This window comes from Novosphingobium mathurense (assembly GCF_900168325.1).
GTDB lineage: Bacteria > Pseudomonadota > Alphaproteobacteria > Sphingomonadales > Sphingomonadaceae > Novosphingobium > Novosphingobium mathurense.
Genome location: NZ_FVZE01000006.1, coordinates 223,378 through 271,011 on the forward strand (window position 1 = coordinate 223,378; position 47,634 = coordinate 271,011).

The window sequence follows — 47,634 nt, forward strand, 5'->3', positions numbered from 1 at the left end:
TGGCGCTGTTCGCAAGCGCCGAACTGCCGCTGACACGTGCGCTCACTGCCGAACTGGGCGCGCGCTGGGCACGCAATCGGGTCGAGCTCGACGACCGGCTCGGCACTGCCTTCGATGGCCGCCACCGCTTCGCCCGGATCAATCCATCGTTCGAATTCGACTATGTCTTGCAAAAGAACCTGCGCGCGACGGCGGGTTTCGCGATGACCAGTCGCATCCCGACGCCTGCGGAGCTTTCCTGCGCCGACCCCGAAGCGCCGTGTACATTGGCCAATTTCTTCATCGCCGACCCCCCGCTCAAGGCCGTCATCGCGCGCAACTGGCATGTCGATCTGGAAGGCGCGTCGGGGAGACTGGGCTGGCGCCTGTCCGTCTGGCGCGCGGATACGCGAAACGATATCCGCATGGTTGCCTCGCAAGTGCGCGGGCGCGCCTACTTCGCGAATCTCGGGCGCAGCCGCAGGCAGGGCGTTGAGGCGTCGCTGGAATGGCACCGCGATGCCTGGCGCCTGAGCGCGGGCTATGCCTTTACCGACGCCCGGTTCCGCAGCCCGTTCCTGCTGTCGAGTCCGGCCAATCCCATGGCCGACGCGGAAGGGGTGATCGCGGTTGCGCGCGGCGACCGGTTGCCCGGCACGCCGCGTCATGCGCTGAACCTCTACGCGGGCCGCGCGACGAACGCCTGGGAACTGGGCGCCGCGATGCGTGCGCGTACCGCGCAAGTGCTTATGGGCGATGAGGGCAACGACAATCCGCGCATACCCGGCTACGCCGTTTTCGACCTGTTCGGCAGGCTGACTCTGGCTCCGGGACTGGAACTGGCAGGCGAACTGCGCAACCTTTTCGACAAGCGCTACGCGACCGCAGGGACCTTCGCCGAAATCGAAGAGATCGACCTTGCCGAAGCCCCTGGTGCCAGCGATCCGCGCGCCTATGCTCCCGGCGCGCCGCGCCGCCTTACGGTTTCACTGCGCGCGCGTTTCTAGGGGTGTTCAGTTGGACGGTAACTGGCCGGTCTGGTCCAGCCGCCGCCACACTTCGTCCATGGGTTCGATCACCGTGACAGTGCGGTTTTCGCCAAAGCGAATGCGCGTGCCATCCTCGACGGGCGTGATGAAAGTGACTTGTGTGGCATTGACGATGGCAGGCACTCTGTCGGTGGCGGTGAACTTCACGAACATAAACGGCTCTCCCACTTGTTTGTGCTGACGCTAGCCTGATTTCGGGAAGTTGCCAGCGGCATTTCACTGGCTTTGCGCAGACGTGCATTTTCCGATGCGGCGGGCGTATGACGGCGACGATGGCGTCACGACGGGGTAGGATGCGTCATCCCCGCCTGCGCGGGGATGACGGGCTGGGAGGAGCGGTCCCTTAACGTTGCTGCTTGAGGTAGTCGATGATGGCCTGCCGCTTGGCAGGGTCCTTGAGGCCGGGGAAGCTCATGCGGTTGCCCGGGACGAGTGCGCGGGGATTCTCGATCCACTTGTCCAGCGTCGCCTCGTCGAAGGTCAGGCCGGAATTCTTCAGCGCATCGGAGAAGCTGAAACCGCCTTGCGCGGCCTTGGCGCCAAAGACGCCGTAGAGGTTGGGGCCGAGCTTGTCCGGTGCACCCTTGGCGGCCTCGTGGCAGACCGCGCAGCGCGCAAAGACGGCAGGGGGCGCGGCATCGGCAAGCTTGACCGGCTCTGCAACCGGCATCGCGGCGGCAACCGGTGCAAGGCCCGGCTTTGGGCTTGGCGATGGCGTGGGCTTCGGTTCAGGCGTCGCCGCTTGTGTCGGCTCGGGGGCGCTTGTCGGCGCCTCGGCTTCCGGCGCGGCGATGGCGACGGCTGGGGCAGCAGCTTCGGTTGCGGCGGCGCTGACCGTTTGTGCAGGTTCAGGTGCGGCCGTGTCGTTGCCGCCGGAACAACCGGCCAGCACCAGCGCCGACAGGCCAGCGGCAAGGTGAAAACGCATGTGATCATCTCCCGGATCGAATGTTGGCGCAGGTTTCGCACGGTCGCCGGGAGGCCCGCTATTGCACTTTGGTTCTGTGCAGCCGGGCAGCGCGGACGACGAGGCGGGAATTGGTATTCCATACCTTTGGTCCGGTTGTGGACGCACGGCAGGCCGGTTTATTATGCTGCCATCGAATCCGGAGCGAACCCGGGATCGCTGCAGGGATGAGTCATGCACAATGAGCACGAATTGCGCCGCACCGTCGTCGGCGAAATGCACCTGCGACGCTGGCCCTTGCTGGAGGCGCCGTGTCTTATCATCCAACTGGTCCGGGTCCTCGATGCGCCAGACCGCGAGGCCGAGCGTCGGGCACTGGAAGACTTGCCCCAGGGCGCCTGGATCGATTGCACCGACAATCCACGCCATGTGAAGGGCCTGTTCTCGCCCGGAGTGGCCTTTACGCTGGAGCGGCACAACGAAGCGAGCACCACGACGCTTTTCGTCAGGGACGGGACGCTGGAGGCGCTGTTCGCCCCGGCGGTCGGCAGCGACCTGGAGAAGGCGGTGGCCTGGGCCAATGTCCTGCCGGGCAAGGTGATCCGCGCGACCCGGCTGCTGCTGGTGAAGGACGAGGGCGAGGCCGGCGCGCTGCTGCCGCAGATCGGCATTGCCGACGACGAACTCGTATCCTGCCGCATCGGAACCGGTGAATCGCTCGGTGCATCGGCGCGGATCTGGTCGGACTTTCGCCTGCGTGAGCAGGGCTTCGGCATCCTTATCGTCGCGGCCAACGGAATGCTGCCCGCCGACCTTACCCGCACCGTCCAGCGGCTGCAGGAACTGGGCAACTACCGCAATCTTGCGCTGCTCGGGCTTCCGGTCGCGCGCGAAGGGTGGAAGCGGCTCGATCACATCGAGGCGATGCTGGGCAAGATGAACGGCGCAATCGCGCGGCCAGAAGTGACCGACGATTCGCTGCTGGAGGAAGTGACCAGCCTCTACATGGATCTCATCACCCACTCGGCCGAATGCGATTACCGGATGAGCGCGACCGAGGCCTATGCCACTATCGTCGAGGAGCGGCTTGCCGACCTCAATATACGGCCATGCCCGGGGCACCTGTCGCTGACCGACTTCACCCAGCGCCGCTTCTTCCCGGCCGTGCGCACCTGCGCCGCCCATCGCCGCCGCGCCGAGCAACTTGCCCAGCGCACCGCGCAGTTCGTCTCGCTGTTCCGCACCCGGATCGAGACCCGCATCGAGAACCAGAACGGGCGGCTCCTCGCCTCGATGGAGCGCAATGCCACGCGCCAGTTGCGCCTGCAGCAGCTGGTCGAAGGCCTTTCGGTCGTGGCGGTGAGCTATTACGCCCTGGGCCTGCTGGCAAAGCTGCTGGAAGGGGTGGAGAGCGTCGTGCCCGGGCTGCACGCCCATTTCCTGACCGCGCTGATGGTGCCGTTCGTGCTCGCTGCGGTGTGGCTGGGGATCCATCATATGAAGAGACGGATTCTCGAGCCCATGGCGAGGTAGCTTGTGACAATCCATGACAAAGGCACCTCGGTCACGGGACTGTCACAAGTGCGCGGCATAGGCGCAGGCCATGGATGTTCGCAGTCTCTCGCCCGATCGGGGCAATGTGCCGCAGCCGATCCGCCTGATCGTTCTGGCCGGCCGTCCGCGCAATGGGACAGATCCCCTCGCGGAGCGCTTCGGCGTGAGCCACAAGTGCCTGATTCCGCTCGCCGGCAAGCCATTGATCGCGCATGTCCTGCAGACCGCGGTAAGCCACCCGCGCATCGCCAGCCTTGCCGTCTGTATCGAGCGTGACGGCTTCGAGCCGGTCTACGATGTCCTGACGCGCCTGCCCGGGCGCGGTACGGTGGCCCTGATCGAAGCGCGCGAATCGCTGGCGGACAGCGTGCGCGCCGCGGCGCAGGGCTGGGACGGGCCGACGATCGTCACGACCGCCGATCATGCGCTGTTGAGCGCTGCATCCATCGATGCCCTGCTCGATACGCTGGAAACGGCCGACATCGCCTTTGCCCTGACCCGCCGCGAATGGGTAGAGGCCGCCCACCGCGCAGGACGTGGCCATTATCTCCGGCTGCGCGACGGTGATTTCGCCGCCTGCGACCTTTACGGCATGTCGGGGCCTCAGGCCTTGCGCGCGATCGAGGTGTTTCGCGGCGATCGCTTCGACCGCAGCGGCCAGCGCATCGCCCGTGCGACCGGGGCACTGGGCCTCCTGCGGGTCATGCTCGGGCTTGAGACCCTTTACGGGGCCATCGCGCGCGCCTCCCGGCGATTGGCGCTGAAGGTCGGTGCTGTAATTTTGGGCGATGGCAGTCAGGCCATCGATATCGACGATGACCGCACTTACGCGGTGGTGCGCGACTTGCTCGAGACGCGCCATGTCGAGCCTGTCGAGGAAGAAGCGCCCAGGCGCGCCGTCGCCTGACGGCGCGGGCGCGCCGGGCTTTCGCATCGATTTCCGGATTGCCTGCCAAGGTTGAGGCGGGGTCTGTTCCCTGGCCTCAGGCCCCTGAATTGTTTCGTCAATTCAGGGGATGGTGCGGTCGAGAAGACTCGAACTTCCACGGGCTTTCGCCCACAACGACCTCAACGTTGCGCGTCTACCAATTCCGCCACGACCGCTAAATCAAACGGGGCTTGGTTCGCACCAGCCCCGTGGCAGGAGCGCGCCATTAGCAAAGGGATTGGGGGGCTGCAAGCGCTGTTTCCGATAAATTTTCCCGGAGGCGAAATTTATTCGGAGTGGGCGCGTGCGAACCCGCCTTATTCGGGCTTCCAGCCGATCTCGGCAGCGGCAGCCGCCTTGGGAATGTCGGTCAGCGCTTCGTTGATGGTCACCATTTCGCCGGGCGCGAGTTCGCGCTTGGGCGGAACGATTTCCTTTTCGTAGACGATGCGCTCGCGATCGTCGCGCAGGACGACGAGCAGCGAGGGGACGTAGCGCGATTCGCTGCCGATGTTGCTGATCGTGCCGCTCACGCTGAAGAATTCGGTGCCGTCGGGCAGGGGCTTGCGGTCCTGCCGCTTGCGCGGGAAGTCCAGCTGCAGGTCCGGCTGCGCCTTGGTGAAGCTCTGGCGCGGGATCGGCACCCAGTCGGGCAGGCCGAACCATGCCACGGCTCCGGTCAGGCTCAGCGTCGCGACGGCGAACACGCCGGCGGCAATGGTGCCGATCTTGGTCCAGTTGCGGCGCGGGCGGAACGGCGGCGAAAAATCGAAGCTCGAAGGGCCTTCGTCGGCATAGCGCGCGCCAACGGTGTCGTCATAGTAGGATGCCACCGTGCGCTGCGGCGCCCGGGGCGGGGGCGGCAGCGGGGAATCCTCTTCGGAAAAAGGCGTGCGCCCCGGCGCGACGGGTTCCGCCTTACACTCGGCCTCCGGCTCTGCGGTGCGGGCTTCGGGTGGGTTTTCCCTGGCGGCGGGGGCAGGTTCCGGCCGCGGCTGCGCCGTTTCCTGAGCCGGGCCTTGCGCCGCGGCCTGGCTTTCGGTTTCGGCCAGGGCGAGTTCCGGGCCTTCCTGGAACCAGCTGTGACGGCATTTGGCGCAACGAACGGTGCGGCCATCCACGCCGATGGCACTGTCCGGGACGGCATAGCGCGTAGAGCAGGCAGGACAGGCGATTATCATGGTGCCATGTTATAAGCACGGTTAGCTCGCGCGGGACAAGCTTCGGACATGTGGGTAGGCGGTCCAATGGCCTTTTTTCCACATTCAATGCTCGCTATAGGCCACAAATCGCCCGTTCGGACCGGACACACTGACTAACCAGATGAGTATGACTGCGGACGGGGAAATCATTCAGTTCGACAACGTGGGGCTTCGCTACGGAACCGATCGCGAGGTTCTCAGCGATTTGAGCTTCACCTTGTTTCCGGGGCGCTTTTACTTCCTGACCGGTGCCAGCGGTGCAGGAAAGACTTCGCTGCTGCGCCTGCTCTATCTCGCCCAGCGCCCTTCGCGCGGGATGATCCGCATGTTCGGGACCGACGCGATCACGATGCCGCGCAGCCGCCTGCCGGGCCTGAGGCGGCGCATCGGCGTGGTTTTCCAGGACTTCCGGCTGATCCCGCACTTGTCCGCGTTCGACAACGTCGCGCTGCCGTTGCGCGTGGCCGGGCATCAGGAAAAGGATCTGGTCGGACCTGTCCGCGACATTCTCGACTGGGTGGGCCTGTCCGACCGCATCGATGCGCGCCCTCCCACGCTTTCGGGCGGTGAGCAGCAGCGCGTGGCCATCGCCCGCGCGGTAATCGCGCGACCGGCGATGCTGGTCGCCGACGAGCCGACCGGCAACGTCGATCCCGAAATGGCGCTCAAGCTGATGCGCCTGTTCGAGATGCTCAATCGCCAGGGCACGACCGTCGTCGTCGCGACCCACGATCTCGACCTGCTGCGCAAGGTGCCCGAAAGCCTGATCATGCGGCTCGACCGCGGCCGCCTGTCCGATCCGACCGGAGCGCTGCGCTACCCGCCGAGGAAGATGCAGTGAGCCTGCGCACCTTACTGGGCGGCGGGCGCCGGCTGATGGGCCGGGGCGAGGCCGAGCTGATCCCGCAGGGACGCATGTCCGGCCCGATGCCCTGGGTCATCGCGATCATGGTGGCGATGACCGCCATCGCCCTGGCCGCGGGTCTCGCGCTAGGCAATGCCGTCACTGCCGCGCGCGCCGAGATCGAGGGCGGCGTGACCGTCCAGATCGTCGAACCGCGCGCCGACGTACGCGCCGGACAGGCGAAGCGTGCGGTCGCGGCGATCAAGGACCTGCCCGGCATCGCCGGCCTGCGGCTGGTTCCCCAGACCGAACTCGATGCCCTGATCGAACCCTGGCTGGGCACGGGCATCGACGATGCGACGGGGAATGCCATTCCGGTTCCCGCGCTGATCGATGTGCGCCTCGATCGTCAGGCGACGCCCGCCCGGCTCGCCGCGATCGCGAAGGCGGTCATGCCGGTCGCCCCGTCCGCGAAGATCGATGCGCAGTCGAACTGGCTCAAGCCGGTGTTCGACGCGATGGTCTCGCTGCAGTTGCTGGCGATGGTACTGGTCGGACTGCTGGCTCTGGCGCTTGCTGCCGCGGTCCTGCTGGCGGCGCGCTCGGCGCTCGGTGCCAATCGCGACACGATCGAGATCGTCCACCTGCTTGGCGGCACCGATGCGCAGGTCGCGCGCGTGTTCCAGCGCTCGATCGGCTATGACGCGGCCGGCGGCGGGGCGGTGGGGCTGGTGCTGGCGATGGTGGTCATCTTCGCGCTCGGCCGTCGCTTTGCCGGGCTGGGCGCTGGCCTGGTCGATAACGGTGCGCTGATCTGGAGCGACTGGCTGCTTCTAGCACTTGTCCCATTGCTGGCCACATTGTTGGCAATGGTCACGGCGCGGCTCACGGTGATGCACGCCCTGCGCAAGATGCTATAGTACACACACGATGTTTCGTCGCACGGTCGCATTCCTGTTTCTTGCCTGGCTGTTCGGGTTCCTGTGGTTCGCCATCGCGCTGCCGCAGCCGCTCGACGGGACGAAGACCGATGCGATCATCGTCCTCACCGGCAGTGCCGGCCGGATCGAACATGCGCTGGACGTGCTGAAGGAGGGACAGGCGTCGCGCCTGCTCGTCTCGGGGGTCGACCGCGAGGTCAAGCCGCGCGAATTCGCCGCCCAGTTCGGCGTATCGGACAAGCTGCTCGAATGCTGCGTCACCCTTGGCTACAACGCCTATGACACACGCTCCAATGCGATCGAGGCGGCACAGTGGGTCAGTGAGCACAAGTCCAGGTCGGTGCGTCTCGTCACCGCCGACTGGCACATGCGCCGCGCCATGCTGGAAATCTCGCGGGAAATGCCTGCCGGTGTCGAACTGAAACCGGATGCGGTGTCCTCGCGTCCCAGCCTTGGCGCGCTGTTCCTCGAATACCACAAGCTGCTGGCGCGCTTCGTGCTGAACCTGTGGGGCAAGTGATGCGCAGTACCCCGGCCGACGTCATGCGCAGCCTGGCGTTCTATCTCGCGTTCTATACCGGCTCGATCTTCTATGTTCTGGGCTTCTTCGCGGCCGCCAGGCTGGGCGAGATGCCCGCCCGGAAAGTGGTGCGCGGCTGGTCGCGCTTCCACCGCGGCTGTGCCCGCTGGCTGCTGGGCATGCGTGTCGTCGTCGAGGGCGAAATGCCCAACGACGGGGTCCTGGTGGCGATCAAGCACGAGAGCTTCTTCGAGGCCATCGATTTGCCCTCGCTGATGGACTGGCCGGTGCCGTTTCCCAAGTCGGAGCTTGCCCGTATTCCCGGTTGGGGCGCCGCGGCCATGCGCTACGGCATCGTCGTGGTCGAACGCGAGGAGGGGGCGAAAGCCCTGCGCTCGATGGTCGCCAATGCCCGCCACTTCGCCGCCAAGGGCAGGCCGCTGGCGATCTTCCCGGAAGGTACGCGGGTGCCGCACGGGACGCGCGGCGAACTGCAGTCCGGCTTTGCCGGGGTCTACAAGCTGCTCGGTCTGCCGGTCGTGCCGGTCGCGGTCGACAGCGGGCGGCTCTACCACCGGCGCTGGAAGAAGCCCGGGGTCATCACCGTGCGCGTCGGCGAAATGATTGAGGCGGGCCTGCCGCGCAAGGAAGTCGAAGCGCGCGTGACCGAGGCGATCAACGCGCTCAACCGCTGAGCGCTCGATATTGTCGGTTAGGTGACTTCGGTGACTTCCACGCTTTGCGAATTGAGCGTGACGGCGCCGTAGCTGGTGAGGAACGAGACGTCGGCGGCATCGCGGCCCACGCCGATCTTGGCAATGCCTTCCGGACGCGACATGCCGGTCGCGTCGACCATGTGCCAGGCCCCGTCGAGGAACACTTCGGCCACCGCGTGGAAATCCTGCGGGTCTACGCCGAGACCGTAGACGCTGGCAAAGCGCGCCGGGATTGCGCTGGCGCGGGTCAGCGTGATCATCAGGTGCGCGAAATCGCGGCAGACGCCCTGCCGGGTCACGAAGGTCTGCTCGGCGCAGGTGCTGCTTTCGCTCGATCCGACGACGTAAGTGAGGTGCTGGCCGATCCAGTCGCGGATTGCGCCGACGCGAGCGCCGCCCTGCAGTTCGCCGAATTCGGCCTCGACCAGGTTCTGGAAAGTATCGGAAGGGCAATAGCGCGAGGGCATCAGGTAATCGACCGTCTCCCCGGGCAGGAGGTGGGCCGGAACCGCGGCAAGGTCATCGACATTGGCAAGCATGCGCACCGGTTCCACCGTCGCCTCGTAGCGGACCTTGAGCGATTCCGCCGCGGCCAGCCAGATCCGGTCGCCGATGTTGTCGTGCCCGGGGATGCGCGCGAAGTGTTCCACCGGTGGCAGGTCGATATGGGCGCGCAATACTTTCTGTTCGGGCAGGATGGCCGCCTCGACCTGAAGCAGCACGTCGGCAGGCGCCGGAAGCGAATAGTCGAGCTCGGTACGGATCGATAACTTCATGTCGGCACGGCTCCGGCGTGAGGGCTGTCCTCCGCTCAATGCCGGGTAGCCGAAAAAGGTTCTCCGGGCCTCAGATTTTCTTCGTTCCGTTCTCGTGGTCGCCGCGGCCGAAGTCGGGGCGGGAATCGTCCTGCCCTTCCTGGATGATCGAGCGGCGGATCGCGCGGGTGCGCGCGAAGTGCCCGAACAGTGCGTCGCCATCGCCCACGCGGATGGCGCGCTGCAGGGCGGTGAGGTCCTCGGTGAAGCGCTGCAGCATCGTGAGCACCGCTTCCCTGTTGGTCAGGAACACGTCGCGCCACATCGTCGGATCGCTGGCGGCGATGCGCGTGAAGTCGCGGAAACCGCCGGCAGAGTACTTGATCACCTCGCTCTGGGTCACGTCCTCGAGGTCCGAGGCGGTGCCGACGATGGTATAGGCGATCAGGTGCGGCAGGTGGCTGGTCACGGCGAGGACGAGGTCATGGTGCTGGGCATCCATGATCTCGACGTTTGCGCCCAGCGCCTCCCAGAATTCGACGAGCTGCGAGAGCTTGACGAGGTCGGTATGCTCGGGCGGGGTGACGATGCACCAGCGGTTGCGGAACAGGTGGGCGAAGCCCGCGTCGGGGCCGGAATTCTCGGTGCCGGCGACGGGATGGGCCGGGATCACGTAGTGATCGGGCAGGGCTTCGCGCAAGGCCGTCGCGATCGACTGCTTGCACGAGCCGACATCGCTGATCAGCGCATCCTCGCGCAGCGCGTCCCGCACCTGTGCCGCCGCTTCGCCCATGACGCCGGGGGGCACGCAGAAGATCACGAGATCGGCCTCGCGCACCGCCTCGGCAGAGGTTTCGCAGACCTGGTGAACAAGGCCGCGCTCGGCCGCACGGGCGCGGGTGGCGGGGTCTAGGTCGAAACCGGTAGTCCGGACCTCGGGCAGGAATTCCTGCGTGGCCAGGCCGATCGATCCACCCTGCAGCCCCAGCCCGATGATGGCGACTTTCCTGAAGCTCATTTGGCGGCTTCCGCCATTTCGCGCAGGGCATCGGCGATCACGTCGAGGTCGGCGCGTTTGCCGATGGTGATGCGCAGGGCTTGCGGCAAGCCCTGCCCGGGCAGCCAGCGCACGATGTAGCCGCGTTCGGCAAGGCCGTCGAACGCGGTCTCTGCCGAAAGTGCGCCTTCGAACAGGATCAGCACGAAGTTCGCCTGGCTCGGCAGCGCGCGCAGGCCGTGGTTGCCCAGCGCTTCGATCTTCTCGACGAAACGGGCACGCTCGACGCGGTTGTGGATGTGGCTGCGCTCGAGAAAGGCTGTATCCTCCAGTGCGGCCAGCGCCTTGGCCTGCCCGGTGTTGGAGACGTTGAAGGGGCCGCGGATGCGGTTGAGTGTCTGGATGATGCCCGGCGCGCCGGTGCCCCAGCCGATGCGTTCGCCGGCGAGGCCGAAGATCTTCGAGAACGTGCGGGTGACCAGCACGTTTTCGTGCATGGCGGCCAGAGCGATTGCGCCATCCTCGTCCTCGGGCGCAACGTATTCGCCATAGGCCTGGTCGATCACCAGCAGCACGTCGGCGGGCAGCGCCGCGTGAAGCCGCGCGATCTCGCCCTTTGGCAGGAAGGAGCCGGTCGGGTTGTTCGGATTGGCGATGAAGACGACGCGCGTCCTGTCCGTCACCAGGGCGATCAGGGCGTCGACATCTGTACCGTAGTCTGCATCGGGAGCGACCACCGGAGTCGCGCCGCAGCGGCGCGCGGCTATGTCGTAGACCGAAAAGCCGTAGCGCACGTAGATCACTTCGTCGCCCGGACCGGCATAGCCCTGCGCGGCCAGGTTGAGCAGTTCGTCAGAGCCGGTGCCCATGACGATCCGCGCCGGATCGATGGCGTGCATTTCGCCGATCTTCGCACGCAGCGCCTTGCTGTCCGGGTCGGGATAGAGCGAGGGGACCTGGGCCTGTGCGGCCAGCGCGGCCTCGCTGGTGCCCAGCGGATTCTCGTTCGCCGAGAGCTTGATCAGCGGCCGCCCGTCCTTGCCGGAGGATTTGCCCGGCACATAGGCGTGAATCGCCTCGATCCAGGGCTTGGGCTGCGGGGCTTTCGAACGGGTTTCGGTTTCGGTCATCACGCGCGCGCCTTTAACGCAGCGTGGGACCGATTGACAGCCTGTGATTGACAGTTGCCGGGACGTCCCCCACTTGGCGGTTCATTATGGCCACGGCCCGCGACACAGAAACGAGCAAAGTCCTTGAACTGGCGCAGCCTCTCCCGCTCGATGGCGGGCAGAGCCTCGAAGGCGTGCGTATCGCTTACGAGACGCACGGAACCCTCAACGAGGCCCGGGACAACGCGATCCTCATCTGCCACGCCCTGACCGGCGATCAGTATGTCATGTCCGATCACCCCAAGACCGGCAAGCCGGGGTGGTGGGTGCGCATGGTCGGGCCGGGCAAGCCGATCGACACGGATCGCTTCTTCATCATCTGCGCCAATGTGATCGGCTCGTGCATGGGCTCGACCGGACCGGCAAGCCTGGCTCCGGACGGCAAGCCCTATGGCATGCGGTTTCCGGTCATCACCATCCGCGACATGGTGCGCGGCCATATCGCCCTGCTCGATGCGCTGGGGATTGACAGTCTCTATGCTGTCGTCGGCGGATCGATGGGCGGGATGCAGGCGCTTTCGCTGGCGGCGAGCTTCTCCGAACGCGCGCGCGCGGCGCTGGTCATCGCCTCGACCGCGCGCCATTCGGCGCAGAACATCGCCTTCCATGAAGTGGGGCGCCAGGCGATCATGGCCGATCCGGACTGGCGCGAGGGTGCTTATTACGAGGCCAAGGAGAACGGCGGGAAGGGGCCGGAAAAAGGCCTCTCGGTCGCGCGCATGGCCGCGCATATCACGTATCTGTCGGAAGCCGGTCTGACCGAGAAGTTCGGTCGCCGCCTGCAGGACCGCAGTGAGAAGACCTTCGGCTTCGATGCCGATTTCCAGGTCGAATCCTACCTGCGTTATCAGGGCCTGTCCTTCACCGACCGGTTCGACGCCAATTCCTACCTCTACATTACCCGCGCGATGGACTACTTCGACCTTGCCGAGGAGCATGGCGGGATGCTGGCCAAGGCGTTCGCCCGCTCGAAAGCGCGCTTCTGCCTCGTCAGTTTCGATACCGACTGGCTCTATCCCACGTCCGAATCGCGCAACGTGGTCCACGCGCTCAATGCGGCCGGCCTGCCGGTGAGCTTCGTCGAACTGTCCGCCCCGTTCGGGCACGACTCGTTCCTGCTCGACGTGCCCGCGCTCGACCGCGTCGTCGAAGGATTCCTCGGAGAAGGCCGCTAGAATGCCCGCCATCGAATACAGCGACGACACCTCGCGGCTGGACATCGCGCGCATCCACGGCTGGCTCGCCTCGAGTTACTGGACGCCGGGCATTGCGCGCGAACAGGTGGAGCGCCAGATCGCGGGCTCACACTGCCTCGGGGCCTATCGTGCGGACGGCGGGCAGGTGGGCTTCGCGCGCGTCATCTCCGACCGTGCCAGCTTCGCGTGGCTGGCCGACGTCTGGGTGGACGAGCGCGCGCGCGGGCAAGGCCTCGGCACCGAACTGGTGCGCTGGTTCCTCGCGCATCCCGACTACGCCGGGGTCCGCCGCTTCGCTCTTGCCACCAAGGACGCACATGGCGTCTACGCAAAGCTGGGCTTCACCCCGCTCGTGCGGCCCGACTGGCAGATGGAAAACCTCTCCGGCCCCTTCGCCGCGCTACCGGATCAGGATTGATGAGCCTGCTGCGCCCCGATCTTGCGGTGATCGCCGCCAATGTCGCGCCGGGATCTCGTGTGCTCGACGTCGGCTGCGGCGACGGTACGTTGATGCAAGCCCTGCGCGACGAGAAGCAGTGCGATGCGCGCGGCATGGAACTGGATCCGGCGAACGTGGGAAAGTGCGTGGCCAAGGGGCTTTCGGTGATCCAGGGCGATGCCGACAGGGACCTCGCCTTCTATCCCGACAAATCGGTCGACTACGCGATCCTCTCGCAGACGCTGCAGACGACGATGCGCCCCGACATGGTGCTGGAAGAACTGCTGCGCATCGGGCGCCGCGCCTTCGTCAGCTTCCCCAACTTCGCCCACTGGCGCGTGCGCCTCTCGCTGCTGTGGGGCGGGCGCATGCCGGTGACCCGGCTGCTGCCGGTCGCTTGGTACGAAACGCCGAACATCCACCACCTCACCGTCGACGATTTCCGCGCGCTGGTGAAGGAGCGCGGGATCACCGTGGAAGGCTGCTGGTTCCTTTCCGGTGACACCCAGTGCAGCTCGGCAGCGGCGAACTTCCGCGCCGAACACGCGGTGTTCCAGCTTTCTCGGGGCTGATCGGGGTTGGTATGGCGCGGAGCCTCCGACAAGCTCGGGCTGAGCTTGTGTCGAAGGCCGTGCGTTCACTCGGACCCGGGAACTCAGCGAGCCCCGAGGTCTCCCTTGCCAACGGCACCTGAAGCCATTTCCAGCATCCGGTCCAGGCTCTTCTTCGCGGCGACGCGCACGCTTTCCTCGATCTCCACGCGCGGCTGAAGGTCACGCAGGGCGAGGTAGAGCTTTTCCATGGTGTTGAGCGCCATGTAGGGGCAGATGTTGCAGGCGCAGTTGCCGTCGGCACCGGGGGCGCCGATGAAGGTCTTGCCCGGCAGCGCCTTTTCCATCTGGTGGATGATGTGCGGCTCGGTGGCGACGATCAGGGTATCGCCCTCGAATTCCTGTGCGAACTTGAGGATGCCGCTGGTCGAGCCGATGTAGTCGGAATGATCGATGATGTGCGGCGGGCATTCCGGGTGGGCAGCGATCGGTGCGCCCGGGTGCTGTGCCTTGAGCTTGAGCAGTTCGGTCTCGCTGAAGGCCTCGTGGACGATGCACACGCCCGGCCAAAGCAGCATTTCGCGATTGAACTTGCGGCTGAGATAGCCGCCCAGGTGCCGGTCGGGGCCGAAGATGATCTTCTGGTCCTTCGGGATCTGCTGCAGGATCGTTTCGGCGCTGGAGCTGGTGACGATGATGTCGGACAGCGCCTTCACCTCGGTCGAACAGTTGATGTAGGTCAGCGCGATGTGATCCGGGTGAGCTTCGCGGAAAGCCTTGAACTTTTCGGGCGGGCACGAATCCTCGAGGCTGCAGCCGGCTTCGAGGTCGGGCAGGACGACGATCTTTTCCGGGCTCAGGATCTTGGCGGTGTCGGCCATGAACTTCACGCCGCAGAAGGCGATGACATCGGCATCGGTCGCCGCAGCCTTGCGGCTCAGCTCCAGGCTGTCGCCCACGTAGTCCGCCAGGTCCTGGATTTCGGGCTTCTGGTAGTAGTGGGCGAGGATGACGGCGTTGCGTTCCTTGCGCAGTCGCTCGATCTCGGCGCGAACGTCGACGCCGGACAGATCGGCGGGCATTACGGTCATGGTAGGCTTTCCCTCTGGTTCCTGTGCCAGTTTTGCACCGGTTGCGGGCCCTATCTAGGGACGGAACGCCCGCGCCCCAAGGGGAAAATGCGTTAACCGCCCCCGGTGATGCGTGCCGCAAGCTCTGCCATGAGCGATGTGCGGCCCATAGCTTCGTAGAGCGCGTGGTTCGCCGCGACCACGCCAATCGCGATCAGCGTTGCGCGGTGGACGCTGCCCAGCGTCGCCCTGTCGTGCCGCGCCACGATCGCCAGAGTGCCGAGCTGGATGAGCATGCCAACCGTTTCGCCCCAGGGCGCAAGCAGCGGCATCGGCAGCATGCGTCCATAGGCAGGCTCCATCAGCAGTACGTTGGCACCGACGATGAGGCGGCGGTGCATTTGCGTGTCGTGTCGGTTCACGATCGCGGCGACGAGCATCGCGGCGAACAGGGCCAGGCCGACGTGATTCAAGGCCAGGAAATAGGCAGGGGTGAAGAACGGCGGTACATGGTCGGTGCGGATCGTCATGATCGAGGCGAAACTGCCGAGGATCACGATCAGCGCAGCCAACGCCATGCCGATCCGGCCGAACCGGCGGTGTCGCGCCGGATCGCCGCGCTTGATCAATGTCGGCTGGTAGATGAACAGGCCGAGCCAGCTGACCATCACCAGCGCATGGATGTGGATCCAGACGGGCACGCGCGCGATGTCGACGAAGCCGCGCGCCGTCCACTGCAAGAAGCCGAAAAGAATGAAGGCGGCAATACCGATTGCCATCTTCTGCCAGAACGTCAGTGCCCCGCTGCGTTCGTCTGCAATGCTTGCCATGTATTCCCCCGAGACTTTTGTCTTTGGCGCAAGGAAATACAGTATTGCCTGTCAGGCTTCCAGTCGCAGGTAAGTCAAGCGCGCAAGGACCATTCGTGGTCTGCGCTCGTGACCAGATCTCTTCTTTCCAGATCAATCAGATGCGCATGGACCGAACGACCTGCAGCGGGCCAGAGGCGCTCGTCCACGCCTTTGTACATGTGCGGAATCATGTCGCCGATCCGGTGGCGGCCTGCTTCCAGCTGGCGAAGGATCTGCTTCTCGCGCTGGCGGCGGTGGCCGATCATCCCGCGCACGAGCTGGCGCGGCTTCTCCACCGCAGGGCCGTGAGCCGGGTAATAGACCGTGTCCTGCTCGCGCCGGTAGAGCAGGGCGAGGCTTTCCATGTAGTCGGACATGTCGCCGTCCGGTGGTGCGACCACGCTGGTCGACCAGCCCATCACGTGATCGCCGGTAAACAGCGCGCCGGTTTCGGGCAGCGCGTAGCACAAGTGGTTGGAAGTGTGGCCGGGCGTGGCGATGGCCGTGAGCGTCCAGCCGTCGCCCGCTACCGCTTCGCCGTCGGCCAGGACGCGGTCCGGGCGATAGTGAGAGTCGAAAGCCGCGTCCGCGCGCGGTCCGTCGTCTTCCAGCGTAAGCGGGGCGCAGCCGATGATCGGTGCGCCGGTCCGCGCCGCGAGCGGGGCAGCCGCGGGCGAATGATCCCGGTGGGTGTGCGTGCACATGATCGCAGCGATGCGTGCGTTCCCGGTCGCGGCCAGGATCGCGTCGATGTGTTCGGCCTCGTCAGGGCCCGGATCGATCACCGCCACGTCGCCAGCGGCGCCAACAAGGTAGGTCTGCGTGCCGGTGTAGGTGAAAGGCGAAGGGTTTCGCGCCAGGACACGCCGCACGAGCGGGCCGACCTGCTCGGCTTCGGCATAAGGGGCGGCAATGGCGCTTGGGTCGGTCATGGGGGGCGATATGGCCCCTGATTGCCGCGCTGTCGAGTTGTCGACCCGCCGGCGTGTGCGCGATCAGCCGGCCAGCCGCTGCTCGATGCGCTCGCGCAGCCGCTCGATCGCGCTCGGCTCGGGGCTTTCGCTCAGGCGCCAGTTGCGATCCAGCCACAGCAGGCGTTCGTAGAAGCGACGCGTCGCCTGCACCAGTGAGGCTGTTTCGGGTTCGAGCAGGGCCAGCTGCTGCGGATCGGACCGGCGCATGTCGGACGAGAGGCGCCCGTGGCGGCGCAATTGGTACTCGGTGATCTCACCCATGAAGAAGGCCCGGTGATTGAGAAGCCAGGCGATCGCGTGCATCATCCGGGTCGTCGTGCGTAGGCCCTCGCTCGAGAGGGCCACGCGCGCGACATCCTCGTCGTGTCCGGCCCGCTCCAGCTGGCCGGACAGCGTGAAGGCATGGCGCACTTCGTCCGAAAGCGTGAGAGCCTCGCAATAGAGCGCTTCGACGATGCGCGGATTCATGGTCACTGGTTCGGACATTGCGTTCGATATTTATGAAGGTCGAATCGCGGGCAACAGCGACTTTGCAGGAATCCACGGCCCGATTCGGGACTGTCCCTGCGTGGGACGCTTCATGGTTTAGGAATGTTAACCGAAAAGCTGCTGTGTGTCGCAGAAACCTGCCGAATCAGGCGATTATGTCCGGGATTAGGTAATCCTCGATCTGCGCGATCTGATCCTTCAGGATGAGTTTGCGCTTCTTCAGCCTGGCAATCTGCAACTGATCGGTCGAGCCCGAGGCATTGAGTGCGTCAATGGCAGCGTCGAGATCGCGATGCTCGATCCTCAGGAGTTCTAGGCGCTTGCGCATTTCCTCTTCGGTCACGCCGGAATTCCTCATAACTTTGCGCGGCTTGTGGCCGGAACGCTGGTTTGGCTGCTGGCCCGCTCGACGCAGCGACCATGCGATTCACCGAATATGAATCAATCATACTCTTCGCAAGGTGGCCTGAATATGTTTGGATGACTTTGCGCCGCATCCGAGAGGAGTCGAGTCGCCAATTCGGGAGCTCGGCTCGGATCCGGCCCTTCTAGAGGAGAACCGTCCATGGATAGTTCGCACGTCAGCGCCCTTCAACTCAAGCATGCCGGGATCGAACGCCGGCTCCACGACGAGATGACGCGGCCGCTGCCTGATAATGCGTTGATCCAGTCCCTCAAGAAGCGAAAGCTCAGACTCAAGGAAGAAATCGCCCGCTGTTAAGCGCGCGATTGCCCGCGTAGCGGAGATAAGTTCCGAATTAACCTGATTTCACGGTCCCGCTCCGTTCCCAAAGCGCTCCGATTGGGGTAGTTCTCAGGGCATGACCAGCGGAGCCGTTGAAGCAGCACGAAACATTCTCACCCGCCTCCACGAGGTCATGGCTTCGCGCAGCAATGCGCAGGCCAAGCTGAACAACGTGGTGGAAGTGATAGGCGAGTGCCTCGATAGCGAGGTCTGCTCGATCTACCTCCTGCGTGAGGGGATGCTGGAACTCTTCGCAACGCGGGGCCTGGCCCAGGAGGCCGTCCACGTCACGCGAATGGCGGTGGGTGAGGGTCTCGTCGGCACGATTGCCGACAATATCGAGACGCTTAACCTCGCCGAAGCGACAGCGCACCCCGACTTCTCCTATCGCCCGGAAACGGGGGAAGAGAAGTTCCATTCCTTCGCGGGTGTGCCGATCGTGCGGCGCGAACGTGCGGTTGGCGTGCTGTGCGTGCAGCACGTCGATCCGCGCCGCTACGAGGAAGTCGAGATCGAGGCCCTGCAGACGGTGGCGATGGTGCTCTCCGAGCTCATCACCAATGCAGACCTCATCGACGAAGTGGACACCCATTCCTTCGATGCGGCCAGCAACGGTCCGGAACAGCTTCATGGCCTGACCCTGGTCAAGGGACTGGCGTCGGGCACGGCCGTCTATCACCAGCCGCGCGTGACGATCGAACATGTCGTCGCAGAAGACACCGAGGCCGAGCGCCAGCGCGTCATCCTCGCCTTCGAGAAGATGCGCGAGCAGATCGACCGCATGGCGAGCCAGGCGGAATTCGGCGTGGGCGGAGAGCATGAGGAGGTTCTCGAGACCTACCGCATGTTCGCCTATGACGAAGGCTGGACTCGCCGGATCAACGAGGCGATCGATTCCGGCCTGACCGCCGAGGCGGCGATCGAGCGCGTGCAGCAGCGTACCCGCATGCGCATGCGCCAGATCGACGACCCGCTTCTGGCAGACCGCATGCACGATCTGGAGGACCTGGCGAACCGCCTGCTGCGGATCGTCTCGGGCCAGATGGGCACGGCGGCCTCGATGGGCCTGCGTGCCGATGCGATCCTGATTGCGCGCAATCTCGGCCCGGCCGAGCTGCTGGAATACGACCGGCGGCGCCTCAAGGGCGTTATCCTCGAGGAAGGTTCGCTTACCAGCCACGTCGTGATCGTCGCGCGCGCCATGGGCGTGCCGGTGCTCGGGCGCGTGCGCGGAATGCGCGGCGTCGTGCGGGAAGGCGACCTGCTGCTGCTCGATGCCGACCAGGCGACGGCGACGGTCCGGCCCGCCGCCGGCATGATCGAGGCCTTCGAAGCCCGCTTCGCCAAGACCCGCGAACGCCAGGCCGTCTATGCGGCGCTGCGCGAAGTGCAACCGGTCTCGCGCGACGGAGAGCGGATCAAGGTGATGATCAACGCCGGCCTTCGCGAGGACATCACCAATCTGAGCCTTACCGGCGCTGACGGCATCGGTCTGTTTCGCACCGAATTCCAGTTCCTCGTCTCTGCCACGCTGCCGCAGCGTGAACGCCAGACCCGCCTCTATCGCGACGTCCTTGATGCGGCGGGGGACAAGCCGGTGATGTTCCGCACGGTCGATATCGGCGGCGACAAGACCTTGCCCTACTTGCGCCACGACGACGGCGAAGGCGAAGAGAACCCGGCGATGGGCTGGCGCGCGCTGCGCGTTGCGCTGGAGCGCGACGGCCTGCTCAAGGCGCAGGCCCGTGCCTTGCTGGAGGCTGCCGGTGGACGCACGCTCAACGTCATGTTCCCGATGGTCGCCGAACCTTGGGAGTTCGATGCCGCCAAGGCGGTGTTCGACAGCCAGCTTGCCTACCTCAAGACGCAGAAGAAAGTCCTGCCCGAAGCGATCCGCTACGGCGTCATGCTCGAGGTGCCTGCGCTTGCCGAGCAACTCGACCTGCTGGCGCCGAAGATCTCGTTCCTGTCGATCGGCACCAACGACCTGACCCAGTTCCTGTTCGCGGCGGACCGTTCGAACCCCAAGCTGGCCGAGCGCTACGACTGGCTGAGCCCTGCGATCCTGCGCTTCCTGCGCCGGGTTCTGCGCAACGTCGAAGGACAGGATGTCGATGTCGGTGTTTGCGGGGAGATGGGCGGCCGACGGCTGGAAGCACTCGCGCTGCTCGGCCTGGGCATCAGGCGCCTGTCGATCACCCCCGCGTCGGTCGGTCCGATCAAGGAAATCATCGGCAAGGTCGATATCTCGGAGATCAGCGCGGCCATGGAGGGGTGGCTCGCCAACCCGCCGGAGAACATGCGCGCGACGTTGGCTGGCTGGGCGGCGGAACGCGAAATTCTCGTGGATTGACATAACTCTGACGCGAGCAGAGGATATCCGTCGCCGGTCAGGCACGATCCACCGCATGCCCTTGAATCAGAAACCTGCCTTCTGATTGACTTCGGGGACTCGTCCGGCTTGGGTCGGTCCGGATCGGGGCCTTATCACCTCATGTCCCTTCGGGAGCGGAATGGAAGACGTCGAAAGCAATGGAGCGGCAGTTTCGCCGACGACTGCAGGCAACAGGCTGCGCAAGGCGCGTGAGGCTGCCGGGCTGACCCGTGCCGATATCGCCACGCAAACCAAGATTGCCGAACGCCATCTCATCGCCATCGAAGAAGATCGCTTCAATGATCTGGCGGCGCGCACTTATGCTGTCGGGTTCTCGCGCGCCTATGCTCGCGCCCTTGGCATCAGCGAATCGGAAATCGCCGATCAGGTGCGCGAACAGCTTCACGGGGAAGATCACCTGCGCTCCGAACTGGTCGAACCGAGCTTCGAGCCCGGCGATCCGGCTCGCGTTCCGCCGGTACGCATGGCCTGGATCGCGGCTGGCGGCGTTGTCGTGGTGGTTGGCCTGCTGCTGGCTTTCTGGGGCAGCTTCCTGTCGCCGGAAGGTACTTTGCCCGACCTGATCGCCGACAAGCCGGTGGCCACGGCCAGCAAGGCGCCGGCGCCTCGCCCGACGGCTGCGCCCGGTGCGGTGGCGGCGAACCGGGGGCCGGTTGTGATGACCGCCACGGCCGACAAGGTCTGGGTCAAGGTGACCGACGCCGATGGCAAGCAGCTTCTTCAAAAGGAAATGGCGCTCGGCGAAAGCTGGACGGTGCCTCAGGACGCAAACGGCCCCGAACTGCGCACCGCCCGCCCGGACGCGCTGCAACTGACTGTCGGCGGTCAGGCCGTGCCCGAGATCGCCGACAAGCCGACACTGGTTTCCGGCGTTTCGCTGGCTGCTGCCGACATACTTGCACGCGGTGCTGGCGGTGGGAATGCACCGGCGCCGCAGGCTGCGCCTGCGGCGGCTCCGTCGCCGCGCACGATCGTTACGCCGACGCGCGCTCCTGTGCCCTCGGCGATGGCGGATCGTCCCGGAACCTTGCCGACGCCCAGTCCGACGCCGGTTACGGCATCACGTTCGTCCGCCCCACTGGCATCGCCGCGGCCTGCCGGGACGCGCCCGACGGCAACGGCATCGGCCACCGTGCGCCCGAAGCCCAGCGTTGCCGCGGCCACGACCGTGCCGCAATCGAAGCCGACGGCCGCTGCCACGCCACTCCCGACGCCTTCGCCGACGCCCAGTTCGCGGCCTTCGGATCAGGTGGTTTCCACGGTTTCCGAGTAAGGCCGCCTCGACACAAGGGGCCACTTTCTGCAAACATCCCGCGCGTCGCGCATGGTTAATTGCCGGTTCCGACGGCGCTGGCCATGTTGCGATGCCATTGGGGGCAATGGTGATGGGGCGGTGGGCCCCGACTTGGAGTAGATTTGGCGATGATTGGTTCACTTCGGGCTGGGCGAGGGATGCGGTTCATGAGCGGACGCCTGCTGGCGACCTCGGCCGTTGCGACCCTGCTGGTTTGCGGGGCGGTGCCGGCCCTGGCGCAGGATTCCACGGAAGGCCGTCTCAAGAAGGTCGAGGCCGAGGTCCGCGCCTTGCAGCGCAAGGTTTTCCCGGGCGGCGACGGCAAGTTCTTCGAGCCGCAAATTTCCACGCCCGCACCGACGGCATCGACCGGACCGCAAGTTCCCACCAGCACCCCGGTGACGGACCTGCTCGGCCGCATGGATGCGGTAGAGGCGCAGATGAGCCGCCTGACCGCGCAGGTTGAGCAGAACACCAATCGCCTGAACCAGTTGGAAGCGAAGCTGGCTGCCGACGCGCCGGTCGCGGCCGGTTCGGGTGCGGCTTCGCTGGCGGCGACTTCGGCGCCCGCAACAAGCGCGCCTGCCGCCAACCTCTCCGCGACGAGCGGCGTCGGCGTCGCCAATCAGCCTTCCTCGCTTAACCGAACCCCGGTAACGGCCAAGCCGACCCCGGCGGCGGTGCCGTCCGCATCGCGCCTCCAGGCGGTGCAGGCCATCGTCAAGCCGCAGACGGACGATCCGGCCGACGATGAGTACAGCTACGGCTACCGTCTCTGGGACGCCAAGTTCTATCCCGAGGCTGCGCAGCAGCTGAAGCTGTTTCTCGAAAAGTACCCGAAGAGCAGCCGTGCAAGTTGGGGGCGCAATCTTCTGGGCCGCGCCTATCTCGACGATGGCAATCCCCTGGAGGCGGCCAAGTGGTTCGTCCAGAACTACCAGGCCGACAAGAACGGCGAGCGCGCGCCGGACAGCCTGCTCTACCTCGCGGTCTCGATGAAGCAGCTCAAGGACAACAAGCGCGCCTGCATCGCACTGGCCGAATTCAGCCAGACCTATGCGGCCGAAGCGGCTGGTCGCCTCAAGAGCCTGTACGACGCCACGCGCAATGGGCTCTCCTGCAGCTGACCCCTCGGCCGCGAGGCTGATCCCGCAAGAGGCGCGCGTCGTCCGGTTCCGTGAGGGTCTGGCCGCGCTCTGGCCCGAGGCGATCGATGCCGAGCCGGCCCGGCTGGCGGTTGCGGTTTCCGGGGGGCCTGACAGTACGGCGCTGCTCCTGCTGGCCGCTGCCGCGCTGCCGGGCCGTGTCGAGGCGGCAACCGTCGATCACGGCCTGCGGCCCGAAAGCGCGCGGGAAGCAGCGGACGTCGCCGTGCTATGCGCGCGCCTGAGCGTGCCGCACGAAACCCTGCGGGTAGAGGTGGCCCCCGGCAATGTCCAGGCCGAGGCGCGGACCGCGCGCTATGCCGCGCTTGCCGAATGGATCGAGGCGCGGCAGCTGGCGGCGCTGGTTACTGCCCACCATGCCGACGATCAGGCCGAAACGCTGCTGATGCGCCTTAACCGGGCGAGCGGGGTTGCCGGATTGGCAGGCACGCGCGGGCGGGGGCAGGTGCCCGATACCGACATTGCGCTAATGCGTCCGCTGCTCGGCTGGCGGCGCGTGGAGCTGGCCGAAGTGGTTGCCGAGGCCGGTGTGGCCGCGGCGCAGGACCCGAGCAATGCGGACGACAAGTACGATCGGGTACGGGTGCGCAAGGCGCTTGCCGATGCCGATTGGCTGGACGTTTCCGCGATTGCCCAAAGCGCGGAGTACATCGCCGAGGCCGATGCCGCGCTCGACTGGATGGCGGCACTCGAATGGCGCTCCTGCGTCAAGAAGGAGCCGATGGGGCTGGGCTACCGTCCGCAGGCGCCGCGTGCCGTCGTGCTGCGGGTGATCGCCCGGATCGTGCGCGACCTCGACGGGGCCGAACCGCGCGGCAGCGCCGTGGCGCGCTTGTTCGAAACGCTTGTGCAGGGCAGCCCGGCATCGATCGGTGAGCTTGTCGTGCGTCCCAATGCCGGGCGCTGGAGTTTCAGCAAGGCGCCGGTGCGCGCAGCCCGGCGCAGGACCTGAAGGTCAGGCGCCGACGAGGCTGTCACCCATGCCGACCTGCTTGCCGCGGGTGATGTAGACCTTGTCGCCCAGCTTCGTGGTCCGGAACAGCTTGGCGGCGAAGGGTTCGGGCATGCCGATGCAGCCGTGGCTGGCATAGCCCAGCTCGACCTTGGAGCCGTGCAGGGTGATGCCGTCGTTGGTCAGCCGCTGCATGTAGGGCATCGGTGCGCCGGTGTAGATGTTGGACACGTGGTCCTTGTCTTTCTGCGTGATCGGGAAGACGCCGAGCGGGGTGGGCTTGTCCTCGGTGCCGAGCAGCACGGCAGTCGCGCCGATCTCGTAGCCGTTGCGGAACACGGAAAGGACGCGGGCGTCGAGGTCCACGGTCACGACGATCGGACCGTCGGGGACATTGGCGTCGTCCCAGTGCCATTCGCCGTACTTGATCGGGCCGTCGATGGGCAGGATCCGCTTGATCACGAAAGGCTCGTCGGCCTTGGCGACAGGCGTTGCGGCCTGTGCGGCGGGGGCTTCGGAGGCAGGGGCGGCCGTTGCCGGATCGGCCTTGGCCGCTGCCACGCGGGCCTCGGCAAGCGAAGCGGGCTGCGGTTTGTCGGGAGACGCGGCAAGCATCAGGACGCCGGCAATGACGGCCAGGGCGAGGAAGCCCGAAGCGAGGAGAATGCGTCCGTTCACGTAATCCTGTCCTTGACGAATCTGCCGGTACCGATGCGGCGATGATCGCCCAAAACAGGGTGAAGGGCCAGCGGCATGGCGCCGCTGTCCCGCCCAAGGACTGCGGGAGCGCAAAAGTTAACGTGGAAATTCAGGTAACTGACAAAGCCCCGAGGGACCGCTGCGGGGCTTCTCAGTCGCCCTTGGGACGGGCGATGCCTTCGCGCAGGATCGAGCAGGCCAGTTCCGCCATTTCGTCCGGATTGGCTTCGTCGGACCACACCATGTAGCGCAGGCCGAGGAAGACGTTCATGCCCATGATCGCCCAGGCGTGCGCTTCGCCCAGGTCCTCGCGCAGTTCGCCGCTGGCGATACCGGCCTTGAGCCTGTCGGTCATGCGCGCTGCCGTCGTTTCGTAGTGCGCGCGGAAGGCGGCGGGATCGACGAATTCGCACTCGTCTATGATCCGGTAGATTTCCTTATGCTCACGTGCGAAGTGCAGGAACGCCCCGAGAGCAGCGCGTTCGCGGTCGAGCGCGGGAAGGGGCGGCTCCAGGGCCTTCTTGGCCGCCTCGCGCACTTTGCCGCTCATGTCGTCGACGAGCGCGCGGAAGATCTCATCCTTCGAATCGAAGTAGGTGTAGAAACTGCCCAGCGCCGTTCCGGCCCTGCGGGTGATTCCCGTTATCGATGCCTCGTGAAACCCGTGCTCGCCGAATTCGAGCGCCGCGGCGTCGAGCAACTTGCGCAGCGTCTTTCGTCCCCGCTCGGTTCTGGGAGCCTTGTCGGAGGCGGCGGAAATCTCGGGTTCGGGCGCATCTGCTGTGGTCACAATGCCACAGCTATCCCCTTCAATGGCGATTGGCAAATCTTCAATGTTGAAACCTGATTCAACTCTCGGTATCGATAGCGTCAACGACAAGGTTCATTGGGAGGTGAAGTGATGCTCAAGGCGCATTTTCTCACATTCGGTTGCAGTACTCTGGCTCTTGCCGGATCGCTGGGGCTGGCCGCTCCGGCTCTCGCTCAGGATGCGCAGGCTGCAGCCGAAGCGCAGGAGACGACCGGCGCTGAAATCATCGTGACGGCCCGCCGCCGGGAAGAACGTCTCGTCGACGTGCCGATCGCGGTCACCAGCTTCAGCGGCGCCCAGCTTGAAAAGTCCGGCGCGATCGATGTTACCGACATCGCCCAATCCGCCCCCAACGTCACACTGGAGCCCTCGCGCGGCACCAACTCGACGCTTTCCGCCTTCATCCGCGGCGTCGGCCAGCAGGATCCTGTTTCCGGCTTCGAGCAGGGCGTGGGCATCTATCTCGACGACGTCTATCTCAACCGCCCGCAGGCCGCGGTGCTCGACATCTATGACGTCGAGCGCATCGAAGTGCTGCGCGGGCCGCAGGGCACGCTCTATGGCCGCAACACCATCGGCGGCGCGGTGAAGTACGTGACCAGGCAGTTGCCGCAGGACTTCTACCTGAAGGTCAAGGGCACCATCGGCACTTACGATCAGGCCGATGGCGTGGTGACCGTCTCGGCTCCGATAAGCGACCTCGTGCGCGTGGGCGGTTCGGTGGCGCGGCTTACCCGTGACGGCTTCGGCAAGAACCTCACCACCGGGGCGGAGAATTACAACAAGAACGTCTGGGCGGCGCGCGGCAGCCTCGACATCGGCGGCTACGGTGCGCCGGTGCTGATCCGCATTTCCGGCGACTACACCCACGACAAGTCGAACGCCCGCGGCGGCCATCGTCTGATCCCCGGCTTCGCATCGGGTGCGCCGGTCCTGTCCGACGTCTTCGACACGCGCGGCGGCCTGACCGATCCGAAGCAGGACGTCGAGGCCTATGGCTTTGCCATCAATGCCACAGCCGAACTGACCGACGCACTGACCTTCAAGTCGATCAGTTCATGGCGCAAGGACAACAGCGCATCGCCGATCGACTTCGACGCGTTGCCGACCGTCGACCTCGACGTGCCCGCGTTCTATCACAACGAGCAGGTCAGCCAGGAATTCCAGCTGCAATGGGATGATGGCGGCCCGCTGCAGGGTCTTGTCGGGGTCTATTACCTCGACGCCACGGCCGACACCTACTTCGACAGCCGGCTCTACACGACCTATGCCGATGTCCTGCCGATGCTGACCGGCCATACCGAGGCCGACGTGAGTACCAAGACCTACGCGATCTTCGGCGACTTCACTTATGACCTGACCGATCAGTTCAGCCTGTCGCTTGGCGGGCGCTACACCTGGGACAAGCGCAAGGCGAATATTCTCAAGGAGAACTACATTCTCGGCGGCTCGGCAGGTTTCCAGAATCCGGGGGTCCTGTTCTCGACCGACACCGACTTCAGCGGCGGCAACGAGTTCAAGAAGTTCACGCCGCGCGTGTCCCTGAGCTTCAAGCCGAGCGTCGATCACAACATCTACGCCAGCTATTCCAAGGGTTTCAAGGGCGGTGGTTTCGATCCGCGCGGCGTCGGCAAGAATGCCAACGACCTCGACGGAAACGGCAGTCTGAGCGATGCCGAGATCGCCCAGTACCTCAGCTTCAAGCCGGAAACGGTCGACAGCTACGAGTTGGGCTACAAGGGCAACCTGCTGGGCGGCGCGCTCTATGTTGCCGGCGCAATCTTCCGCATGGATTACACCGACATCCAGATCCCCGGCTCGGTCGCCTGCACCGTCAATGGCGTGCCGACCTTCTGCGGCGTCGTTTCCAACGCCGGCAAGGCGCGGATGCAGGGCGCGGAACTGGAGGCCAATGCCCGCCTCGGCCGCGACCTCGTTGCCTCCGGGGACAGGCTGAACTTCTCGACCGCGATCGGCTACATCGACGCCAAGTTCAAGAAGTACGAGACGCTGATCGGCGGCCAGACGGTAGATGTTGCCCGGTACCGCAACATCCAGAATACGCCGAAGTGGACCGCCAGCGGAACCCTGTCCTATGCGACCCCGGTCGGTGCGGGTGAGCTTAGCGTGTCGACGACGGTCTCCTACCGTTCGAAGACCCACCAGTTCGAGTTCCCGAGCCCCTATCTCGACCAGAAGGGCTATGCCCTGTGGGATGCCAGCCTCGTCTACTCGGCGCCGGGCAGCGGCTGGAGCATCGGCCTGCACGGCAAGAACTTGCTCGACAAGGAATACATCACCTCGGGCTACAGCTACATCTCGCAGAACGCAGAGACGGGTGCGGTCAATCTGGGGACCAATGGCTACCCGATCCCGACGCTCGGCAGCGAAGGTACGCTGACCGCCTTCTACGGCAATCCGCGCCAGGTCTTCCTCACCGCGACAGTGGAATTCTGATCGGGGCAACTGCGCAGCAGCCTGGCGGGATCTTCGTCTCCATTCTCACGGAGCGCCCCCCGCGAAATTCCGCCAGGTCCGTTGCAGGTGAAAGGATTGTTCGATGGACTACCGCGACCACCGCTATCGCAGCGCCTGCGGGCGCCTTGAGCTGGCCGCGCGCGACTATCCCGCGGCCACGGGCGAAACTGCCCCGGTCCTGCTGATGATGCATGGCCTGACCCGCAACAGCGCAGACTTCGAGCCGCTCGCCGCGCGCATGGCCGGCACCTACCGGCTGATCGTGCCCGACCAGCGCGGACGCGGCCTCTCCGACCGGGACCCCGATCCCTCGCAATACCGGCCGGACGTCTATGCGCAGGACATGCTGGCCCTGCTCGACGGTCTTGGCATCGCGCGCGTCGGCATGATCGGCACTTCGATGGGCGGGCTGATGGCGCTCATCATCAACGCGCTGCGGCCCGAACTCGCATCGGCCGTGGTCTTCAACGATATCGGCCCGGTTCTCGAGGACGAAGGGCTGGATCGCATCAAGAGCTATGTCGGTCCGCGCGGGGCTATGACCTCCTGGACCGAAGCGGCCGCCCGGTGCCGTGCGATCAATGCGCCTGCCTTCCCCGATTTCGGCAGCGCCGACTGGATGGCCTTCGCCAGGCGCACCTGTATCGAGAATGCTAACGGCACCGTCTCCTTCGCTTACGATCCGGCGATCTCGCAGGGCTTTTCGGACGAGGGCGCGACCGTCGTCCCGCCCGACCTGTGGCCCCTGTGGGACCTGCTCGACGAGAAACCGGTACTCGTCATTCGCGGCGCGCTGTCCGATCTCCTGTCGAAAGCCACGGTCGAGGAGATGGCCAGTCGTCACAAGGGGGCCTATGCCGCCGTGGAAGTGCCGCGCGTCGGCCATGCCCCGATCCTTGATGAGCCTGCGGTTCTGCCAGCGATCAGGTCCTTCTGCCAGGAGCACGTGAACTGAGATGACCAGCACAGCGACCCGGCGACCGGCTTCGCCCAATCTCGTTCTGGCGATGCTGCTGCTGGTCTATGTGTTCAACTTCGTCGACCGCCAGATTCTCGCGATCCTCGCCGCGCCGATCCAGGCCGATCTCGGCCTCGACGATGCGCAGATGGGGATGCTCGGCGGGCTGGCCTTCGCCATCCTCTATTCGACGCTGGGCGTGCCGCTGGCGTGGCTGGCAGACCGCACGAGCCGGTCCTGGGTGATTACCGGATCGCTGGTGGTCTGGAGCCTGTTCACCGCGGTCTGCGGCGCGGCGCAGGGCTTCTGGCACATCTTCCTTGCCCGGCTTGGCGTCGGCGTCGGGGAGGCAGGCGGGGTCGCCCCGTCCTATGCGGTGATCGGCGATCACTTCCCCAGCGAACGCAGGGCCATCGCGCTCTCGGTCTATTCGCTCGGCATTCCGCTGGGATCGGCAACCGGCGTGCTGGCCGGCGGATACGTCGCGGCGAAAGTGGACTGGCGCGCGGCCTTCCTCGTCGTCGGCATCGCCGGGCTGCTGATTGCGCCGCTGTTCAAGTTCGTCGTGCGCGACCGTCCCAAGGCCGCCGCTTCGGCTTCTCCCGCGGCGGGGGAGGGCATCCGGTTCCTCGCCATTGCTGCCTTGCTCGCCCGCAAGCGAGGCTTCTGGCTGCTCTCGTTCGGCGCTGCCTCCAGTTCGATGCTGGGCTACGGCCTTGCCTTCTGGTTGCCCAGCCTGCTGCAGCGCAGCTTCCATCTCGATCTGGTCGAGACGTCGTGGTTCATCGGCGCGGTCCTGCTGCTGGGCGGAAGCGTGGGCGTGTTGTCGGGCGGACTTCTGGCCGACCGTCTCGGCCGCGCCAACCGCGCCTTCTATGCCTGGGTGCCGGCGATGGCATTCGTGGCCGCCGTTCCCCTGTTCGCCGGCGGCATCTGGACTTCGAGCGTACCGCTCGCCTTCCTGCTGTTCCTCGTCCCACAGGCCCTGGCCTATATCTGGCTCGGGCCGGTGACGTCCGCGATCCAGCACCTCGTCGATCCGCCCGCGCGGGCGACGGCATCGGCACTGTTCCTGCTGATCAACAACCTGATCGGACTGGGCGGCGGCATCTATGCGCTGGGCGCTCTCTCCACGGCACTGGCGCCGGTCTATGGCGAGGAATCGCTGCGCTATTCGATGCTCTTCGGCCTTGTCCTCTACCTGATCGCCGCCACGCTCATGGCGCTCGCAGGCCCGGCATTGCGGCGCGAATGGGTGGCTGAAGGCTGAGCCGCCCGACTTTTTTCGGGGGCGTGCCCGCGCGCTCTTGCGTTGCAATCGCGCGCCCATCGACTACCAATTGGCGGTGACGGCCCTGTCCGGACGCATCCGGGCCGGGCGGCAATGCTGGTTCAGGTAACGAGGGGACGCTCCGTGAAACTACTCAAGTGGGCCGTTGGCGGCGCCGGCGCTTACGCGATCTACAAGTACTCGATCGGTCGCAAGGCCAAGGGCGAAGACGTATTCGTCTCCCCGGAAAAGGAGCTGGAGAAGATCGCCCGCAGCAGTGAACCCGAGGCTGCGGCACCGGCCAAGCCCAAGGCCAAGCGGACGGCCAAGCCCAAATCGGCCGCTGCCAAGACGGCGGCCAAGCCTGCCAAGGAATAGCGGGCGATCCTGCGCAGGTGCGGGCTCCTGTGCGGGGCGGGGCCAAGTCTCCTCTCTCGAACAGTCTTGCCATCGCCGAAATGCGTGATCGTCGGGCCGTCGCTTGGCTGCGTTCTCGACCATTGCTTCGGTAATTCCCAAATCAACGACTTGTCCACTTTAGCCCTGTACGGCCTTGATCCGCAGTCGTATTCTCGTGCAACAGAACTGCGCGAACGACGCTGGAAGTACTGAAGATAGTAAAGGGAGATTAATCATGGCCGTCACCGACCACGTTGATTTCAACGCGTTTATGGAAGGCGTGAAGCGCCGTAATCCCTACCAGCCCGAGTTCGTTCAGGCCGTGCAGGAAGTTGCGGAAGACATCTTCGAATTTATCGCCGACAAGGAACAGTATCACGAACAGCAGATCCTGCGGCGCATTGCAGAGCCGGACCGCGTCGTCTCCTTCCGTGTCTGCTGGGAAGACGACAATGGCAACATCCGCGTCCAGCGCGGCTGGCGCGTCCAGAACAACAATGCCATCGGTCCCTACAAGGGCGGCCTGCGCTTCCATCCCAGCGTCAACGAAAGCGTCCTGAAGTTCCTCGCGTTCGAGCAGACCTTCAAGAATGCGCTGACCGGCCTGCCGATGGGCGGCGGCAAGGGCGGATCGAATTTCAATCCGAAGGGCAAGTCGGTGCGCGAGATCATGCGCTTCTGCCAGTCCTTCATGACCGAACTTTATCGCCACATCGGCGCCGACGTCGACGTTCCTGCCGGCGATATCGGTGTGGGCGGGCGTGAGATTGGCTACATGTTCGGCCAGTACAAGCGCATCACCAACCACTTCACCGGGGTGCTGACCGGCAAGGGCCTCGAATATGGCGGTTCGCTGATCCGCCCGGAGGCGACCGGCTACGGCGCGGTCTATTTCCTCGGCGAAATGCTGGCGGCGCGCGGGCTCGATCTCGATGGCAAGATCGCGGTGATCTCGGGCTCGGGCAACGTGGCCACCCATGCGGCGGAGAAGATCGTCCACATGGGCGGCAAGCCGGTGACGCTTTCGGACTCGGGCGGGTTCATCTACGATCCCGACGGGCTGACCCTCGATAAGATCAACTGGGTCAAACACCACAAGACCCACCGCCGCGGCCGCATCAGCGAATACGTGGACGAGTTCAAGGGTGCATCGTATCACGAGGGCAAGACGCCGTGGAACGTCGCCTGCGATGTTGCGCTGCCCTGCGCGACGCAGAACGAACTCAACGGCGCGGATGCCCGCGCGCTCGTCGCCAATGGCTGCATCGCCGTTTCGGAAGGTGCGAACATGCCCTCCGACCTCGAAGCGGTGCACGTCTTCAAGGACGCCAAGATCATGTTCGCCCCGGGCAAGGCCGCCAATGCCGGCGGCGTGGCAGTGTCGGGCCTCGAAATGAGCCAGAATTCAGGCCGCCGTCCCTGGACCGAGGCCGAATTGCAGCAGATGCTCAAGGACATCATGTCCGGCATCCATTCCCGCTGCCTGACTTACGGCGAACGCGGTGGCGGCTATGTCGATTATGTGCGCGGCGCAAATATCGCCGGGTTCAAGAAGGTGGCCGATGCCATGCTGGCGTTCGGCGTGGTGTAACAGGACTGGAGTGGGCATGTCCGAAACGGTGCAGCCAGAAGGAACCGCTTCGGACATGCCTGCCCGGCATGAGCCCGACCGCAGGCAGGCCGGGCTTTACGACGACAGGACCTATTCGGTGCACGCCATCCACATGGTGCGCACTGCGATGACCAATCATGCCGTGCTCAGCCAGATGGCCGATCACAAGGCGAATATCCTGATGGGCGTGACCTTCCTCGTGTTCACCCTGTCGGTGAGCGCGTTCGGCGGCGGCAATTACCGCGTCTCTCTGCTCATCCTCGTTCTTTCGGCCTTCCTGTCGGCGCTGTTCGCCATGGCGGCAGTGACGCCCAAGGTGACTCCGCCCAAGCTGTCCGACGATGAACTGGACAATCTTCTCTTCTTCGGGGTCTTTACCGGACTGCCGCAGGAGGAATTCATCGACCGCCTCATGCAACGGGCGGAAACCGATGGCCGGGTGCTGAGCACGATGCTGCGGGACATCTACCAGAACGGCGTGGTGCTCCAGCGCAAGAAGTACCGCTACCTGTCCTATGCCTTCCGCTCGTTCCGCATCGGCCTTGTCCTCGCCTTCGTCGCATTCGTGCTGGAGAATGCCGCAGAGATCCTCGGATTCGCTGCGCAAAGCTGAATTAGGCGAAATTTCCTCAATTCGTCGCAAAAATTCGCTTTGCGAAAAGCCATTTCAATCCAGTTGGTTGCGACGATATTTCAGAATTTTAATTCGCTTTGACCTCCCTATACGTGTGATTACGTAGTTGCCTAGGCTTACCTCGTCGAGATAACTCGAGATATAGCTAAATGGGGTGGGTGAACGTGGGAAGCGCTCCGACCGGTGCGGGCGGCGCCCCTGTTCGTCCAGCAAATCGGGCAAAAAAACAGGGGTCGACAATTAATGTACCAAGGGAATTTCCACCTGTTTCTGGTGGATGAGAATCAGAAGCGCCGCGCGACGGTCAGTTACGAAATGTCGAAGCGCGGCATCTATATCGTTCCTTTCGAGGCGGTCGAGGAACTCGCATCCCGCTGGCCGGATGCCGGCATGATCCTGATTGCGGACGATAACGGCAATATCTCGAAGCTGACCCATCTCATGCTGCAGATGGAAAAGTGGCTCCCCTTCGTCGCCTTCGCCGAAGATCCCACGACATCGCAGATCGTGCGCGCCGTGAACGAAGGCGCGGTAGGCTACAGCGACAGCCCGACCAACGTCGACGAATTCTGCAAGACGGTTGAGGAAGCGCGTGTCTCCATAGACCGCATCGGCCACATCCGCTCGCGTGCGATCCGGGCCAAGAAGTCGATAGAAAGCCTGACGCGCCGCGAAATGGAAGTGCTCGAAGGTCTCGCCCAGGGCCTGACCAACCGCGCCGTCGCCGAACAGCTCGCAATCAGCCACCGCACCGTGGAAATCCACCGCGCAAACCTGCTCACCAAGCTGGGCGACGTCGGCATCAACGCCGCCATCCGCCTCTTGATCGAGGCGCGCATCATCTGAACCTGCGTGTCCGGGCGCCTGAAGAGGGGTGTACAGGCAACACGTGAATTCACGCAGGCCCGCTCGAACCGTCAGGTTTGGGCGGGCTTGTTCGTATTGGCGGAGAGAGAAGTGGTGCCGGCTACAGGATTCGAACCCGTGGCCCCCTGATTACAAAATGGCCTTTGACTCTAAGCATTCTGGCGCAATTCGTCGCAACTCGACGTATGGATCGCAGAATTCAGCAGCCTGAGCCTTCGCAACCTGACGCAGCCTGTCGCAACCCGTAGCAGTCAAGCGCGGGCTCCTGGTACCCCACTGGGACCCCGTATTCCTAGCTGGTCTACACCCGATAGACGCAACGCAAATGCCATCGCGTCAAGCGCCTCGCAGCGTCCGATCGATCCAATCATCCAATTCTGAGCGATCAATTTTTCCGAGTAGGAAGCGATCGCGTTCGACGCGCTCCAGTGCACCTCGGGTCAAATAAGACGTCGTTACAATCATCGCTTTGCTTGCCTGATGTTCAAGTCGGGTGTCCGCAAGTTCTCTCACGAGCGATAGGCCAACCTTCCGATCGATTCGGTGCTTCTTGGCTTGCCAGACGGCTTTGAATAGCCCCGTGGCTCCAAGGTCCTTAATCGCTACCACGTCCACGCCACCATCCTTTGATCCTCGCATCAACTCGACTTGGTAGCCATCTGCAGCCAGCATTTCTGAGATTAGATGCTCAAATTCCCGCCAGCTAAGGTCGTCGAGTGAGATGAGTTTGCGTTGGACACGCTCGAGCAAGCCCACGCTCGGAGCAAACAATGCTAGACTGGACAGGGATGTCGGATCTGCCAAGGCTTCTGAGGTGAAGAACTCAAGCCCAAACTCAAATCGACTATCGACAACTATCGGCGGCGTTGTAGCCGCAACGAACAGGGCTCGAGACCCGGGGAAGCGAGACAGGCCTTCTGCAGCTAAGGCATCCAAGCGGTCGGCGACCCATTCGACGTCTTCAAAAACCAAAAGGCAATGTGAGTCAGGCGGGACCGCATTCCAGATGCGTTCGGAGTCATGGCTAAGAGCCGAATAGGTTGTAGCCGCAAAGGCATGATTTTGTACTGTCAGATCGGGTGATATCGAATCAATTCTTGAGAATCTGTGGGTCCATTGGTCGGCGAGGGCGCGAGTGCCGGCGATGAGTAGGGCTTGATCAACTTTGCTTTGTTCGAGCAACTTCATTGCGGCGCATTGTGCAACAGTGGTTTTCCCAAAGCCCGGGGGTGCTACTAGCAAGCTGCGTGCATCGTCGCGGGCAAGGAAGTTGTCTAGAAATTCCGCCTGCTGTTTGGTCGGATTGAATGCCGGCTCGTTACGCATCGGGCTGCCCTAACCTTCAACTGCAAATTGACGAAGTGGGTAGGCCTTAGACATTTGATCAGTCTATCTGGCTTGAAGCGGCGCGCAAATATGATCGTTTTGAGCGGTGCGAATTTCTCTGGGTTTCGCGTTAAGTGGTCTCGCCACACCAATCTGGTCGAGTTTTCCGACTCAGAATCTCCATCACTGTTGCTCACTGAAGCTCTGTCTTGACACCTGAACGCGTCTTACATAGAAATAGTGACGCCAAGTGAGGATTACAAAAGGAGATATGATATGAGTGAGCCTATCTTGGGCATTCCCCTTGCCGACATTAAGTCCTTCTCGAAGGAAGTGCAGGCCGAGCTCATGGCCTATTACCGTCTGCGGATCGGCGTTGACGTGGAGCCTCATGCCACAGCTACGTCAAATGCGGTCTCTGTCGAGGACAACGTATTAGAGGGTCCCGCAGACCTTACAGTCGCGTTCGCGCGCAAACTCATCGCAGAGCCAATTCACCCGAAGACATTGGCAGTGCTGCGAGCAATCGCAGCAAGTCCGTCGCCAGTGTTCCAATTCGCCGACGCTTTGGCGGCAGCACCAAACGCAACAACTTACCGGGACATTCGCGGGACATGGTCGGGCATCACGCGCCGAACGCGCAATATCCTAAACGATCCGGATGCGGACCTGATCTGGTGGGAAGGCGAACCTGTTTATAGCGACGATGGGACGTACATCGACCAGCAGGGACGGGTTTCGCAGCTGACACATCAATCATTGCAAACTGCTCTTGGCATCCGCTGAGTGGGAAGAGGATACCGTCATGCCAACTTACAATGATCCTATCCGGCATCGCCAATTCGTTATCAAAGCAATGGCTGCGCAGGGTGGCTGGAGGGCACGCGCACTGCGGGGGCTGAATATTGCCAGCCCGACGTTTGACGCAGCGGACCGCATGCTCGCGATTGAAGCGGTTCGCGCCTACCTTGACGGCGAAGCCGAGAAGCGTCGGACCGCTCGTGGTCCAGACGGTGTTCCGGCGGCGTTAGAGTTCGCAGAAGCATTCGAGCAAATTGCAATCACTGACGGCCAGAAAGCTATGCTCGACGCCCACCTGGCTGCGCCTGGCCACATCTTGACGGCGACTCAGTTGGCCCATGCGGCAGGTTATGCGAGCTACGAAGCCGCGAATGCGCAATATGGATTGCTAGCACGGGCTTTGGCCGAAGAGTTGGAGTGGACTCCTGCGGAGCAGGGCCCTGACGGACATCCTATTTGGACGTTCACGCTTGCGACTGAGGGTTCAGATGACGAAGCTCCGGTGGTTGCGCTCGGTGACCGCGCTGAATGGCGCTGGAGGCTTCGGCCTCAGGTGGTTGAAGCGCTGTCTAAGCGCTAACGCGATCGCCATGGATCTGTGGAGTTTAACATAACGTCCGTTCTCATTCCGACGTGGTCGTATCGATGAGATTGCTCTGAGCCGTGAATTTCCTCCAGTGCAATAGCGCTTCAGCCTCAGATGCAGCTTGGATGCATGTCAGTTCGGCTCCAAGTGCAAGTTCGAAGTTTCCGGGACCGCATCGGCCTCGCGTCGTAGCAACGTACGGATCGCGCCGCTCGCTGGCAGAAAAGCAACATCGTAGGACAGAGCATGCCAATCGATGTCCTCCCGGGCACCGAGCTGGTCCTGATGTAGCTTGTCCCGGATCGTTAGCGTCCGCTCGACGGCGTCCCGCAGGCCGTGCTCACCGGTCTCATCGTAGACTGCGCACAAGGCGGGTAGCCACTGGCCTCGGTTGATCCGTCGGGCATCGGCCCCGTCATGGCCGTTTTGGCGAAGCCAATGCCCTGAGCCCAGTCCTTCAAATACCGAGAACGCCGCGACGCAGAACTCCATAATCAGGTTTTGAAAGTATGGTTCAAACAGAACCGGCCGCTCGTTTAGGCCGCGATGGTGGTGCGGATTGATGAGAGCGGCTTTCAGCTCAAGGCCAACGAGAAGGTGCTTAAGGTTCGATTTGAGCCTCCGCCGGACCTCGCGGTCTAGTTCTGCTGGAATGTTGCGGCTCAGCCAGCCTACCCATTGGTTGGATTCGGAAAGGACAGTGTAGCCGCCTGGCCGCTCCTGCGGCCGCGTAATGAACAGCATCTTATCGTTTCTCCATATCGGATCGACCTTCAACCTTGGGAAAGACCTCGATGATGTAGCGGCTCATACTGTGTCTTTTCCCAAGCCCCATCAAATGAAAAGCGACATCATAAGCGGCTTGCCACGTTTCGGGCGTTGATGGCCCCTTCATGTCTGCGTCGTTCAAGAAATTGACGAGAACGAGGTACGCGGGAACGCCCTGATCCCTCAAAAAATGCAGATGGGCCATTCGGTTACCTCGCTGATAGAAGTAGTCAGTCCACGGTGCCCGATTGGGTTTTGCTCCCAGTCTGTCGGCGCAGGCGGATAGTGCATCGGCAATTCTTTTGCGCGATGCCTCGCTGGCGCTAGTTCCCGGAGAACACGTCTCGCCAACGTGTGCTTTGGCCTCGACGAGCAAGACCGCCCCACGATCGGAAACCCCCAGCGCATCCCATTGAGGGCCACGATCGGGCCAAAAGTCACTAAGGGCCGGCCGCAGGTTGCCTAGGCCGATAAGGTCGAGAAAGTCGCCGTCGCGATACTCTGCGAAATCGTCGTTCTCCAAGGGTGAGCGCCAATCTATGCGTGCAGCTCCAGGCAGTCTTGCGAGCACAGGTCCGTCGAGTGACGCCCACCGCTCATTTACCGCCTGCTGAATCCATTTCAGGCTACCTTTTTGGCCGCGAGGCTGGATCACACGCGTCACAACGCGGCTTCCAATGCAGAAGCGCTTGGTACGAGCTGGGAGGCACCAGGTTGCGACGCGCCAAAATGGGTAGCGAGCTGGAGGGTGCGAAGGAGCGGCAGGCCCGATGGCACCGCAGATTTCTCTGGCCGGAAGTTCTTGAGGTGGCTTGTGACCTCGCAGATGAAATCCGCCACTCGGACTACCCGCCCGCCACCGACTTCAGATCTTGCGCCTCCCGCCATTAGAAAGAGGCCGACCTGGTCCAATTCGGTTGGGAGATCTAAGCCGCTAAACAGCGAAGGCACATATTGCCGGCCTCGTTCAAATTTGGCAGAAAAGCGCCGTTCGCGTTCGGACCATGAGTCCGCGTCTAGCGAGCATTCGACATGGATGAGGTGGCGTGTCGTCGGGTTAATGCCCACGATATCGAGTTCGCCCTCGTATCCGCCCTTTTCGCGCCGGCCGACTAGCACCGATTGGCGCACAAAGTAGCCCCGATACTCGAGCCATTCGGCAGTTAGTTGCTCAAGATGGTTCACGTACCCCCGCTTTCTCGGAATGCAGTTTGAATGCCCCTTGCGTGTCATATTGGATTGCAGGAAAGTATTTGTGCAATGGGGACCGTTCATAAATTTAAGAAGCGGCCGAAGAATACCGGTCAGTTCAGGGGCGGGCGTATCTCCGCACCCAAAGTCCAGAGGCGTCGCACGAAGCGGCGTTGGCAATGGGGGTACAAGCAGGCAATGCTTGCTACACTGGGTGTCTCCATCGGTGGCCTGATCGCGACCTCAGCCATTCAGTGGACGAGCACCTATGCATCGGCCGCGGATTTTGAATGCGCGTCGGCGCGCGTCTTGGACGGCGATACGTTTGATTGTGGATCAACGCGCGTCCGTTTGCACGGCATCGACGCCCCCGAACTCGAGGGACATTGCAGGCCTGGCCGACAATGCGCGCCCGGTGACCCCTACGCCAGCACAGAACACCTTCGGCAACTCGTAAGCGGTGTCACGGTGCGGTGCCAGCAAACCGATACGGATGTCTATGGCCGTGCCGTGGCACGCTGCACGGCAGCCGATAGAGACCTATCCTGTGCCCAGATTGACGGTGGTTTTGCAATCCGCCGTTACGGGATGCTTTTATGCTGAACGGCGGCCGCTAGCTCAGTGAAACCACAGGACAGCAAGAAGTCATAAATCGCATCGTAAACGCCAGGGGGACGTGTAGAGTCGGCCGGATCGCCTTCGGGCACGAACACGACCAGCCCTTGGCGCGCCCGCGTGAGCAGCACGCGGTACGCGTTGGCAAGGTACGCCTGACTGGTGGGATCGCTTACCGTCTCCCAGCGTGTCCCGCGAAACCGCAGCTTTTCCCAACCCGCGCCGCGGCGCAAATTGGCATCCCAGCACAGGCACGCCCAATCGAGCTCCAAGCCCTGTACATCGAATTCGGTCGCCGCATCTTCGAGCGCATCGGACGAACGGACATCCTCGGGCGGGGCCAAGAACCATTTGGCCGGCTCGATTCTGGCTTTGACGAAAACGCCGTGGGGTTTGATCCGTGCGGCGTTGGACGATGCGAGCAGGCCGGCACTTTCCGAGCCGCGGCGCTGTGACCGCAGCCAGGCGCGAGCCGCCGCCAGGTCACGGGTGACGAACAGCGGGTAATTGGTCAGGTCTGCCTTGACCCGCTGGGCCGCCGCATCATCGCCATCGATCACTTGGCCGACAAAATCGGAGAGCTTCTCGGCGCGAAACGAGCGGATGGAGGTCGCCAGATGCAGGTCTGGCGCGGTCACATGATCAGCCAGCTGGCAGCTATGCTCGAGCGTGCCGGGAATATGCGCCTGCCAATGCGGGAAGGACTTTTCGAGTGCGCGCAGCCATTCCTCGATCCCGGCCTCGCCGGTATTGATCTCTTGGCCGCCGCCGACCAGACAGACGATGGCGCACCAGTCCGGGTGGCGGTCCATGACGCTGAGCAGGAATTCGGGTTCGGACATCGAAAAGCCGAGTTGCCCCTTCTTCTGCTGCATAAATTTTGAGGTTTGTTCGCGATCCCAGGCGCGCTGCGCTTCATCAAAAACGGCGACCTTTTCGATAGGTGCAGTCGTCGTCGCCAGCGCATCGTCGCGGAAGTGGTGGATGTTTTGAATGAACGCGCAGGCTTGCCGGAATTCGCTCGCGCGTGAGGACCGCTCGCCGGCGTCCTTTTTCTTGGCCAGTGCGTCGAGCGTCAGCGCTTCGCGCAAGACTTCGACCAAGGGGCCATTGCCCGAGAGAAACACCGCATGCTCATCGGAATGCGCGCGCTGACGGGCCGTCGCAAGATTAAGTCCGGCCAAGGTTTTGCCCGACCCCGGCACCCCCGTGATGAAACAGATAATCTTGCGGTTATCGCGTTTGGCGGTCTCGATCGCCTGCGCCACATAGTCGGCGGTGCGCGTGAGATTTTCGGCGCCGGCCTCGGAGCGCGAAATTTCCTCGACCTCATGGCCGCGGTACAGCGCCTGCGCCGCCTCAACAATTGTCGGGGTGGGCCGATACCGCCCCGTAATCCATGCGGCAGGATCGATTGCCGGAGAAGCATATCGATCCGATACCTGCTGGATCAGGGCCACAAGGCCGTCGGTTGAGCTTTTCAGCGGCCGAGCAAGGCGATCATGTTCCCATTGGACCGCCTCGGCGGGCGCGGGCTCTGCGTGCGTCGCGATCAGGATCGGCACGATCGGCTTGTTATGGCTTTGCTCGTGGAAATGCTTGAGATCGAGGCCGTAGCCGTAGACCTGATCAAGGCTCGAGCGATCGAATTGCCGCGCCCCGACTTTGTATTCGATCACAAAGACGATACCGGCGTTGAGGATGATCAGATCGGCGCGTCGCCCCATCCGCGGGATCAAGAACTCCAGGCAAAAGTGTGCCTCCGGCAACGCCGCGGCGAGCGAGCGAAGATGTGCAATCTGGTAGGTCCAAGCCGCCGATTGCTTGGGATCGAGGGCGAAGGGCAATTTGCTGGCCAGATGGCCAAAGAATTCCGCATCCGATGTGCGGTCAACCTCGGGCGCGGCAAGCGATAGATAGGCACGATCCATATACCCGTGCTGACCGATGGCGAAGGCCAAGGCAATCGCCCCGTACAAGTGATACACGTAATTTATTGAAGGCTAAAAACTCAGCCCTACGTAACGGCACTTGATAGGTGATCGAATTGGGAAATTCGGTTCCAAAGACCCCCCGGTGCCTATGACCATCGTCGTATCCCGAACTTCTTTGCCGCAGCCCGTCAGGCACCTAGGAATTTCTTTGAGATTCGTGAGTTTCCGTGATTATTGATGTGCCGTTGAAAGGAACGGCACATGCGCAAGGCACTCAATGTAAAGGCGATCGAGGCCTTCAAACCCAAGGTAAAGCGGTATGAAGTCCATGACCTTTTGTGTCCGGGTTTCAGTGTTCGCGTCTATCCTACGGGCCGAAAGGTGTTCACGGTCAAATACCGCTACGGCCCAAAGCAACGCCGCCTACCCCTCGGCGTTTTCCCGCGCCTTGCCCTTGCCGATGCCCGTGCGCAAGCCATGGAAGCGCTGCGGCAGGTTGATGATGGGATCGATCCGAGTGTCCAACGTCGGCAGCTCAACATGCGCGTCGAAGCGATCTGCGCCGATTTTATCCGCCAATATGCGCGTCCTCGAAATCGCAGCTGGCAAGAAGCCGAACGCATCATCAAGCGCGAGTTCGTCGCCGCACACGGGCAGCAGGATATCCGCAAGATCACGCGTAGCGATATTTTGAACTTGATGGATGCGGCCGTCGAACGCGGTTCGGCCTATCAGGCCAACCGCATTCACTCCCATCTGCGCAAGCTGTTCAACTGGTGCCTAGAGCGCGGCATCATCGATGCGTCGCCTGTGCTAGGAACGCGCGCGCCGACCCGCGAACAGGCGCGCGATCGCGTTCTCGATGATAGTGAGATTAAGGCCGTGCTGACCGCTAGTGCAGCGGCATCTGGTCCTTACGCGCCGTTCGTTCCGCTGCTTCTTGCGACCGGTCAGCGGCGCGGTGAAGTTTCAAAGATGCGGTGGAGCGAGGTCGATTTTGCAGCCAAAATCTGGGTGATCCCGGCCGAACTCTCGAAGAACGGTAAACCACATGTCGTGCCCTTGAGCGATTACGCCTTACGGATAATTGGCGAAATTCCGCGTTGGGCGGATTGCGATTTTGTCTTCACCACAACCGGGCGCACACCGATCAGGAGTTTCAGCAAGGGGCTGCGCCACATCCATGCGGGGTCCAAGACGGCCGATTGGCGATTTCACGACCTGCGCCGTACGGCTGCCTCGGGGATGGCGCGCCTCGGCATCGCGCCTCACGTCGTTGAGAAGGTGCTCAACCACATATCGGGAACGATTTCCGGTGTGGCCGCCGTCTATAATCGCTATGGCTACGATGCGGAAAAGCGGGAGGCGCTCGACGCATGGGGCCACTATCTGGACAAGCTGATGATGCCGGAGAGCCTTGCGGCCTGATTCCCGGCAATTTCCTGAGTTGTCGGCCGCGCGCCCGCGACGATGAAGTCTGGCCGCAAGTCTACAAGGCGCTCCCAACCGACCAAATCCGCAAGGCTGGCGCGCAGCTCGGTATCGACGATCCGCAGTTGCTCGTCACGCTCCGCCACCTGCTTGCCGGGCTGTTCCTCGATCAGCTTCGTTCGATCGCTGGCGATCCCGCGCGCGCAGATCTTCAAACGCGCAGGCGTCAGCTACAGAAGATCTCCGCGCTTATTTCTGCGCTTGAAACCGAGTACGGCAATGCGCTGCCCGACATCATGACCGACCTCGACGAGGCGGCTTGGCATGGACCCGTGCAGTGGGGACCGTCGCAATTTGCGTCCGATTACGCCGACCTCCTCAGCGACACGCAAGTCATCAAGCAGATCTGCCACGACATCCTCGCGTCGCCGGCGTTTAATCCGCGCCGAAACAGCGGCCGTGGTCCGACAAACTTGCCCGCGAGGCTTCCTGGACGTCCCGGATCGCGCGCGAGGGAAGCCTTGGCCTATCGGCTCGCGCGGCTGTTCCATACGGCAACCGGACGGCCGCCCACCACCAGCGGGTCGCAGGACACAGCCTTTCAAAAGTTCGCCGCGATCAGTTGCGCTATGTTCGTCAGCGGGTACCGCGACCTGGGAAAGCCGTTCGGTCCTTTCGCTCCGCCGAGCCGGCGGGACCTGAAAGCGGTCTGCGCAAGGTACAAATAGTGCTCTCCCACCGCACCTTATTGTTCCTGTAGCGCCTCGCGTTTCGGGCCTAACTGCTCGTGCTGTTCACTCAACAACGAGGATCAGCACAATGACCACACATGCCCATGATGGGCCGATGCTCTATGGCCGTAGTGACCTCAGGCGGCGCGGAATCAAAGTTTCCAACGACACCTTGCTGCGCTGGGAGCGCGAGGGCCGATTTCCCGTCCGCTTGAGGCCCGGCCGCTATGTTGTTGCCTGGTATGCTTCCGAAATTGAGGACTACCTCCTCCGGCTTGGCGCTGAGCGGGGGATCGGTTGATGATCCCGCTCAAATACGAACATCTTAGCGAGGGTAAGCGCCGCCGTGTGGCGATCATCGCGGCGAGCCGGTTCGTCGCGGACTTATGGAGCTACCCTCCCGATGCCTTCACGTTCATCGGCACGCGTCGGGGTGATCGCTGGCGTGATCATGCAATCCAAGGCGACGATAGGGGCGAGCAGGTTGTTGAGATCTTGGCCGCGCACAGCCCCGACCGCTTCGACATCTACTTTTGCCCCAACGCGTTCGCTGAGCCGCATCGGCACACCGAGTTTGCGCTGCCCAGCCGCTATGCGCATTGCGATATCGATAAGACCGATCCCGCCGGCTACGATCCGCAGCCCAATATCCTGTGGGAGACTTCTCCAGATCGTTTCCAGGGCATCTGGATTTGGAACAAGAACGCCGACGGCATGATCGCAGAGCAATATTCGAAGGCCATTGTCTACAAGCAGGGCGGCGACAAGGGCGGCTGGTCGATCACCAAGATGCTGCGCATACCCGGGACGATCAACCACAAGGCGGCCTATGCGCAGCCCGTCGTAACCTTACGAGCCTTCGATGCGCGCCCGCAGAAACTGCCGTCATCTCTTGCGTCGATAGAGCGGCCCGACAAAGAGAAGCAAAGCTCCCGATCAATGAGCAGCAGCGGGGAAGAGGCCGCTGCGATCATGCGCCGCTATCGCCTGCGCATGGGGCTGCCAGCGGGCGCCTTGATGACGGCGCGCCGGGTGCTGCGCGGGGATCGATCGGGCGCGGTTTTTCAGATCGTTGCCGGGCTGATCAGGCTCGGTGCCCCTGATCCGGACATCGTCACTGTGCTCCTCGCCAACCCCTACTTCGTCGATAAATGGGGCGAGGATCGCGAGCGGGCCGAACTCGAGGTCGCCAAAATCCGATCGCGCGTGGAGGATGGCCAATGAGCGGCGAAACGAAAGGGCATTTGCAGATAAAGGGCAAAAACCGCCGACATGAATTGCACGCAGCGATCATGGATTGGCGTCTACGAGGCATGTCGAAGGCGCAGGTTCGATCCATGGCGGAGCTTCTCGACACAACCGCGAACGCTCCACCACTCGCCGACGATGCATTTGCGGATGTGTTCAAGCAAGCCTGGAAGGAAGCCAGTGAAATCGCGGCGGCGGAGCATTTCAAAGATCTGGCCGAGTTCGAAACGCTGCCGGTCGAATATCTCATCGAACCCCTCGTGCCGGTCGGTTGTACGACCATCATCGACGGCAACCCTGGGATGGGTAAGTCGTTCCTGAGCCTGGCGATGACGGCCGCGATCACAAGCATGGGCATGTTTGGCGATCTGCCGGTTGCCCGCCAAGGCCGGGTCCTTCTGCTGAACGACGAGGACGATCCCAGCCGGGTGCTGCGGCCGCGCCTCGAAGCGATTGGCGCGGATATCGGCCGTGTCCGGGTGATCCATGCACCGTTTGAATTGGATGAGAGCGGCGTCGATATTCTGCGGCGAGAAATCCGCAACTATGACCCGACGCTTGTGGTCATCGATCCCCTGACAAACTTCATGCCGAGTGGCGTCGATATGTACCGGCCCAATGAAGCCAATGCCTTTATGCGCCCGCTACACCGATTGGCGAAGGACTTCGACATAGGCATCCTCATCGCCCGGCATCTGCGTAAGCAGGCGTCCGATACGGCGATGCATATGGGGCAAGGATCAATGGCGTTCGGCGGCGCGGTGCGCTCCGGAATGATCGTGACCCCGCATCCGACACAGGCCCGCTGGCGTGTCCTGGCGCACTACAAGGCCAGCTATGCCGAAGAAGCTGTGTCGCAGGCGTTCGAGATCGGCACGCCTCCCAGAGGCGGTGCTGCCGCACGGGTGAATTGGCGTGGGCCGGTTGAAATGTCCGCCAATGAGCTTGTCGCGCAGTCCTCGGTACAGGAAACGATGCTCGACAGAGCCGTGCGGGCGCTCGAGGACTATCTAGCGCCGGGACCCGCCAAAGCGCGCGATGTCATCGAGGCCATGAAAAAGAAGGGCGTGCAGGAACGTACATTGGACCGAGCCAAGAAGAAGCTCGGCGTCATCAGCGGCCACGGACCGGGCGCAAAATGGAAGCTGCCCAACTGAAAGAGCGCCAAATGTGCATATACACAACGTTGGCGCTCTTTGGGGCATCTAGGCGACGAGACGGTCAGTCTGCACAAGCCGCTGCGAGTGCCGTCCTGGCCTCTTCGAGCGCCTTCGATCCCTGAGCCCAGGACCAAGGCTGGCGGGCGACATGCTCCTTGCCCAAGGTCGGATATTGCTTGGTCTGCTTAGCGGCGAGGCGCAGCACCATTCGGGCATCGCGCGGCGGCATCTTCATCTCGCGGGCGAGTTCCTCGAGAGTAACCAGCGGCGGAGCATTCTTCGGTGGGGAAGCCGTATCGCTTTTGGCTTGGGGGGCGGCATCGGGCTTCTTCGATGTGGTCATCGTGGTCATGTCGTTCGTCCCTTTCGTCGTGAACGACAGACCAATTAAGGCAGGTGACCAGAAGCCGTCAGGTTTATTCCCAGGTCGGATCAAGAAAAAGTGGAATGGTGAACGATACCGATCCGTCGGTGAAGATATACGCGTCGTCGTCGCTGCCGATCTCAAAGGTGTAGCGATGACCATCGACATCGATGTGAATAATCTCCTCTGGTGCATAGATCACCTCAATCACGGCGCCGGGGAAAAGCTTTCGGGCATGTGACGTGAGGTGCAGCCAGTCGCGCGGTTGGTCGTTGGACATGATGGCCTCCGTTCGTTGACCATCATTCGATTAGGGGCATGGGGCTTCTCATGTCAGGGAAAATCCCAGATTGGAAACATCAAAATCCTGCGCGTGGGTCCCAACGGGGCAGCAGATTGCGAACAATTCCCTAACATATGGAATTCACCTGATTTTGAGATGATATTTGGGCCGATTCGGTCGGTTGCGAGAACCCCAAAATGGCGGAAATCCGTTGCGGCCTCCTGATATACAATGAGGCTTGGATTGCCACACTGAGCGCGCAAAGCTGCGGTCTCGGGCCCTTAGCGTCTTTCGCTGGGCATCCGTCGGGAACCAGACCGCTCGGCAAGGTTACGCAGACGATCGAGATACAGCGTTTTGGCCTCGAATTCCGCATCGCGCAGCCGCTGCACGATGTCGATGCGGTTGGCGCCGCGAGGGCGCGCGATGTTTCCCGATCCTTGTAGGCGTCTGCGCAGCTTGGCCACCTTTCTGCGGGCGCGCGACAGGTCGGTCATATTCTGCACCGCGTAGCTCAGACGCTGCGCGTCACGGGACGCGAACCGACCTCCGGTATAATAGAGCACCTCGCAACGTCGGCCGGTCACAGGGCATAGGAAATAGTAGCGCCAACCGCCGAGCGACGATGGCACACGGTCGATTGCGATATTCTGGCTGATGGTGCCATCGGGCATGTTGCCGCTGACCGTCATCGTGCCGCCGCGTTCAATGTTGCTTAGATCGACGCGTAGGCGCACGCTGGACGCGCTAAGGCCGCCAATCGACCAATGCAATGTGTCGATGATGCATTCGCCAGGCTGAATTACGCCCAGCCGGCGCAATGCGCGTATATCGAGCGCGAGCATATCCTCTACGTTGCCGATATTCATGGCGCGCCGCGCGCCGGACCCCATACCGCCCATCATGACCTCCATGGCACTCGGCGGTATTGTACATCCGAAGACCGAAGGTCTCAGGCCCAGTCTCTAGCTCTCCGGGCGAGGCGCATATGCCTGCGGGCCGGCTCCGTGTGCCTCTCAAGCTGGCAATTACTCCGAAATCCTGCGGCTTGGGGTAGGTTGGGCCAGCTTTCTATTGAGTGGCTCGCTTGATTATCTCATACAGGCGTCGGAGCCGCCACGCACGGTTCTGGGGCGTAGTAACCCCGAATAGCCGGTTGGACTGCCCGATGCAGTCCGCACATCCTTGACCCTATGGTCGGGGAGCCTGCGACGTATGTCCAGGGCTCACCAGCCTAAAGGTCGTAGGGACCGAGCTATCGGTTTACTAACTCCCCGATCGCCAGGGCATGGTGTGAAGTCGACAGCGGGGGCGCACCGCGATCGACTTCCCAGGGGAAATCGCATGAAACCTCTTATCTCGCTCAGCGCAGCCGCGCTTCTCGCTGGCTGCGTGTCGATGGGCACGAACTATGATCCGGCCGCAGTTGAACGTCTGCAGGTCGGCATGACCAAGGCGCAAGTTATCGAAATGTTGGGGCAGCCCAATCAGGTCATCACAATCGCCAGCGGCGGACAGAAGCTGATCTGGGTGCATTCGACCGGATCTATGTTCGGCGCTAACGCGCGCTCAGTGGGGTTGCCGTTCGGGCCTGACGGTCGACTGATCGAGGTGCCCAAGTAGGGCGCGGGTTTCGTCGATCGGGCGTCTAACCTAGCCGCAATCCTTCGCCATTGCCGGTATCTCGAGGGTACGCATCCGATAGCGGCCGCCTTGCCCGGACGTTGACCTAGTCGGAGTTAGCGCGAGTGCAAACGTCGTGTTTTGCACTGGAGTTAGCGAGGA

52 protein-coding genes and 1 tRNA gene (1 of these 53 only partly in view) are annotated in these 47,634 nt (G+C 63.3%); 31 read left to right on the forward strand and 22 right to left on the reverse strand.

The genetic code is table 11. The annotated features are described in order from the left end of the window. A protein-coding gene (locus B5483_RS17530) for a TonB-dependent receptor (protein ID WP_342743691.1) crosses the window boundary here: on the forward strand, positions 1 to 986 show its 3' portion. It extends 961 nt beyond the left edge of the window; 986 of the gene's 1,947 nt are visible here — the last part of the coding sequence; the start codon falls outside the window, past its left edge; the stop codon is at positions 984 to 986. Positions 987 to 992: 6 nt separating this feature from the next. Here B5483_RS17530 and B5483_RS17535 read toward each other — a convergent pair whose 3' ends face one another. Together B5483_RS17535 and B5483_RS23540 are read right to left on the reverse strand one after the other, a co-directional pair. Beyond that, positions 993 to 1,181 (reverse strand): hypothetical protein, encoded by a 189-nt coding sequence (locus tag B5483_RS17535; protein WP_041558713.1) that lies wholly within the window; start codon positions 1,179 to 1,181, stop codon positions 993 to 995. Positions 1,182 to 1,371: 190 nt separating this feature from the next. After that, complete coding sequence (locus B5483_RS23540; protein ID WP_245829338.1) at positions 1,372 to 1,956, reverse strand: c-type cytochrome; 585 nt, start codon at positions 1,954 to 1,956, stop codon at positions 1,372 to 1,374. Between the two features lie 213 nt (positions 1,957 to 2,169). Here B5483_RS23540 and B5483_RS17545 point away from each other — a divergent pair, with 213 nt between their 5' ends. Together B5483_RS17545 and B5483_RS17550 are read left to right on the forward strand one after the other, a co-directional pair. Further along, on the forward strand, positions 2,170 to 3,468 hold the full coding sequence (locus B5483_RS17545; RefSeq protein ID WP_079731318.1) for a DUF3422 domain-containing protein: 1,299 nt from the start codon (positions 2,170 to 2,172) through the stop codon (positions 3,466 to 3,468). 70 nt (positions 3,469 to 3,538) lie between these two features. Then, on the forward strand, positions 3,539 to 4,396 hold the full coding sequence (locus B5483_RS17550) for an NTP transferase domain-containing protein (RefSeq protein WP_079731319.1): 858 nt from the start codon (positions 3,539 to 3,541) through the stop codon (positions 4,394 to 4,396). 110 nt (positions 4,397 to 4,506) lie between these two features. Here the strand turns inward: B5483_RS17550 and B5483_RS17555 are convergent. Together B5483_RS17555 and B5483_RS17560 are read right to left on the reverse strand one after the other, a co-directional pair. Further along, positions 4,507 to 4,593 (reverse strand) — tRNA-Leu (locus B5483_RS17555). 141 nt (positions 4,594 to 4,734) lie between these two features. Then, positions 4,735 to 5,598, reverse strand: a complete 864-nt coding sequence (locus tag B5483_RS17560; protein ID WP_079731321.1) for a zinc-ribbon domain-containing protein — start codon at positions 5,596 to 5,598, stop codon at positions 4,735 to 4,737. 148 nt (positions 5,599 to 5,746) lie between these two features. Between B5483_RS17560 and ftsE the strand changes: the two genes are divergently transcribed. From ftsE to B5483_RS17580, 4 genes are read left to right on the forward strand one after another with little or no spacing between them, the layout of a single operon-like run. Next, positions 5,747 to 6,460 carry a cell division ATP-binding protein FtsE gene (gene ftsE, locus B5483_RS17565; protein WP_054946181.1) on the forward strand — a complete coding sequence of 238 codons (714 nt, stop codon included), beginning with the start codon at positions 5,747 to 5,749 and terminating at the stop codon, positions 6,458 to 6,460. 35 nt (positions 6,461 to 6,495) lie between these two features. Further along, positions 6,496 to 7,383 carry a cell division protein FtsX gene (locus B5483_RS17570; protein ID WP_054946182.1) on the forward strand — a complete coding sequence of 296 codons (888 nt, stop codon included), beginning with the start codon at positions 6,496 to 6,498 and terminating at the stop codon, positions 7,381 to 7,383. 10 nt (positions 7,384 to 7,393) lie between these two features. Continuing rightward, entirely contained in the window at positions 7,394 to 7,924 is a 531-nt protein-coding gene (locus tag B5483_RS17575; protein ID WP_054946117.1) for a YdcF family protein, read from the forward strand. Continuing rightward, entirely contained in the window at positions 7,924 to 8,619 is a 696-nt protein-coding gene (locus tag B5483_RS17580; protein ID WP_054946118.1) for a lysophospholipid acyltransferase family protein, read from the forward strand. Before B5483_RS17575 ends, B5483_RS17580 begins: the two co-directional genes overlap by 1 nt. Positions 8,620 to 8,636: 17 nt before the next feature. Here B5483_RS17580 and B5483_RS17585 read toward each other — a convergent pair whose 3' ends face one another. The 3 genes from B5483_RS17585 to hisC all read right to left on the reverse strand — a co-directional run bounded on the left by B5483_RS17585 (position 8,637) and on the right by hisC (position 11,522). After that, positions 8,637 to 9,416: a transglutaminase-like domain-containing protein gene (locus tag B5483_RS17585; RefSeq protein ID WP_054946119.1), complete on the reverse strand. Its 780-nt coding sequence runs from the start codon at positions 9,414 to 9,416 to the stop codon at positions 8,637 to 8,639. A gap of 70 nt (positions 9,417 to 9,486) precedes the next feature. After that, positions 9,487 to 10,413 carry a prephenate/arogenate dehydrogenase family protein gene (locus B5483_RS17590; protein WP_054946120.1) on the reverse strand — a complete coding sequence of 309 codons (927 nt, stop codon included), beginning with the start codon at positions 10,411 to 10,413 and terminating at the stop codon, positions 9,487 to 9,489. After that, a complete protein-coding gene (gene hisC, locus B5483_RS17595) occupies positions 10,410 to 11,522 on the reverse strand; it encodes a histidinol-phosphate transaminase (RefSeq protein ID WP_054946121.1) in 1,113 nt (370 codons plus the stop codon). Before hisC ends, B5483_RS17590 begins: the two co-directional genes overlap by 4 nt. 86 nt (positions 11,523 to 11,608) lie before the next feature. Here hisC and metX point away from each other — a divergent pair, with 86 nt between their 5' ends. Genes metX through metW form a run of 3 tightly spaced genes read left to right on the forward strand, consistent with a single transcriptional unit; the run spans position 11,609 to position 13,768 of the window. Continuing rightward, positions 11,609 to 12,736 carry a homoserine O-acetyltransferase MetX gene (gene metX, locus B5483_RS17600; RefSeq protein ID WP_079731323.1) on the forward strand — a complete coding sequence of 376 codons (1,128 nt, stop codon included), beginning with the start codon at positions 11,609 to 11,611 and terminating at the stop codon, positions 12,734 to 12,736. A gap of 1 nt (position 12,737) precedes the next feature. Then, positions 12,738 to 13,175, forward strand: coding sequence for a GNAT family N-acetyltransferase (locus B5483_RS17605; RefSeq protein ID WP_054946123.1), 438 nt, complete (start codon positions 12,738 to 12,740; stop codon positions 13,173 to 13,175). Then, complete coding sequence (gene metW, locus B5483_RS17610) at positions 13,175 to 13,768, forward strand: methionine biosynthesis protein MetW (protein ID WP_054946124.1); 594 nt, start codon at positions 13,175 to 13,177, stop codon at positions 13,766 to 13,768. The genes B5483_RS17605 and metW overlap by 1 nt, the downstream gene beginning before the upstream one ends. A gap of 83 nt (positions 13,769 to 13,851) precedes the next feature. On the opposite strand, the gene nadA is transcribed toward metW, so the two are convergent. The 5 genes from nadA to B5483_RS17635 form a co-directional block, all read right to left on the reverse strand. Continuing rightward, complete coding sequence (gene nadA / locus B5483_RS17615) at positions 13,852 to 14,838, reverse strand: quinolinate synthase NadA (protein ID WP_054946125.1); 987 nt, start codon at positions 14,836 to 14,838, stop codon at positions 13,852 to 13,854. A 92-nt stretch (positions 14,839 to 14,930) separates the two neighbouring features. Then, positions 14,931 to 15,647 carry a hypothetical protein gene (locus B5483_RS17620; protein WP_079731324.1) on the reverse strand — a complete coding sequence of 239 codons (717 nt, stop codon included), beginning with the start codon at positions 15,645 to 15,647 and terminating at the stop codon, positions 14,931 to 14,933. 74 nt (positions 15,648 to 15,721) lie between these two features. Beyond that, the gene (locus B5483_RS17625) at positions 15,722 to 16,600 is read right to left on the reverse strand and encodes an MBL fold metallo-hydrolase (RefSeq protein WP_079731326.1); all 879 of its coding nucleotides are present in this window, start codon (positions 16,598 to 16,600) and stop codon (positions 15,722 to 15,724) included. A 63-nt stretch (positions 16,601 to 16,663) separates the two neighbouring features. Next, entirely contained in the window at positions 16,664 to 17,128 is a 465-nt protein-coding gene (locus B5483_RS17630; protein WP_054946128.1) for a DUF1465 family protein, read from the reverse strand. Positions 17,129 to 17,276: 148 nt separating this feature from the next. After that, positions 17,277 to 17,474 carry a YdcH family protein gene (locus B5483_RS17635; protein ID WP_176168093.1) on the reverse strand — a complete coding sequence of 66 codons (198 nt, stop codon included), beginning with the start codon at positions 17,472 to 17,474 and terminating at the stop codon, positions 17,277 to 17,279. Positions 17,475 to 17,696: 222 nt separating this feature from the next. Between B5483_RS17635 and B5483_RS17640 the strand changes: the two genes are divergently transcribed. The 5 genes from B5483_RS17640 to tilS all read left to right on the forward strand — a co-directional run bounded on the left by B5483_RS17640 (position 17,697) and on the right by tilS (position 23,683). After that, entirely contained in the window at positions 17,697 to 17,852 is a 156-nt protein-coding gene (locus tag B5483_RS17640) for a YdcH family protein (RefSeq protein ID WP_079731327.1), read from the forward strand. Positions 17,853 to 17,952: 100 nt separating this feature from the next. Beyond that, on the forward strand, positions 17,953 to 20,229 hold the full coding sequence (gene ptsP / locus B5483_RS17645) for a phosphoenolpyruvate--protein phosphotransferase (RefSeq protein WP_054946130.1): 2,277 nt from the start codon (positions 17,953 to 17,955) through the stop codon (positions 20,227 to 20,229). A gap of 160 nt (positions 20,230 to 20,389) precedes the next feature. Beyond that, positions 20,390 to 21,544 (forward strand): helix-turn-helix domain-containing protein, encoded by a 1,155-nt coding sequence (locus tag B5483_RS17650; RefSeq protein ID WP_079731329.1) that lies wholly within the window; start codon positions 20,390 to 20,392, stop codon positions 21,542 to 21,544. Between the two features lie 188 nt (positions 21,545 to 21,732). Further along, positions 21,733 to 22,692 (forward strand): tetratricopeptide repeat protein, encoded by a 960-nt coding sequence (locus tag B5483_RS17655; RefSeq protein ID WP_079731375.1) that lies wholly within the window; start codon positions 21,733 to 21,735, stop codon positions 22,690 to 22,692. After that, positions 22,673 to 23,683, forward strand: coding sequence for a tRNA lysidine(34) synthetase TilS (tilS, locus tag B5483_RS17660; protein ID WP_079731330.1), 1,011 nt, complete (start codon positions 22,673 to 22,675; stop codon positions 23,681 to 23,683). Before B5483_RS17655 ends, tilS begins: the two co-directional genes overlap by 20 nt. Positions 23,684 to 23,686: 3 nt before the next feature. Here tilS and B5483_RS17665 read toward each other — a convergent pair whose 3' ends face one another. After that, complete coding sequence (locus tag B5483_RS17665; RefSeq protein ID WP_079731331.1) at positions 23,687 to 24,361, reverse strand: L,D-transpeptidase family protein; 675 nt, start codon at positions 24,359 to 24,361, stop codon at positions 23,687 to 23,689. Positions 24,362 to 24,533: 172 nt separating this feature from the next. Continuing rightward, entirely contained in the window at positions 24,534 to 25,172 is a 639-nt protein-coding gene (locus B5483_RS17670; protein ID WP_079731332.1) for a TetR/AcrR family transcriptional regulator, read from the reverse strand. A 111-nt stretch (positions 25,173 to 25,283) separates the two neighbouring features. On the opposite strand from B5483_RS17670, the gene B5483_RS17675 reads away from it, so the two are divergent. The 7 genes from B5483_RS17675 to B5483_RS17705 all read left to right on the forward strand — a co-directional run bounded on the left by B5483_RS17675 (position 25,284) and on the right by B5483_RS17705 (position 33,390). After that, positions 25,284 to 27,650 (forward strand): TonB-dependent receptor, encoded by a 2,367-nt coding sequence (locus B5483_RS17675; protein WP_054946135.1) that lies wholly within the window; start codon positions 25,284 to 25,286, stop codon positions 27,648 to 27,650. 103 nt (positions 27,651 to 27,753) lie between these two features. Continuing rightward, positions 27,754 to 28,626: an alpha/beta fold hydrolase gene (locus B5483_RS17680; RefSeq protein ID WP_054946136.1), complete on the forward strand. Its 873-nt coding sequence runs from the start codon at positions 27,754 to 27,756 to the stop codon at positions 28,624 to 28,626. Between the two features lies 1 nt (position 28,627). Further along, entirely contained in the window at positions 28,628 to 29,899 is a 1,272-nt protein-coding gene (locus B5483_RS17685; RefSeq protein WP_079731333.1) for a spinster family MFS transporter, read from the forward strand. A gap of 144 nt (positions 29,900 to 30,043) precedes the next feature. Further along, entirely contained in the window at positions 30,044 to 30,277 is a 234-nt protein-coding gene (locus B5483_RS17690; protein ID WP_079731334.1) for a hypothetical protein, read from the forward strand. 256 nt (positions 30,278 to 30,533) lie between these two features. Further along, positions 30,534 to 31,889, forward strand: a complete 1,356-nt coding sequence (gdhA, locus tag B5483_RS17695) for an NADP-specific glutamate dehydrogenase (protein WP_054946139.1) — start codon at positions 30,534 to 30,536, stop codon at positions 31,887 to 31,889. A gap of 16 nt (positions 31,890 to 31,905) precedes the next feature. Continuing rightward, positions 31,906 to 32,523, forward strand: coding sequence for a Pycsar system effector family protein (locus B5483_RS17700; protein WP_054946140.1), 618 nt, complete (start codon positions 31,906 to 31,908; stop codon positions 32,521 to 32,523). A gap of 264 nt (positions 32,524 to 32,787) precedes the next feature. Beyond that, positions 32,788 to 33,390 carry a response regulator transcription factor gene (locus tag B5483_RS17705; RefSeq protein WP_079731335.1) on the forward strand — a complete coding sequence of 201 codons (603 nt, stop codon included), beginning with the start codon at positions 32,788 to 32,790 and terminating at the stop codon, positions 33,388 to 33,390. A gap of 357 nt (positions 33,391 to 33,747) precedes the next feature. Here B5483_RS17705 and B5483_RS17710 read toward each other — a convergent pair whose 3' ends face one another. After that, the gene (locus B5483_RS17710; RefSeq protein ID WP_079731336.1) at positions 33,748 to 34,737 is read right to left on the reverse strand and encodes a restriction endonuclease; all 990 of its coding nucleotides are present in this window, start codon (positions 34,735 to 34,737) and stop codon (positions 33,748 to 33,750) included. Between the two features lie 276 nt (positions 34,738 to 35,013). Between B5483_RS17710 and B5483_RS17715 the strand changes: the two genes are divergently transcribed. After that, positions 35,014 to 35,523: a hypothetical protein gene (locus tag B5483_RS17715; protein WP_079731337.1), complete on the forward strand. Its 510-nt coding sequence runs from the start codon at positions 35,014 to 35,016 to the stop codon at positions 35,521 to 35,523. Positions 35,524 to 35,542: 19 nt separating this feature from the next. Then, a complete protein-coding gene (locus B5483_RS17720; RefSeq protein WP_139384048.1) occupies positions 35,543 to 36,118 on the forward strand; it encodes a hypothetical protein in 576 nt (191 codons plus the stop codon). A gap of 138 nt (positions 36,119 to 36,256) precedes the next feature. Here B5483_RS17720 and B5483_RS17725 read toward each other — a convergent pair whose 3' ends face one another. The 3 genes from B5483_RS17725 to B5483_RS17735 all read right to left on the reverse strand — a co-directional run bounded on the left by B5483_RS17725 (position 36,257) and on the right by B5483_RS17735 (position 38,077). Next, positions 36,257 to 36,868, reverse strand: coding sequence for a hypothetical protein (locus tag B5483_RS17725; protein ID WP_079731339.1), 612 nt, complete (start codon positions 36,866 to 36,868; stop codon positions 36,257 to 36,259). A gap of 1 nt (position 36,869) precedes the next feature. Next, entirely contained in the window at positions 36,870 to 37,415 is a 546-nt protein-coding gene (locus tag B5483_RS17730) for a hypothetical protein (RefSeq protein WP_079731340.1), read from the reverse strand. Positions 37,416 to 37,552: 137 nt separating this feature from the next. Continuing rightward, positions 37,553 to 38,077 carry a hypothetical protein gene (locus B5483_RS17735; protein WP_139384049.1) on the reverse strand — a complete coding sequence of 175 codons (525 nt, stop codon included), beginning with the start codon at positions 38,075 to 38,077 and terminating at the stop codon, positions 37,553 to 37,555. 204 nt (positions 38,078 to 38,281) lie between these two features. Here B5483_RS17735 and B5483_RS17740 point away from each other — a divergent pair, with 204 nt between their 5' ends. Continuing rightward, a complete protein-coding gene (locus B5483_RS17740) occupies positions 38,282 to 38,686 on the forward strand; it encodes a thermonuclease family protein (protein ID WP_139384050.1) in 405 nt (134 codons plus the stop codon). Here B5483_RS17740 and B5483_RS17745 read toward each other — a convergent pair. After that, the gene (locus tag B5483_RS17745) at positions 38,665 to 40,629 is read right to left on the reverse strand and encodes a DUF2075 domain-containing protein (RefSeq protein ID WP_245829340.1); all 1,965 of its coding nucleotides are present in this window, start codon (positions 40,627 to 40,629) and stop codon (positions 38,665 to 38,667) included. The two genes, B5483_RS17740 and B5483_RS17745, sit on opposite strands and share 22 nt — an antisense overlap. Before the next feature lie 264 nt (positions 40,630 to 40,893). Between B5483_RS17745 and B5483_RS17750 the strand changes: the two genes are divergently transcribed. From B5483_RS17750 to B5483_RS17770, 5 genes are all read left to right on the forward strand, one after another. Continuing rightward, complete coding sequence (locus tag B5483_RS17750; protein ID WP_079731342.1) at positions 40,894 to 42,060, forward strand: tyrosine-type recombinase/integrase; 1,167 nt, start codon at positions 40,894 to 40,896, stop codon at positions 42,058 to 42,060. Beyond that, on the forward strand, positions 42,009 to 42,791 hold the full coding sequence (locus B5483_RS17755; protein WP_139384051.1) for a hypothetical protein: 783 nt from the start codon (positions 42,009 to 42,011) through the stop codon (positions 42,789 to 42,791). The genes B5483_RS17750 and B5483_RS17755 overlap by 52 nt, the downstream gene beginning before the upstream one ends. 91 nt (positions 42,792 to 42,882) lie before the next feature. Further along, positions 42,883 to 43,095, forward strand: coding sequence for a helix-turn-helix transcriptional regulator (locus B5483_RS17760; protein WP_079731344.1), 213 nt, complete (start codon positions 42,883 to 42,885; stop codon positions 43,093 to 43,095). Beyond that, positions 43,095 to 44,018, forward strand: a complete 924-nt coding sequence (locus B5483_RS17765; RefSeq protein WP_079731345.1) for a DNA-primase RepB domain-containing protein — start codon at positions 43,095 to 43,097, stop codon at positions 44,016 to 44,018. Before B5483_RS17760 ends, B5483_RS17765 begins: the two co-directional genes overlap by 1 nt. After that, positions 44,015 to 45,199, forward strand: coding sequence for an AAA family ATPase (locus tag B5483_RS17770; protein WP_176168094.1), 1,185 nt, complete (start codon positions 44,015 to 44,017; stop codon positions 45,197 to 45,199). The genes B5483_RS17765 and B5483_RS17770 overlap by 4 nt, the downstream gene beginning before the upstream one ends. A gap of 64 nt (positions 45,200 to 45,263) precedes the next feature. On the opposite strand, the gene B5483_RS17775 is transcribed toward B5483_RS17770, so the two are convergent. The 3 genes from B5483_RS17775 to B5483_RS17785 all read right to left on the reverse strand — a co-directional run bounded on the left by B5483_RS17775 (position 45,264) and on the right by B5483_RS17785 (position 46,718). Beyond that, positions 45,264 to 45,554, reverse strand: a complete 291-nt coding sequence (locus B5483_RS17775; protein ID WP_079731347.1) for a hypothetical protein — start codon at positions 45,552 to 45,554, stop codon at positions 45,264 to 45,266. 64 nt (positions 45,555 to 45,618) lie between these two features. Further along, positions 45,619 to 45,846 (reverse strand): hypothetical protein, encoded by a 228-nt coding sequence (locus B5483_RS17780; protein ID WP_079731348.1) that lies wholly within the window; start codon positions 45,844 to 45,846, stop codon positions 45,619 to 45,621. Positions 45,847 to 46,130: 284 nt separating this feature from the next. Next, a complete protein-coding gene (locus B5483_RS17785) occupies positions 46,131 to 46,718 on the reverse strand; it encodes a hypothetical protein (protein ID WP_176168095.1) in 588 nt (195 codons plus the stop codon). Positions 46,719 to 47,193: 475 nt separating this feature from the next. Here B5483_RS17785 and bamE point away from each other — a divergent pair, with 475 nt between their 5' ends. Continuing rightward, positions 47,194 to 47,472 carry an outer membrane protein assembly factor BamE domain-containing protein gene (bamE, locus tag B5483_RS17790; protein WP_079731350.1) on the forward strand — a complete coding sequence of 93 codons (279 nt, stop codon included), beginning with the start codon at positions 47,194 to 47,196 and terminating at the stop codon, positions 47,470 to 47,472. Positions 47,473 to 47,634 lie beyond the last annotated feature (162 nt).

Bases quoted from the DNA above. Each gene is read 5' to 3' on its own strand.
- B5483_RS17535 (WP_041558713.1), bottom strand. From the start codon at position 1,181: ATGTTCGTGAAGTTCACCGCCACCGACAGAGTGCCTGCCATCGTCAAT.
- B5483_RS23540 (WP_245829338.1), bottom strand. From the start codon at position 1,956: ATGCGTTTTCACCTTGCCGCTGGCCTGTCGGCGCTGGTGCTGGCCGGT.
- B5483_RS17545 (WP_079731318.1), top strand. From the start codon at position 2,170: ATGCACAATGAGCACGAATTGCGCCGCACCGTCGTCGGCGAAATGCAC.
- B5483_RS17550 (WP_079731319.1), top strand. From the start codon at position 3,539: ATGGATGTTCGCAGTCTCTCGCCCGATCGGGGCAATGTGCCGCAGCCG.
- B5483_RS17560 (WP_079731321.1), bottom strand. From the start codon at position 5,598: ATGATAATCGCCTGTCCTGCCTGCTCTACGCGCTATGCCGTCCCGGAC.
- ftsE (WP_054946181.1), top strand. From the start codon at position 5,747: ATGACTGCGGACGGGGAAATCATTCAGTTCGACAACGTGGGGCTTCGC.
- B5483_RS17570 (WP_054946182.1), top strand. From the start codon at position 6,496: ATGGGCCGGGGCGAGGCCGAGCTGATCCCGCAGGGACGCATGTCCGGC.
- B5483_RS17575 (WP_054946117.1), top strand. From the start codon at position 7,394: ATGTTTCGTCGCACGGTCGCATTCCTGTTTCTTGCCTGGCTGTTCGGG.
- B5483_RS17580 (WP_054946118.1), top strand. From the start codon at position 7,924: ATGCGCAGTACCCCGGCCGACGTCATGCGCAGCCTGGCGTTCTATCTC.
- B5483_RS17585 (WP_054946119.1), bottom strand. From the start codon at position 9,416: ATGAAGTTATCGATCCGTACCGAGCTCGACTATTCGCTTCCGGCGCCT.
- B5483_RS17590 (WP_054946120.1), bottom strand. From the start codon at position 10,413: ATGAGCTTCAGGAAAGTCGCCATCATCGGGCTGGGGCTGCAGGGTGGA.
- hisC (WP_054946121.1), bottom strand. From the start codon at position 11,522: ATGACCGAAACCGAAACCCGTTCGAAAGCCCCGCAGCCCAAGCCCTGG.
- metX (WP_079731323.1), top strand. From the start codon at position 11,609: ATGGCCACGGCCCGCGACACAGAAACGAGCAAAGTCCTTGAACTGGCG.
- B5483_RS17605 (WP_054946123.1), top strand. From the start codon at position 12,738: ATGCCCGCCATCGAATACAGCGACGACACCTCGCGGCTGGACATCGCG.
- metW (WP_054946124.1), top strand. From the start codon at position 13,175: ATGAGCCTGCTGCGCCCCGATCTTGCGGTGATCGCCGCCAATGTCGCG.
- nadA (WP_054946125.1), bottom strand. From the start codon at position 14,838: ATGACCGTAATGCCCGCCGATCTGTCCGGCGTCGACGTTCGCGCCGAG.
- B5483_RS17620 (WP_079731324.1), bottom strand. From the start codon at position 15,647: ATGGCAAGCATTGCAGACGAACGCAGCGGGGCACTGACGTTCTGGCAG.
- B5483_RS17625 (WP_079731326.1), bottom strand. From the start codon at position 16,600: ATGACCGACCCAAGCGCCATTGCCGCCCCTTATGCCGAAGCCGAGCAG.
- B5483_RS17630 (WP_054946128.1), bottom strand. From the start codon at position 17,128: ATGTCCGAACCAGTGACCATGAATCCGCGCATCGTCGAAGCGCTCTAT.
- B5483_RS17640 (WP_079731327.1), top strand. From the start codon at position 17,697: ATGGATAGTTCGCACGTCAGCGCCCTTCAACTCAAGCATGCCGGGATC.
- ptsP (WP_054946130.1), top strand. From the start codon at position 17,953: ATGACCAGCGGAGCCGTTGAAGCAGCACGAAACATTCTCACCCGCCTC.
- B5483_RS17650 (WP_079731329.1), top strand. From the start codon at position 20,390: ATGGAAGACGTCGAAAGCAATGGAGCGGCAGTTTCGCCGACGACTGCA.
- B5483_RS17655 (WP_079731375.1), top strand. From the start codon at position 21,733: ATGAGCGGACGCCTGCTGGCGACCTCGGCCGTTGCGACCCTGCTGGTT.
- tilS (WP_079731330.1), top strand. From the start codon at position 22,673: ATGGGCTCTCCTGCAGCTGACCCCTCGGCCGCGAGGCTGATCCCGCAA.
- B5483_RS17675 (WP_054946135.1), top strand. From the start codon at position 25,284: ATGCTCAAGGCGCATTTTCTCACATTCGGTTGCAGTACTCTGGCTCTT.
- B5483_RS17680 (WP_054946136.1), top strand. From the start codon at position 27,754: ATGGACTACCGCGACCACCGCTATCGCAGCGCCTGCGGGCGCCTTGAG.
- B5483_RS17685 (WP_079731333.1), top strand. From the start codon at position 28,628: ATGACCAGCACAGCGACCCGGCGACCGGCTTCGCCCAATCTCGTTCTG.
- gdhA (WP_054946139.1), top strand. From the start codon at position 30,534: ATGGCCGTCACCGACCACGTTGATTTCAACGCGTTTATGGAAGGCGTG.
- B5483_RS17700 (WP_054946140.1), top strand. From the start codon at position 31,906: ATGTCCGAAACGGTGCAGCCAGAAGGAACCGCTTCGGACATGCCTGCC.
- B5483_RS17705 (WP_079731335.1), top strand. From the start codon at position 32,788: ATGTACCAAGGGAATTTCCACCTGTTTCTGGTGGATGAGAATCAGAAG.
- B5483_RS17710 (WP_079731336.1), bottom strand. From the start codon at position 34,737: ATGCGTAACGAGCCGGCATTCAATCCGACCAAACAGCAGGCGGAATTT.
- B5483_RS17715 (WP_079731337.1), top strand. From the start codon at position 35,014: ATGAGTGAGCCTATCTTGGGCATTCCCCTTGCCGACATTAAGTCCTTC.
- B5483_RS17720 (WP_139384048.1), top strand. From the start codon at position 35,543: ATGCCAACTTACAATGATCCTATCCGGCATCGCCAATTCGTTATCAAA.
- B5483_RS17725 (WP_079731339.1), bottom strand. From the start codon at position 36,868: ATGCTGTTCATTACGCGGCCGCAGGAGCGGCCAGGCGGCTACACTGTC.
- B5483_RS17740 (WP_139384050.1), top strand. From the start codon at position 38,282: ATGCTTGCTACACTGGGTGTCTCCATCGGTGGCCTGATCGCGACCTCA.
- B5483_RS17745 (WP_245829340.1), bottom strand. From the start codon at position 40,629: ATGGATCGTGCCTATCTATCGCTTGCCGCGCCCGAGGTTGACCGCACA.
- B5483_RS17750 (WP_079731342.1), top strand. From the start codon at position 40,894: ATGCGCAAGGCACTCAATGTAAAGGCGATCGAGGCCTTCAAACCCAAG.
- B5483_RS17755 (WP_139384051.1), top strand. From the start codon at position 42,009: ATGGGGCCACTATCTGGACAAGCTGATGATGCCGGAGAGCCTTGCGGC.
- B5483_RS17760 (WP_079731344.1), top strand. From the start codon at position 42,883: ATGACCACACATGCCCATGATGGGCCGATGCTCTATGGCCGTAGTGAC.
- B5483_RS17765 (WP_079731345.1), top strand. From the start codon at position 43,095: ATGATCCCGCTCAAATACGAACATCTTAGCGAGGGTAAGCGCCGCCGT.
- B5483_RS17770 (WP_176168094.1), top strand. From the start codon at position 44,015: ATGAGCGGCGAAACGAAAGGGCATTTGCAGATAAAGGGCAAAAACCGC.
- B5483_RS17775 (WP_079731347.1), bottom strand. From the start codon at position 45,554: ATGACCACGATGACCACATCGAAGAAGCCCGATGCCGCCCCCCAAGCC.
- B5483_RS17780 (WP_079731348.1), bottom strand. From the start codon at position 45,846: ATGTCCAACGACCAACCGCGCGACTGGCTGCACCTCACGTCACATGCC.
- B5483_RS17785 (WP_176168095.1), bottom strand. From the start codon at position 46,718: ATGAATATCGGCAACGTAGAGGATATGCTCGCGCTCGATATACGCGCA.
- bamE (WP_079731350.1), top strand. From the start codon at position 47,194: ATGAAACCTCTTATCTCGCTCAGCGCAGCCGCGCTTCTCGCTGGCTGC.